This is a genomic window from Variovorax sp. Soil_C_39 (assembly GCF_057656815.1).
Genome location: NZ_JBDGJQ010000008.1, coordinates 1 through 56136, shown reverse-complemented (window position 1 = coordinate 56136; position 56136 = coordinate 1). Strand labels below are relative to the sequence as shown.

At 68.3% G+C, this 56136-nt stretch carries 50 protein-coding genes (1 of these 50 only partly in view); 30 read left to right on the top strand and 20 right to left on the bottom strand.

Features of this window, described 5'->3' with window-relative positions; all coding sequences use genetic code 11:
- The 14 genes from AC3A6J_RS19900 to AC3A6J_RS19835 form a co-directional block, all read left to right on the top strand.
- Positions 1–1061, top strand: partial view of a peptidoglycan D,D-transpeptidase FtsI family protein gene (locus AC3A6J_RS19900; RefSeq protein WP_487861710.1) — the 3' portion only. 688 nt of this gene lie to the left of the window's left edge; the window shows 1061 of its 1749 coding nt (coding positions 689–1749); the start codon falls outside the window, past its left edge; its stop codon occupies positions 1059–1061.
- A gap of 2 nt (positions 1062–1063) precedes the next feature.
- Positions 1064–2632 carry a UDP-N-acetylmuramoyl-L-alanyl-D-glutamate--2,6-diaminopimelate ligase gene (locus AC3A6J_RS19895; protein ID WP_487861709.1) on the top strand — a complete coding sequence of 523 codons (1569 nt, stop codon included), beginning with the start codon at positions 1064–1066 and terminating at the stop codon, positions 2630–2632.
- Entirely contained in the window at positions 2629–4098 is a 1470-nt protein-coding gene (locus tag AC3A6J_RS19890) for a UDP-N-acetylmuramoyl-tripeptide--D-alanyl-D-alanine ligase (RefSeq protein ID WP_487861708.1), read from the top strand. The genes AC3A6J_RS19895 and AC3A6J_RS19890 overlap by 4 nt, the downstream gene beginning before the upstream one ends.
- Positions 4099–4120: 22 nt before the next feature.
- Positions 4121–5299 (top strand): phospho-N-acetylmuramoyl-pentapeptide-transferase, encoded by a 1179-nt coding sequence (gene mraY, locus AC3A6J_RS19885; RefSeq protein ID WP_487861707.1) that lies wholly within the window; start codon positions 4121–4123, stop codon positions 5297–5299.
- Between the two features lie 16 nt (positions 5300–5315).
- On the top strand, positions 5316–7337 hold the full coding sequence (murD, locus tag AC3A6J_RS19880) for a UDP-N-acetylmuramoyl-L-alanine--D-glutamate ligase (protein WP_487861706.1): 2022 nt from the start codon (positions 5316–5318) through the stop codon (positions 7335–7337).
- Complete coding sequence (ftsW, locus tag AC3A6J_RS19875; protein ID WP_487861705.1) at positions 7334–8632, top strand: putative lipid II flippase FtsW; 1299 nt, start codon at positions 7334–7336, stop codon at positions 8630–8632. Before murD ends, ftsW begins: the two co-directional genes overlap by 4 nt.
- Before the next feature lie 76 nt (positions 8633–8708).
- Positions 8709–9770 (top strand): undecaprenyldiphospho-muramoylpentapeptide beta-N-acetylglucosaminyltransferase, encoded by a 1062-nt coding sequence (gene murG, locus AC3A6J_RS19870; RefSeq protein WP_487861704.1) that lies wholly within the window; start codon positions 8709–8711, stop codon positions 9768–9770.
- Complete coding sequence (murC, locus tag AC3A6J_RS19865; RefSeq protein WP_487861703.1) at positions 9767–11221, top strand: UDP-N-acetylmuramate--L-alanine ligase; 1455 nt, start codon at positions 9767–9769, stop codon at positions 11219–11221. Before murG ends, murC begins: the two co-directional genes overlap by 4 nt.
- Positions 11218–12189, top strand: coding sequence for a D-alanine--D-alanine ligase (locus tag AC3A6J_RS19860; RefSeq protein ID WP_487861702.1), 972 nt, complete (start codon positions 11218–11220; stop codon positions 12187–12189). Before murC ends, AC3A6J_RS19860 begins: the two co-directional genes overlap by 4 nt.
- A 2-nt stretch (positions 12190–12191) precedes the next feature.
- The gene (locus AC3A6J_RS19855; protein WP_487861701.1) at positions 12192–12980 is read left to right on the top strand and encodes a cell division protein FtsQ/DivIB; all 789 of its coding nucleotides are present in this window, start codon (positions 12192–12194) and stop codon (positions 12978–12980) included.
- Positions 12981–13008: 28 nt separating this feature from the next.
- The gene (gene ftsA / locus AC3A6J_RS19850) at positions 13009–14238 is read left to right on the top strand and encodes a cell division protein FtsA (RefSeq protein ID WP_487861700.1); all 1230 of its coding nucleotides are present in this window, start codon (positions 13009–13011) and stop codon (positions 14236–14238) included.
- 170 nt (positions 14239–14408) lie between these two features.
- A complete protein-coding gene (gene ftsZ / locus AC3A6J_RS19845; RefSeq protein WP_487861699.1) occupies positions 14409–15614 on the top strand; it encodes a cell division protein FtsZ in 1206 nt (401 codons plus the stop codon).
- Between the two features lie 104 nt (positions 15615–15718).
- A complete protein-coding gene (gene lpxC / locus AC3A6J_RS19840) occupies positions 15719–16642 on the top strand; it encodes a UDP-3-O-acyl-N-acetylglucosamine deacetylase (RefSeq protein WP_487861698.1) in 924 nt (307 codons plus the stop codon).
- A gap of 18 nt (positions 16643–16660) precedes the next feature.
- Positions 16661–16837: a hypothetical protein gene (locus AC3A6J_RS19835; protein ID WP_487861697.1), complete on the top strand. Its 177-nt coding sequence runs from the start codon at positions 16661–16663 to the stop codon at positions 16835–16837.
- Between the two features lie 4 nt (positions 16838–16841).
- On the opposite strand, the gene ruvC is transcribed toward AC3A6J_RS19835, so the two are convergent.
- From ruvC to AC3A6J_RS19820, 3 genes are read right to left on the bottom strand one after another with little or no spacing between them, the layout of a single operon-like run.
- On the bottom strand, positions 16842–17390 hold the full coding sequence (ruvC, locus tag AC3A6J_RS19830) for a crossover junction endodeoxyribonuclease RuvC (protein WP_487861696.1): 549 nt from the start codon (positions 17388–17390) through the stop codon (positions 16842–16844).
- A gap of 15 nt (positions 17391–17405) precedes the next feature.
- The gene (locus AC3A6J_RS19825; protein WP_487861695.1) at positions 17406–18395 is read right to left on the bottom strand and encodes a phosphatidate cytidylyltransferase; all 990 of its coding nucleotides are present in this window, start codon (positions 18393–18395) and stop codon (positions 17406–17408) included.
- A 16-nt stretch (positions 18396–18411) separates the two neighbouring features.
- Entirely contained in the window at positions 18412–19089 is a 678-nt protein-coding gene (locus AC3A6J_RS19820; protein WP_487861694.1) for a lysophospholipid acyltransferase family protein, read from the bottom strand.
- Positions 19090–19095: 6 nt separating this feature from the next.
- On the opposite strand from AC3A6J_RS19820, the gene AC3A6J_RS19815 reads away from it, so the two are divergent.
- The gene (locus AC3A6J_RS19815) at positions 19096–19512 is read left to right on the top strand and encodes a ribosomal maturation YjgA family protein (protein WP_487861693.1); all 417 of its coding nucleotides are present in this window, start codon (positions 19096–19098) and stop codon (positions 19510–19512) included.
- Here AC3A6J_RS19815 and mtgA read toward each other — a convergent pair.
- The 5 genes from mtgA to AC3A6J_RS19790 all read right to left on the bottom strand — a co-directional run bounded on the left by mtgA (position 19478) and on the right by AC3A6J_RS19790 (position 24789).
- A complete protein-coding gene (mtgA, locus tag AC3A6J_RS19810; RefSeq protein ID WP_487861692.1) occupies positions 19478–20221 on the bottom strand; it encodes a monofunctional biosynthetic peptidoglycan transglycosylase in 744 nt (247 codons plus the stop codon). The genes AC3A6J_RS19815 and mtgA overlap by 35 nt on opposite strands.
- Positions 20218–21066 carry a shikimate dehydrogenase gene (gene aroE / locus AC3A6J_RS19805; protein ID WP_487861691.1) on the bottom strand — a complete coding sequence of 283 codons (849 nt, stop codon included), beginning with the start codon at positions 21064–21066 and terminating at the stop codon, positions 20218–20220. The genes mtgA and aroE overlap by 4 nt, the downstream gene beginning before the upstream one ends.
- A gap of 35 nt (positions 21067–21101) precedes the next feature.
- Entirely contained in the window at positions 21102–21953 is an 852-nt protein-coding gene (locus AC3A6J_RS19800) for an energy transducer TonB (RefSeq protein ID WP_487861690.1), read from the bottom strand.
- 93 nt (positions 21954–22046) lie between these two features.
- Complete coding sequence (locus AC3A6J_RS19795) at positions 22047–24119, bottom strand: ribonuclease catalytic domain-containing protein (RefSeq protein WP_487861689.1); 2073 nt, start codon at positions 24117–24119, stop codon at positions 22047–22049.
- A gap of 76 nt (positions 24120–24195) precedes the next feature.
- A complete protein-coding gene (locus tag AC3A6J_RS19790) occupies positions 24196–24789 on the bottom strand; it encodes a YqiA/YcfP family alpha/beta fold hydrolase (protein WP_487861688.1) in 594 nt (197 codons plus the stop codon).
- A gap of 339 nt (positions 24790–25128) precedes the next feature.
- Between AC3A6J_RS19790 and AC3A6J_RS19785 the strand changes: the two genes are divergently transcribed.
- The 3 genes from AC3A6J_RS19785 to rodA are packed head-to-tail and all read left to right on the top strand — an operon-like array spanning position 25129 to position 28930.
- Positions 25129–25866, top strand: a complete 738-nt coding sequence (locus tag AC3A6J_RS19785; RefSeq protein WP_487861889.1) for a response regulator — start codon at positions 25129–25131, stop codon at positions 25864–25866.
- Between the two features lie 17 nt (positions 25867–25883).
- Complete coding sequence (locus AC3A6J_RS19780; protein WP_487861687.1) at positions 25884–27743, top strand: sensor histidine kinase; 1860 nt, start codon at positions 25884–25886, stop codon at positions 27741–27743.
- A gap of 32 nt (positions 27744–27775) precedes the next feature.
- Positions 27776–28930, top strand: a complete 1155-nt coding sequence (gene rodA / locus AC3A6J_RS19775) for a rod shape-determining protein RodA (RefSeq protein WP_487861686.1) — start codon at positions 27776–27778, stop codon at positions 28928–28930.
- Between the two features lie 13 nt (positions 28931–28943).
- On the opposite strand, the gene AC3A6J_RS19770 is transcribed toward rodA, so the two are convergent.
- Positions 28944–30122 carry a M20 aminoacylase family protein gene (locus AC3A6J_RS19770; RefSeq protein ID WP_487861685.1) on the bottom strand — a complete coding sequence of 393 codons (1179 nt, stop codon included), beginning with the start codon at positions 30120–30122 and terminating at the stop codon, positions 28944–28946.
- 23 nt (positions 30123–30145) lie between these two features.
- Positions 30146–31141: a tripartite tricarboxylate transporter substrate binding protein gene (locus AC3A6J_RS19765; RefSeq protein WP_487861684.1), complete on the bottom strand. Its 996-nt coding sequence runs from the start codon at positions 31139–31141 to the stop codon at positions 30146–30148.
- Between the two features lie 138 nt (positions 31142–31279).
- On the opposite strand from AC3A6J_RS19765, the gene AC3A6J_RS19760 reads away from it, so the two are divergent.
- The 4 genes from AC3A6J_RS19760 to AC3A6J_RS19745 all read left to right on the top strand — a co-directional run bounded on the left by AC3A6J_RS19760 (position 31280) and on the right by AC3A6J_RS19745 (position 35635).
- Positions 31280–32164, top strand: a complete 885-nt coding sequence (locus AC3A6J_RS19760) for a LysR family transcriptional regulator (protein WP_487861683.1) — start codon at positions 31280–31282, stop codon at positions 32162–32164.
- A gap of 63 nt (positions 32165–32227) precedes the next feature.
- On the top strand, positions 32228–33688 hold the full coding sequence (gene tldD / locus AC3A6J_RS19755; protein WP_487861682.1) for a metalloprotease TldD: 1461 nt from the start codon (positions 32228–32230) through the stop codon (positions 33686–33688).
- Positions 33689–33762: 74 nt separating this feature from the next.
- Positions 33763–34290 carry a PH domain-containing protein gene (locus tag AC3A6J_RS19750; RefSeq protein ID WP_487861681.1) on the top strand — a complete coding sequence of 176 codons (528 nt, stop codon included), beginning with the start codon at positions 33763–33765 and terminating at the stop codon, positions 34288–34290.
- Between the two features lie 226 nt (positions 34291–34516).
- Positions 34517–35635: a 3-deoxy-7-phosphoheptulonate synthase gene (locus AC3A6J_RS19745; RefSeq protein ID WP_487861680.1), complete on the top strand. Its 1119-nt coding sequence runs from the start codon at positions 34517–34519 to the stop codon at positions 35633–35635.
- A 56-nt stretch (positions 35636–35691) separates the two neighbouring features.
- On the opposite strand, the gene AC3A6J_RS19740 is transcribed toward AC3A6J_RS19745, so the two are convergent.
- Together AC3A6J_RS19740 and mpl are read right to left on the bottom strand one after the other, a co-directional pair.
- Positions 35692–36198 carry a cupin domain-containing protein gene (locus AC3A6J_RS19740; protein ID WP_487861679.1) on the bottom strand — a complete coding sequence of 169 codons (507 nt, stop codon included), beginning with the start codon at positions 36196–36198 and terminating at the stop codon, positions 35692–35694.
- Positions 36199–36207: 9 nt separating this feature from the next.
- Positions 36208–37617, bottom strand: a complete 1410-nt coding sequence (mpl, locus tag AC3A6J_RS19735) for a UDP-N-acetylmuramate:L-alanyl-gamma-D-glutamyl-meso-diaminopimelate ligase (protein ID WP_487861678.1) — start codon at positions 37615–37617, stop codon at positions 36208–36210.
- Positions 37618–37670: 53 nt separating this feature from the next.
- Here mpl and AC3A6J_RS19730 point away from each other — a divergent pair, with 53 nt between their 5' ends.
- From AC3A6J_RS19730 to AC3A6J_RS19700, 7 genes are all read left to right on the top strand, one after another.
- On the top strand, positions 37671–38267 hold the full coding sequence (locus AC3A6J_RS19730; RefSeq protein WP_487861677.1) for a hypothetical protein: 597 nt from the start codon (positions 37671–37673) through the stop codon (positions 38265–38267).
- A complete protein-coding gene (locus tag AC3A6J_RS19725; RefSeq protein WP_487861676.1) occupies positions 38268–38813 on the top strand; it encodes a TlpA family protein disulfide reductase in 546 nt (181 codons plus the stop codon).
- A gap of 100 nt (positions 38814–38913) precedes the next feature.
- The gene (accB, locus tag AC3A6J_RS19720) at positions 38914–39375 is read left to right on the top strand and encodes an acetyl-CoA carboxylase biotin carboxyl carrier protein (protein ID WP_487861675.1); all 462 of its coding nucleotides are present in this window, start codon (positions 38914–38916) and stop codon (positions 39373–39375) included.
- A gap of 2 nt (positions 39376–39377) precedes the next feature.
- The gene (gene accC / locus AC3A6J_RS19715) at positions 39378–40727 is read left to right on the top strand and encodes an acetyl-CoA carboxylase biotin carboxylase subunit (protein ID WP_487861674.1); all 1350 of its coding nucleotides are present in this window, start codon (positions 39378–39380) and stop codon (positions 40725–40727) included.
- A gap of 19 nt (positions 40728–40746) precedes the next feature.
- Positions 40747–41631, top strand: coding sequence for a 50S ribosomal protein L11 methyltransferase (gene prmA / locus AC3A6J_RS19710; RefSeq protein WP_487861673.1), 885 nt, complete (start codon positions 40747–40749; stop codon positions 41629–41631).
- A 43-nt stretch (positions 41632–41674) separates the two neighbouring features.
- Entirely contained in the window at positions 41675–43069 is a 1395-nt protein-coding gene (locus tag AC3A6J_RS19705; RefSeq protein ID WP_487861672.1) for a zinc-ribbon and DUF3426 domain-containing protein, read from the top strand.
- Between the two features lie 75 nt (positions 43070–43144).
- Positions 43145–44047 (top strand): carbohydrate kinase family protein, encoded by a 903-nt coding sequence (locus AC3A6J_RS19700; RefSeq protein ID WP_487861671.1) that lies wholly within the window; start codon positions 43145–43147, stop codon positions 44045–44047.
- 82 nt (positions 44048–44129) lie between these two features.
- Here AC3A6J_RS19700 and AC3A6J_RS19695 read toward each other — a convergent pair whose 3' ends face one another.
- The 8 genes from AC3A6J_RS19695 to AC3A6J_RS19660 form a co-directional block, all read right to left on the bottom strand.
- A complete protein-coding gene (locus AC3A6J_RS19695) occupies positions 44130–44672 on the bottom strand; it encodes a histone H1-like DNA-binding protein (protein ID WP_487861670.1) in 543 nt (180 codons plus the stop codon).
- 200 nt (positions 44673–44872) lie between these two features.
- Positions 44873–46048 carry a ribonucleotide-diphosphate reductase subunit beta gene (locus tag AC3A6J_RS19690; protein ID WP_487861669.1) on the bottom strand — a complete coding sequence of 392 codons (1176 nt, stop codon included), beginning with the start codon at positions 46046–46048 and terminating at the stop codon, positions 44873–44875.
- A 179-nt stretch (positions 46049–46227) separates the two neighbouring features.
- Positions 46228–49146 carry a ribonucleoside-diphosphate reductase subunit alpha gene (locus AC3A6J_RS19685; RefSeq protein ID WP_487861668.1) on the bottom strand — a complete coding sequence of 973 codons (2919 nt, stop codon included), beginning with the start codon at positions 49144–49146 and terminating at the stop codon, positions 46228–46230.
- A gap of 349 nt (positions 49147–49495) precedes the next feature.
- A complete protein-coding gene (ampD, locus tag AC3A6J_RS19680; protein ID WP_487861667.1) occupies positions 49496–50110 on the bottom strand; it encodes a 1,6-anhydro-N-acetylmuramyl-L-alanine amidase AmpD in 615 nt (204 codons plus the stop codon).
- The gene (locus AC3A6J_RS19675; RefSeq protein WP_487861666.1) at positions 50097–51650 is read right to left on the bottom strand and encodes a sigma-54-dependent transcriptional regulator; all 1554 of its coding nucleotides are present in this window, start codon (positions 51648–51650) and stop codon (positions 50097–50099) included. Before AC3A6J_RS19675 ends, ampD begins: the two co-directional genes overlap by 14 nt.
- Positions 51651–51654: 4 nt before the next feature.
- A complete protein-coding gene (locus tag AC3A6J_RS19670; protein WP_487861665.1) occupies positions 51655–53352 on the bottom strand; it encodes a two-component system sensor histidine kinase NtrB in 1698 nt (565 codons plus the stop codon).
- A gap of 87 nt (positions 53353–53439) precedes the next feature.
- A complete protein-coding gene (locus AC3A6J_RS19665; protein ID WP_487861664.1) occupies positions 53440–53697 on the bottom strand; it encodes a PP0621 family protein in 258 nt (85 codons plus the stop codon).
- Positions 53694–54503, bottom strand: coding sequence for a cytochrome C assembly family protein (locus AC3A6J_RS19660; protein WP_487861663.1), 810 nt, complete (start codon positions 54501–54503; stop codon positions 53694–53696). The genes AC3A6J_RS19665 and AC3A6J_RS19660 overlap by 4 nt, the downstream gene beginning before the upstream one ends.
- A gap of 113 nt (positions 54504–54616) precedes the next feature.
- Between AC3A6J_RS19660 and ffh the strand changes: the two genes are divergently transcribed.
- Positions 54617–56011: a signal recognition particle protein gene (gene ffh / locus AC3A6J_RS19655; protein ID WP_487861662.1), complete on the top strand. Its 1395-nt coding sequence runs from the start codon at positions 54617–54619 to the stop codon at positions 56009–56011.
- Positions 56012–56136 lie beyond the last annotated feature (125 nt).

Genomic DNA, 56136 nt, shown 5'->3' with positions numbered 1-56136 from the left:
TCCAGCTCAGCGTGGACAGCAAGGTCCAGTTCTTCGCCTACCAGAAGCTGCGCGACGCGGTGACCGCGCGCAAGGCCAAGGCCGGCAGCGTGGTGGTGCTGGACGCCGTCACGGGCGAAGTGCTGGCCCTGGCCAATTATCCGAGCTACGTGCCCGACAAGCGCCAGAACCTCACGGGCGAGCAGCTGCGCAACCGCGCGCTCACCGACACCTTCGAGCCGGGCTCGACGATGAAGCCGATCACGGTCGCCATGGCGCTGGAGGCGGGTCGCATCAAGCCTTCGACCTTGATCGAGACCGGCCCGGGCCGCTACCAGATCGGTGGCTTCACCATCAGCGACACGCACAACTACGGCACGCTCACCGTCGAGGGCGTGATCCAGAAGTCGAGCAACGTGGGCGCGCTCAAGATCGCGCAGAAGATGACACCCCACGAGATGTGGGACACCTACACCGCACTCGGCTACGGGCAGAAACCGCAGATTCGGTTCCCGGGCGCGGTGAGCGGGCGGCTGCGGCCCTGGAAGACCTGGAAGCCGGTCGAGCAGGCGACCATGGCCTATGGCTACGGCCTGTCGGCGTCGCTGTTTCAAATGACGCATTCGTACACCGCGTTCGCGCACGACGGCGCCATCATCCCGGTCACCATCCTGAAGAATTCCGAGCCGCCCGTCGGCGTGCGGGTGTTCTCGGCGGCGAATGCGCAGGCGGTTCGCAAGATGCTGCAGATGGCCACCGGCCCGGGCGGCACCGGCACGCGCGCGCAGACCGTCGGCTATTCGGTCGGCGGCAAGTCGGGCACCGCGCACAAGCAGGTCGGCAAGGGCTATGCGAGCAACAAGTACCGGGCGTGGTTCACCGGCATGGCGCCGATCGACAAGCCGCGCATCATCGTCGGCGTGATGATCGACGAGCCGAGCGACGGCCAGTACTACGGCGGCCTGGCTGCCGCGCCCGTCTTCAGCGAAGTCGTGCAGCAGACGCTGCGCATGATGAACGTTCCGCCCGACCTCGCGGTCAAACCGCTGGTGGTGACCGAAGGCGTCGCCGAGAGCTTCTGAGCATGCTGACATTCACATCCCCCCTCATCGCCGCGCAATGGCTCAAGCAGCGCGTGCAGGGTGTGCTGCATGCCGACAGCCGACCGGTGGGCGCGGGCGACGGTTTCATCGCCTGGCCCGGCGCGGCCACCGACGGGCGCAGGCACGTGGCGACAGCGCTCGCGCAGGGCGCGGTGGCCTGCCTCGTCGAGCACGAGGGCGTGGAAGCCTTCGGTTTCGACGAAGGCGGGTTCGGCGACCGCGTCGCGAGCTACCCGGGGCTCAAGGCGGCCACCGGCCCGATTGCCGCGGCCTTCCACGACAACCCCTCGGCCGCGCTCGAGGTGCTGGCCGTGACCGGCACCAACGGCAAGACCTCGACCGCGTGGTGGCTGGCCGAAGCGCTGGGCACGCTGGCCGTGCCCGGCGGCGTGCGCGCACCGCGGCTCGACGGCACGCTCGAGCGCGCGGTGCCGTCGCCCTGCGCGGTCATGGGCACGCTCGGCATCGGCGTGCCGCCGGCTGTCGTCTACACCGGGCTCACCACGCCCGATCCGGTGATGCTGCAGCGCGAACTCCGCGCACTGGTCGACCGCGGTTTCGGCGCCTGCGCCATCGAGGCCTCGTCAATCGGCATTGCCGAGCGGCGCCTCGACGGCCTGCGCATTGCGGTGGCGGTGTTCACCAATTTCACCCAGGACCATCTCGACTACCACGGCAGCATGGAAGCCTACTGGGAGGCCAAGGCCGAGTTGTTCCGTTGGCCGGGCCTGCGTGCCGCGGTCGTCAACATCGACGACGTGCACGGCGCGAGCCTGTGCGCGAACCTGATCGACGGCGGCATCGGCGCGCTCGACGTGTGGACCGTCTCGGCCGCGGGCAAGCCGGCACGGCTGATGGCGCGCGACGTCGCGCACGGCGCACAGGGCCTCGAGTTCTCGGTGGTCGAGCAGGGCAGCGACGGCGTCGAACACCTGGCGACCGGCCTGATCGGCCAGTACAACGTAGCCAACCTGCTGGGCGTGCTCGGCACGCTGCGCGCGCTGGGCCTCTCGCTCGCGCAGGCGGTGGCTGCCTGCGCCGGCCTCACGAGCGTGCCGGGCCGCATGGAGCGCGTGCGCTTCGACGGCGGCCATGCACCGCTCGCGGTGGTCGACTACGCCCACACGCCCGACGCCCTCGACAAGGCGCTCGCCGGCCTGCGCCCGCTCGCACAGCAGCGCGGCGGCGCGCTCTGGTGCGTGTTCGGCTGCGGCGGCGACCGCGATGCCGTCAAGCGGCCGATGATGGCGGCCGTGGCCGAGCGCCAGTCCGACCACGTCGTCGTGACCAGCGACAACCCGCGCAGCGAAAGCCCCGACGCGATCATCAGCCAGGTGCTGCTCGGCCTGTCGCGCCCCGAGGCGGCCCGGGTGCAGCCCGACCGCGCGGCCGCGATCGCCGATGCCATCGCCGAGGCCGCGCCGCACGACGTGGTGCTGCTCGCCGGCAAGGGCCACGAGGCCTGGCAGGAGATCGCCGGCCAGCGCATTCCGTTCTCCGACCGCAGCCACGCGCTCGACGCGCTCGCACAGCGAGGAGCCGCACTATGAGCGCCGCACCAGTGAGCGCAACCACGCCCCTGATGCTCACGCTGGCGCAGGCACAGCAATGGATGCCCGGTGCGCGCCTCGTCGGCGACGGCGCCACCACGGTGGCGCGCGTGCACACCGACACCCGCACCCTCGCCGCGGGCGACCTGTTCGTGGCGCTCAAGGGCGAGCGCTTCGACGCCAACGACTTTCTTGTCGACGCCAAGGCCGGCGGCGCCGTGGCCGCCATCGCGCACCACGGCCTCGAAGCCGCGGGCCTCGCCGGCCTCGAAGTGCCCGACACGCTCGCTGCACTGGGCGCCCTGGCGGCGCGCTGGCGGGCGCAGTTCGAACTGCCGCTCATCGCCGTGACCGGCAGCAACGGCAAGACCACGGTCACGCAGATGATCGCCGCGATCCTGGTCGCGTTCCGCGGCGAGCGCGCGCTCGCGACGGCGGGCAACTTCAACAACGAGATCGGGGTTCCCCTGACGTTGCTGCGCCTGCGCGCATCGCACCAGCATGCGGTGGTTGAACTCGGCATGAACCATCCGGGCGAGATCGCGCGCCTCGCGGCCATGGCGCGCCCGACGATCGCGCTGGTCAACAACGCGCAGCGCGAGCACCTCGAATTCATGGCCACGGTCGAGGCCGTGGCGCGCGAGAACGGTGCCGTGTTCGCGGCGCTGCCCGCCGACGGCACCGCGGTGTTCCCGCATGCCGATCCCTTCTCGGGTCTCTGGACCGACATGGCGCACGACGGTGCGGCACGCCGCTGCATGTGTTTCGGCGAAGCGCCGGAGGCCGACGTCTCGCTCGCGGCCGCCGAGTGGCGCCAGGGCGCCTGGCAGGTCCGCGTCCGCACGCCGCTCGGCGAACTTGACGCACGCTTGCGGATCGCCGGCCGGCACAACGTGGTCAATGCGCTCGCGGCCACCGCCTGTGCGCTCGCGGGCGGCGTGCCGCTCGACGCCATCGCCGCGGGCCTGTCGGCCTTCGATCCCGTGAAAGGCCGCTCGCGCGCCTGCGCGGTCGTGCTGGCCGACGGGCATTCGCTCACGCTGGTGGACGACAGCTACAACGCCAACCCCGACTCGGTGCGCGCCGCGATCGACGTGCTCGCGGCGCTGCCCGGCCCGCGCCTGCTGGTGCTCGGCGACATGGGCGAGGTCGGCGACCACGCGGCCGAGTTCCATGCCGAGGTGGGCGACTGGGCGCGCCAGCGCGGCATCGAGGCCGTCTATGCGCTCGGCGCCGACAGCGCGCACAGCATCGCGGCGTTCGGTGGCAACGGCGATGCCGGCCGGCACTTCGCCGACGCCGATGCGCTCGACGCCGCGGTGCGCGCACGCCTGCCACAGGTGGCGAGCGTGCTCGTGAAAGGCTCGCGCTTCATGAAGATGGAGCGCGTGGTCCGCACCATTGAACAAGCGGCTGCGCTGGCGCCCGCAACGACAACAACAACGACACAAGGAGGCCGGTCATGACGCATGCACCTGGCGACACCCCATGCTGATGAGCCTGGCCCAATGGCTGCAGACGATCTCGCCCGAATTCGGGTTCCTGCGCATCTTCCAGTACCTGACGTTCCGCGCGCTCATGGCGGCGCTGACCGCGTTGGTGGTCGGCCTGGTGGCCGGCCCCTTCGTGATCCGGCGCCTCACCGCGCTCAAGATCGGCCAGCCGGTGCGCGGCTACGGCATGGAGACGCACCTCACCAAGAGCGGCACGCCCACCATGGGCGGCGTGCTGGTGCTGTTCGCGATTGCCTTCGCCACGCTGCTGTGGTTCGACCTCTCGAACCGCTTCGTCTGGATCGTGCTGTGGGTCACGATGGGCTTCGGCGCCATTGGCTGGGTCGACGACTGGCGCAAGGTGGTGCGCAAGGACCCCGAGGGCATGCGCTCGCGCGAGAAGTACTTCTGGCAGTCGGTGGTCGGCCTGTTCGCGGGCATCTACCTGCTGTTCAGCATTTCGGAAAGCTCCAACTGGCGCGTGCTGCAGCTGTTCTTCGCCTGGGTGCAGTCGGGCTTCGCGCTCGACTTTCCGCCCAAGATCAACCTGCTCGTGCCCTTCTTCAAGGAAGTGAGCTACCCCCTCGGCGGCATCGGTTTCGTGATCCTCACCTACCTGGTGATCGTGGGCGCGAGCAATGCGGTCAACCTGACCGACGGCCTCGACGGGCTCGCAATCATGCCGGTGGTGATGGTCGGCTCGGCCTTGGGCGTGTTCGCCTATGTCACCGGCAGCGCGGTCTATTCGAAGTACCTGCTGTTTCCGAGCATCCCGGGCTCGGGCGAGCTGCTGGTGTTCTGCTCGGCCATGGCGGGCGCGGGCCTCGCGTTCCTCTGGTTCAACACCCATCCGGCGCAGGTCTTCATGGGCGACGTGGGCGCGCTGGCACTCGGCGGCGCGCTCGGCACCATCGCGGTCATCGTGCGCCAGGAGATCGTGTTCTTCGTGATGGGCGGCATCTTCGTGGTCGAGGCGATCTCGGTGATGGCGCAGGTCGCCTACTTCAAATACACCAAGAAGCGCTTCGGCGAAGGCCGCCGCGTGCTCAAGATGGCGCCGCTGCACCATCACTTCGAGAAGAGCGGATGGCGCGAGACGCAGGTGGTGGTGCGGTTCTGGATCATCACTATGCTGCTGTGCCTCGTGGGCCTTTCCACGCTGAAGCTGCGCTGAGCACAGACATAGACAGATGCGGCACCTGAAAGACCTCCCCGTCCTGATCCTCGGCCTCGGCGCGTCCGGGCTTGCGATGGCGCGCTGGTGCGCGCGCCACGGCGGCGTCGTGACCGTGGCCGATACGCGCGAAGCGCCGCCGGCGCTCGCTGCGCTGAAGGCCGAACTGCCCGATGTGGCTTTCGTCGGTGGGCCGTTCTCGGCTGCACTGATCGACGGCACGCCGATCAGTGCGGTGTACCGCTCGCCGGGCCTGGCGCCCGCAACCATCGCGCCGGTGCTCGATGCGGCAAGGGCCGTGGGCCTCGCCGTCGGCGGCGAGCTCGACCTGTTCGCGCGCGCGCTGCAGGACCTGCGCACGATCGAGCTGGCCGTGCCCGAGGTGGAGCCGCAAGCCGATGGCGCGCCGCCGATCGAGGTGCCGCCCGAAGTGGCCGCGGCGCAGATCGAGATCGCACTCGAGGCCGCAGCGCCGGAAGCCGCGTCCGAGCAGCCCGAGGCTGCCGCGCTGACCGAAGCCGAACCCGACGCCGAACCGCCCGCCGAGGTACAGCCCGAGACGGCGGTTCCCGCGCTCGCCGAGACGATGCCGCGCGATCCCTCGCTGAGCATTCCCGTTGAACCGCCCGAACAACCGGCGGCCGAGATGCCCGAGGCGCCTCCTGCTGCCACTGCGCCGCCGCCGGCCACCGGCAGGGCCTACGTGCCAACAGCCGCCAAGGAAGCCGCCGAATTCGTCGCGAAGCTCGCCGAATTCGCCGCCGCCAACCCGGCATCGGCCGCGGTCGAGGAAGAGCCGACGCCGCAGTTGCCGCTGGTGCCCATCGAGGAGCCGCCTGCGCCCAAGGGCTACACGCCCGCGGTGCTCGCGGTCACCGGCACCAACGGCAAGACCACCGTCACAGCGCTCACTGGGCAACTGGTCGAGCGCGCGGGCCGGACCGTGGCCGTGGCCGGCAACATCGGCCCGACGCTGCTCGACACGCTGAGCGCGCACATCGATGCCGAGACGCTGCCCGACGTGTGGGTGCTCGAGCTCTCGAGCTTCCAGCTCGACGGCGTGCAGGATTTCGAGCCCACGGCGGCGACGGTGCTCAACCTCACGCAGGACCACCTCGACTGGCATGGCGACATGAAGGCCTATGCCGGCGCCAAGGCGCGCATCTTCGGCGCGAAGGGCCTGATGATCCTCAACCGCGACGACGAAGGCGTGATGGCGATGCTGCCCGCGCCCGTGAAGGCGAAGCTGCAGCGCCCGCAGGTGCGCACGCACGTGACCTTCGGCGCGGGAATGCCGCAGCGCCCCGGCGACTACGGCATCGAGCGGCTCAACGGGATGACCTGGTTGGTGCGTGCGCTCGAGGCCGACGAGACGCAGAAGCGCAAGCGCGGCGCGGTGGTCGAGGAAGAAATCTTCGTGCAGCGCCTGATGCCGGCCGACGCGCTGCGCATCCGCGGTCGCCACAACGCACTGAATGCGCTTGCCGCGCTCGCGCTCGCGAGTGCGGCAGGCTGCCCGCTCGGGCCGATGCTCTACGGCCTGCGCGAATACCGTGGTGAGCCGCATCGCGTGGAGCCGATCGCGCTGGTCGAGGACGTCGAGTACTTCGACGACAGCAAGGGCACCAACGTCGGCGCCACCGTGGCCGCGCTGAGCGGCCTCGGCGAAGAGCGGCGCGTGGTGGCCATTCTCGGTGGCGAGGGCAAGGGGCAGGATTTCGAGCCGCTCGCGGCGCCGGTCGCCCAATACGCGCGTGCCGTGGTGCTCATCGGCCGCGACGCGCCGCTGATCGCCGAGGCGCTGGCGTCGACCGGCGTGTCGCTGATGCAGGCCGGCTCGATGCAAGAGGCCGTGAAGCTCGCCGCCGCGCGCGCCAACCCCGGCGATGCCGTGCTGCTGTCGCCGGCCTGTGCCAGCTTCGACATGTTCCGCGACTACGCGCACCGCGCCGAGGTGTTCCGCGAGGCCGTCGAGGCACTCGCCGACGGCATGCCGGCCAACGACGACGCCGGCTTTCCGGCTGGAGACCCCGCATGACCGCCCCCGCCGCCGGCGCCACGCCCAACGCAGGCACCAGCCGTTTCGGTGGCTGGTTCCGGCGCGCGCGCACCGGCATCGATTCGCTGCCGGTGCACCTGCCGGTGCGCCTCGGTGGCGCCGGCATCGCGCAGACCAAGGCGGTGCCGGTGCGCGTGATGGGCTTCGACCAGGCGCTGGTCTGGGTCATCGTGGCGCTGCTCACCTGGGGCCTGGTGATGGTGTATTCGGCCTCCATCGCGCTGCCGGACAACCCGCGCTTCGTGCGCGCGGGCTATGGCCCGGCGTACTTCCTCACGCGCCATGCGGCCTCGGTCACGCTGGCGTGCATCGCGGCGCTGCTGGCCTTCCAGGTGCCGATGAAGACCTGGGAGCGCGCTGCGCCATGGCTCTTCGTGGCCTCGCTGCTGCTGCTGGTGGCGGTGCTCATTCCGCACATCGGCATCAACGTGAACGGCGCGCGGCGCTGGCTGCCGCTGGGCTTCATGCGCTTCCAGCCTTCCGAACTCGCCAAGCTCGCCATGGTGCTCTATGCCGCCAGCTACATGGTGCGCAAGATGGAGATCAAGGAGCGCTTCTTCCGCGCCGTGCTGCCGATGGGCATCGCCGTGGTGGTAGTCGGCATGCTCGTGATGGCCGAGCCGGACATGGGCGCCTTCATGGTGATCGCGGTGATCGCGATGGGCATCCTGTTCCTGGGCGGCGTGAATGCGCGCATGTTCTTCCTGATCGCGGCGCTCGTGGTCGTGGCTTTCGGCACTATCGTCGCGTCGAGCCCGTGGCGCCGCGAACGGATCTTCGCCTACCTCGATCCATGGAGCGAAGAGCACGCGCTGGGCAAGGGCTACCAGCTCTCGCATTCGCTGATCGCCATCGGGCGCGGCGAGATCTTCGGCGTGGGCCTGGGCGGCAGCGTCGAGAAGCTGCACTGGCTGCCCGAGGCGCACACCGACTTCCTGCTCGCCGTGATCGGCGAGGAGTTCGGCCTGGTCGGCGTGCTGCTGATCATCGGCCTGTTCCTCTGGCTCACGCGCCGCATCATGCACATCGGCCGCCAGTCGATCGCGCTCGACCGCGTGTTCTCGGGCCTCGTGGCACAGGGCGTGGGCGTGTGGATCGGCTTCCAGGCGTTCATCAACATGGGCGTGAATTTGGGCGCGCTGCCGACCAAGGGTCTGACCCTGCCGCTGATGAGCTTCGGCGGCTCGGCGATCCTGATGAACATGGCGGCGCTGGCGATCGTCTTGCGGATCGACTATGAAAACCGCGTTCTCATGCGCGGAGGCCGCGTATGAGAACGCGGTTTCGCCAAAACCGAGTCAGCGCGAAGCGCTGCGGCGCGGCAGCGCCGTTGATGCGCGGAGGCCGCGTATGACGCGCACCGCACTCGTCATGGCCGGCGGTACCGGCGGCCACATCTTCCCGGGGCTGGCGGTGGCCGAGGCGCTGCGCGAGCGCGGCTGGCGCGTGCACTGGCTCGGCGCGCCGGGCAGCATGGAAGAACGGCTGGTGCCGCCGCGCGGCTTCGTCTTCGAGCCGGTGCAGTTCGGCGGTGTGCGCGGCAAGGGTCCGCTCACGCTGTTCCTGCTGCCGCTCAAGCTGCTGCGTGCGTTCTGGCAGAGCTTCGGCGTGGTGCGCCGCGTGAAGCCCGACGTGGTGGTGGGCCTGGGCGGCTACATCACCTTTCCGGGCGGCATGATGGGCGTGCTGCTCAACAAGCCGCTGGTGCTGCACGAGCAGAACTCGGTCGCGGGTCTTGCCAACAAGGTGCTGGCGGGCGTGGCCGACCGGGTGTTCACGGCCTTTCCCGACGTGCTCAAGAAGGCGCAGTGGATCGGCAACCCGCTGCGCGGGGCCTTCACCTCGCAGCCCGAGCCGGCCGCGCGCTTCGCAGGCCGCAGCGGCCCGCTGAAGCTGCTGGTGGTCGGCGGCAGCCTCGGCGCCAAGGCGCTGAATGCGGTCGTGCCGAAGGCGCTCGCGCGCATCGAGCCCGGCACGCGACCGCGCGTGCTGCACCAGAGCGGCGCCAAGCAGATCGACGAACTGCGCGCCAACTACGCCGCGGCCGGCGTCGAAGGCGAACTCACGCCGTTCATCGAAGACACCGCACAGGCCTATGCCGACGCCGACATCATCGTCGCGCGCGCCGGGGCCAGCACGGTCACCGAAATCGCGGCCGTCGGCGCAGCAGCGCTGTTCGTGCCTTTCCCCTCGGCGGTCGACGACCACCAGACCACCAACGCGCGTTTCCTCGTCGACGCGGGCGGCGGCTGGCTGGTGCAGCAGACCGACCTCACACCTGAATTGCTGGCTGACTTGCTACAGAAGACACAACGAACCGAACTGATCGATCGCGCCCAGAAAGCCAAGAGCATGCGAAAGACCGAGGCCGTCGAAGCGATGGTCCGCGCCTGCGAGGAGCTCGCGAAATGAAGCACGCCATTCGCCACATCCACTTCGTCGGCATCGGCGGCTCGGGCATGAGCGGCATCGCCGAGGTGCTGCTGAACCTGGGCTACACGATCACGGGTTCCGACCTCGCCGACAGCGCCACGCTGCGCCGGCTCGCGGGGCTGGGCATCGGCACCTTCGTTGGCCACGCGGCCGCGCACATCGACGGCGCTGATGCGGTGGTGACCTCGACCGCGGTGCAGTCCGACAACCCCGAGGTGCTGGCCGCGCGCGAGAAGCGCATTCCGGTGGTGCCGCGCGCGCTCATGCTCGCCGAGCTGATGCGCCTGAAGCAGGGCATCGCGATCGCCGGCACGCACGGCAAGACGACCACGACCAGCCTGGTGGCGAGCGTGCTCGAGGCCGCGGGGCTCGACCCGACTTTCGTGATCGGCGGGCGGCTCAACAGCGCCGGTGCCAACGCACAGCTCGGCAGCGGCGACTACATCGTGGTGGAAGCCGACGAGTCGGACGCCTCGTTCCTGAACCTGCTGCCGGTGATGGCAGTGGTCACGAACATCGACGCCGACCACATGGAGACCTACGGGCACGATTTCGCGAACCTCAAGAAGGCCTTCGTCGACTTCCTGCACCGCATGCCGTTCTACGGCGTGGCGATCCTGTGCACCGACGATCCTGCGGTGCGCGACATCGTGGCCGAAGTGACCTGCCCGGTCACCAGCTACGGCTTCGGCGAGGATGCGCAGGTGCGCGCGGTCGACGTGCGCGCGGTCGGGGGCCAGATGCACTTCACGGCCCAGCGGCGCAACGGCGTCACGCTGCCCGACCTGCCCATCGTGCTGAACCTGCCGGGCGAGCACAACGTGCGCAATGCACTCTCGGTGATCGCAGTGGCGGTCGAGCTCGGCATTCCCGACGAAGCGGTGCAGCGAGGCCTCTCGGGCTTCAAGGGCGTGGGGCGCCGCTTCCAGAGCTATGGCGACCTGGCCGTGCAGGGGCCGTCGGCGGGCAGCTTCACGCTGATCGACGACTACGGTCACCATCCGGTCGAGATGGCCGCCACGCTGGCGGCCGCGCGCGGCGCATTCCCGGGGCGCCGGCTGGTGCTGGCGTTCCAGCCGCACCGCTACACCCGAACGCGCGACTGCTTCGAAGATTTCGTCAAGGTCATCGGCAATGCCGACGCGGTGCTGCTCGGCGAGGTGTACGCCGCGGGCGAGGCGCCGATCGTGGCCGCCGACGGCCGCTCGCTGGCGCGCGCGCTGCGCGTGGCCGGCAAGGTGGAGCCGGTGTTCGTCGACGACATCGCGGCCATGCCCCAGGCCATTCTCGACAACGCCCGTGCCGGCGACGTGGTGCTGTGCATGGGCGCGGGTTCGATCGGCGCCGTGCCGGGCAAGGTGGCCGAGATGGCAACTGCGGCCGGGGCGCCGCCAACAGCGCGCACCGCGCGCGAGGGAGAGGCATCGTGAGCCTTCAGGATCCAGCGCAATTCGGCAAGGTGGCCGTGCTGTTCGGCGGCAGTTCTGCCGAGCGCGAAATCTCGCTGCTGTCGGGCCAGGGCGTGCTCGAGGCGCTGCGCGCACGCGGCGTCGATGCGCAGGCGTTCGACCCCGCCGAGCGCGATCTGGTCGAACTCCGGCGCGAGAACTTCGCGCGCTGCTTCATCGCGCTGCATGGCCGCCACGGCGAGGACGGCACGGTGCAGGGCGCGCTCGAGCTGCTCGGCATTCCCTACACCGGCTCCGGCGTGATGGCCTCGAGCGTGGCGATGGACAAGGTCATGACCAAGCGCATCTGGCAGGCCGACGGACTGCCGACGCCGAAGTACGTGCGCCTCGCATTCGACCAGCAGGGCCGCGAGCAGATTCGCGCGGTGCCCGACGTGCTGGGGTTGCCGCTCATCGTGAAGCCGCCCCGCGAGGGCTCGTCGATCGGCGTGACCAAGGTCGAGGGCTATTCCCAGATGCAGGACGCCGTGGCGCTGTCGGCCCGCTACGACGCCGACGTGCTGTGCGAGGAATTCATCGAGGGCGAGGAAGTGACCTGCGCCGTGCTCGGCAGCGGGCTCGATGCGCATGCACTGCCGGTGGTGCGCATCGCCGCACCCGAAGGCGCCTACGACTACCAGAACAAGTACTTCACCGACGACGTGAAATACCACTGCCCGAGCGGGCTGCCCGAAGCCGAAGAGCGCGAGATCCAGCGCATCACGCTGGCAGCCTACCGCACGCTCGGCTGCCGCGGCTGGGGCCGCGCCGACGTGATGATCCGCGCGAGCGACCGCAAGCCCTTCCTGCTCGAGATGAACACCTCGCCCGGCATGACCAGCCATTCGCTGGTGCCGATGTCGGCGCGTGCGTCGGGCATCGCCTACGAAGACCTGTGCGTGCGCGTGCTGGCTTCGGCCACGCTCGATGCGAGCGGGGGGAACCCGTAGCCATGGCAGACAGCATCCAGGCGCCCTTCGACGTCAAGCTCATGAACATCGTCTCGACCATTGCGTTCGCGGCGGTGGGTCTCATGCTGCTTGCCGCCGGCGCCTGGTGGGTGCTGCGCCAGCCGTTCTTCCCGATCGGCGGCATCAAGGTCGACGGCGACGTGACGCACAACAACGCGGTGACGTTGCGCGCCAACGTCGCGCCGCAGCTCTCGGGCAACTTCTTTACCGTCGACCTGTCGCGCGCGCGCACGGCCTTCGAGACGGTGCCGTGGGTCCGCAAGGCCGTGGTGCGGCGCGAGTTCCCCGATCGCCTGCGCGTGACCCTGACCGAGCAGGTGCCGGTGGGCACCTGGGGCGACGAGGCCGGGTCGAAGCTGATCAATGGCTTTGGCGAGGTGTTCGACGCCAACGTGGCCGAGGTCGACGAACGGCTGCCGCGGCTCGATGGACCGATCGAGCAGGCGGGGCAGGTGCTGGGCATGTACCGCGTGATCGCACCGCTGTTCGCGCCCTATGACGTCGGCGTGGCGGAACTCAGGCTGTCGAGCCGGGGCAGCTGGAAGGCGGTGCTCGACACCGGCGCGCAGATCGAGCTGGGGCGCGGCAATGCCGAGGAGGTCACGACCCGCGCGCAGCGCTTCCTGACGACCGTGACGCAGGTCGCGGCCCAATACCAGCGCACGCCGGCCGACGTCGAGGCGGCCGACCTGCGCCACAACGACGCGTATGCGCTGCGTCTGCGCGGAGTCACCACCGTCGTGGCCGACCCCAAGACGAAGAAGAAATAGACAGAGCGAATACCGAGGACATCATTCAATGCCCAAAGAATACAAAGACCTGGTTGTCGGACTCGACATCGGAACCGCCAAAGTGATGGTGGTCGTGGCCGAGGTGCTGGCCGGCGGCGAGCTCAAGCTCGCGGGGCTGGGCATTGCGCCCAGCAACGGGCTGAAGCGCGGCGTGGTGGTGAACATCGACGCCACGGTGCAGAGCATCCAGCAGGCGCTGAAGGAGGCCGAGTTCATGGCCGACTGCAAGATCAGCCGCGTCTACACCGGCATCACCGGCAGCCACATCCGCGGCATCAATTCGAGCGGCATGGTCGCGGTGAAGGACAAGGAGGTCACGCCGGCCGATGTGGCCCGCGTGGTCGAGACCGCGCGCGCCATCAACATCTCGAGCGACCAGCGCCTCCTGCTCGTGGAGCCGCAGGAGTTCGTGATCGACGGCCAGGACGTGAAGGAGCCGATCGGCATGAGCGGCATGCGGCTCGAGGCCAAGGTCCACATCGTGACCGGCGCGCAGAGCGCGGCCGAGAACATCATCAAGTGCGTGCGCCGCTGCGGCCTCGAGGTCGACCAGCTGATGCTGAACCCGCTGGCCTCGAGCCAGGCGGTGCTGACCGAAGACGAGCGCGAGCTCGGCGTGGTGCTGGTCGACATCGGCGCGGGCACCACCGACGTCGCGATCTTCACCAACGGCGCGATCCGCCACACGGCCGTGATCCCGATCGCGGGCGACCTGATCACGAGCGACATCGCGATGGCCCTGCGCACGCCGACCAAGGACGCGGAAGACATCAAGGTCGAGCACGGCTATGCCAAGCAGCTGCTTGCCGATCCCGACACGCAGGTCGAGGTGCCTGGCCTGGGCGACCGCGGACCGCGCATGCTGAGCAAGCAGGCGCTGGCCGGCGTGATCGAGCCGCGCATCGAGGAGATCTTCTCGCTCGTGCAGCAGGTGGTGCGCGAGTCGGGCTACGAAGAGGTGCTGTCTTCGGGCGTGGTGCTCACGGGCGGCAGCGCGGTGATGCCGGGCATGGTCGAACTCGGCGAGGACATCTTCCTGAAACCCGTGCGACGCGGCATCCCGAAGTACTCGAGCGCGCTGTCGGACATGGTCGCGCAGCCCCGCGCCGCCACCGTGATGGGCCTGCTCGAAGAAGCGCGCTTCGCACGCATGCGCGGCTTCAAGGTCGCGCAGAAGAACGGATCCGTAAAGACTGCGTTCGGACGTTTCAAGGACTTCATCGTGGGGAACTTCTGACCATGAACCACTCCCCACTCTGGCTCGCACGCGGAAGTCCGCCGTTGCATTTCAACGAGCGATGGCGGCGCACCGGTCCACCACCTCGACGACGGTCGCGTTGATCTCGTCAGGACACCAGAAAAAATTCACAGATACACAACGGCAACTGCAAATTCAAGGAGTTAGAAATGGCCATCGAAATGATCGAAGTCGAAGAATTCAACCAAGGCACTCAGATCAAGGTGATCGGTGTGGGCGGCGGCGGCGGCAATGCGGTCGCGCACATGATGGAGCGTGGCGTGCAGGGCGTTCAGTTCGTCTGCGCCAACACCGACGCGCAGGCGCTCCAGCGCAGCAACGCGCACAAGATCATCCAGCTCGGCGTCAGCGGCCTGGGTGCGGGCAGCAAGCCCGAGAAGGGCCGTGATGCGGCCGAGGCTGCGGTGGACGACATCCGCGCAGCCATCGACGGTGCGCACATGCTCTTCATCACGGCCGGCATGGGCGGCGGCACCGGCACCGGCGCAGCTCCCGTGATCGCGCGCGTCGCGAAGGAAATGGGCATCCTGACCGTCGGCGTCGTGACCAAGCCCTTCGACTGGGAGGGCGGGCGCCGCATGACCAACGCCGACACCGGCCTGGCCGAGCTCGAAGCGAACGTCGATTCGCTGATCGTGGTGCTCAACGAGAAGCTGCTCGACGTGCTGGGCGAGGACATCACGCAGGAAGAGGCCTTCGCGCATGCCAACGACGTGCTCAAGAACGCGGTCGGCGGCATCTCGGAAATCATCAACGAGTACGGCGGCGTGAACGTCGACTTCGAAGACGTTCGCACCGTGATGGGCGAACCGGGCAAGGCGATGATGGGCACGGCCGCCGCGGCCGGCCCGGACCGCGCGCGCATCGCTGCCGAGCAGGCCGTGGCCTGCCCGCTGCTCGAAGGCATCGACCTGTCGGGTGCCAAGGGCGTGCTGGTGCTGGTGACCGCATCGAAGGGTTCGCTCAAGCTCAACGAGTCCAAGCTCGCGATGAACACCATCCGCGCCTATGCCTCGCCGGACGCGCACGTCATCTACGGCGCCGCCTACGACGAAAGCCTGGGCGACCAGATGCGCGTGACCGTGGTGGCCACCGGCCTGTCGCGCGCCGACGCACGCCGCCAGGCACCGACGCTCGAAGTCATCCGCACCGGCACCGACAACATCCCGTTCAACGTGCCCACCGTGGGCGGCACGGGCCACGCCGGCATGGGCCAGCCGAACTACGACGGCATGGCCGTGCCGAGCGTCTGGCGCACCAACCGCACCATGGCCGCGGCCAAGGTGGACGCGCTCTCGTCGGGCGGCATGGACGATTTCGAGATCCCGGCCTTCCTGCGTCGCCAGGCCGACTGACAATGCCTCGCCCCTTCGGGGGCGAGCGCATACAACCTATGTCTATCGGTGCCATAGCGAAGGGCATGGCCCGCCCTCGCCGTGGCGCGCCTAAAATCCTGGGCGTGCTGCAACAACGAACCCTCAAGTCGATCAGCCGCGCCGTGGGCGTGGGGCTTCACAGCGGCCAGCGCGTGGAGCTGACGCTGCGGCCGGCGCCGGCCGACACCGGCATCGTCTTCAGGCGCGTCGACCTGCCCGAGCCGGTCGATATCCGCATGACCGCCGAGGCGGTGACCGACACGCGGCTCGCCTCCACCGTGTCGACCGGCGGCGCGAAGGTGCAGACCGTCGAGCACCTGATGTCGGCCTGCGCGGGCCTGGGCATCGACAACCTCTACATCGACATCACGGCCGACGAAGTGCCGATCCTCGACGGGTCGGCCTCGTCGTTCGTGTTCCTGCTGCAGAGCGCGGGCATCGAGTTGCAGAAGGCGCCGCGCCATTTCATCCGCGTGACCCGCAAGGTCGAGGTGCGCGAAGGCGAGGGCGCCAACGAGAAGTGGGCGAGCCTGGAGCCGTACCACGGCTACAAGCTGAGCTTCGAGATCGACTTCGACCACCGCGTGGTCAACTCGACCGGCCAGCGCGTCGAGTTCGATCTCGGCACCGGTTCCTACAGCCGCGACATCGCGCGCGCGCGCACCTTCGGCTTCACCAAGGAAGTCGAGTACATGCGCAGCAAGGGCCTTGCGCTCGGCGGCGGGCTCGACAACGCCATCGTCATGGACGACACCAAGGTGCTCAATGCGGGCGGGCTGCGCTACGACGACGAGTTCGTGAAGCACAAGATCCTCGATGCCATGGGCGACCTGTACATCATCGGCAAGCCGCTGCTCGCGGCCTACAAGGCGTTCCGCTCGGGCCATGCGCTCAACAACAAGCTGCTGCGCGAGCTGCTCGCCAACGAGGACGCCTACGAGGTCGTGACCTTCGAGGACGAGAAGCGCGCACCGCGCGGCTTCGGCGAAGTGGCGCGGGCCTGGTAGGCCGGCCGCGTTCAACCCATGCTTCTGTTTCGCTGGGCCATCCTGTTTCTGCTGCTGGTGGCGGGCGTGAGCTTTGCCTTCTATGCGGGCACCGGGCAGGTCAAGTACCGGCGCTTCGGGTGGATCGTCCTGAAGTGGACGCTGCTTGCCGCGCTGGGCTTCTTCGCGGTGCTGATCGCCGAGCGCGTCGCCTGATCGATTATCTCGAGCGTCCTTGTCGGTAGGCGCTCGCGTGCGTCGTCGACAGCTGCGCGGCCTCGGCCAGCCGTGCCATCGAGCGCCCCACCTGTGCATGCGTGATCGCGATGCCCAGCGCATCGGCGGCATCGGCGCCGGGCAGCCCCGGCAGTTCGAGCAGGCGCTTGACCATTTCCTGCACCTGCGCCTTGGCCGCCTGGCCATGGCCGGCCACGGCCTTCTTCATCTGCAGCGCCGTGTATTCGGCCACCGAGAGGTTGCTGTTCACGAGCGAAGTCACGCAGGCGCCGCGCGCCTGACCGAGCAGCAGCGTCGATTGCGGGTTGACGTTGACGAAGATGATCTCGACCGCCGAGGCGTCGGGCTGGTAGCGCGCCGCGATCTCCGCCACGCCGTCGAACAGCACCTTGAGCCGTGCCGGCAGGTTGCCGCTGCCGAGATGGCGCGTGCTGATGGTGCCGCTCGCCACGTAGCGCAGCGCATGGCCGTCCGCATCGACCACGCCGAAGCCGGTGGTGAGGAGGCCGGGGTCGATGCCGAGGATGCGCATGTCAATGGCGCCCTTTCAGGCGTTGAAGTACCAGCGAATGGAGTGGAAGAAGATCGGCGCGGCGAAGCACAGCGCGTCGACACGGTCCAGCAGGCCGTTCGCGCCCGTCACGCCGACGCCCTTTTTGCCCCAGTTGGGAATGCCGCGGTCGCGCTTGAGCGCCTTCATCACGAGGTGGCCCATCGATCCCGCGATGCAGGCGATGACGGACACCGCGAGCGCCTGTCCGAACTTGAACGGCGTGATGAAGGAGAACAACGCGCCCGCGAGGCTTGCCACCGCGATGCCGATGCCCCAGCTGGTCCAGTTGAAGCTGCGGCTCACGTTGGGCGCGAAGGGCTGGCGCTGCGTGCGGCGCGAGATCACGTGCTGCACCAGCACCGAGGTCTGCACCACGAACACCAGGAAGAACACGAGGAAGGCGCTCTTGCCCTCGTAGCCCGGAAAGCTCAGCAGCAGCAACGCCGGAACATGGCTCATGCCGTAGACGCAGACCATGATGCCCCACTGCAGCTTGGCATTGCGCTCGAGGAAATGGCTCGGGTCGTCGGCCAGCGCGCTCGCGACAGGAATCGCGAAGAAGACGTACACCGGGATGAAGACCGTGAACAGGTCGAAGCGCGCAGTGGCGACGAGCCAGAACTGGATCGGCAGCACCACGAAGAAGGCCAGGATGAGGCTGCGGTGGTCGCCGCGCCGGGTGGGCGAGAGCGTGATGAACTCACGCAGCGCAAAGAAGGCGATGAGCGCGAACAGCACCGTGGCGACCGTCTCGCCGAGCGCCCAGCCGATCCAGAACACCACCGCCATGAACCAGGTGGTGCCGAGCAGCTTGCGGTAGTGCGCAAGCCCGGCCTGCCAGGCGGCGTCATGCACCGGATTGCGGCGCTCTTTGAAGCTCAGAAGGAAGGCCGCGGTGCTCACCACCACGAGCAACCCGAAGACGATGAGGAAGAGAGCGGCGACCTGCTGGGTCGGGTCGAGGCTGCGCAGGAACTGATTCATGGCGGGCTGCTGATGCTCAAACGTCGCGCAGCGCGATCACCGCGGCACGCGCGCGGTCGAGGAAGGGGCGGCGCTCTTCGCCGGGCTCCACGTGCAGCGGCGCGCCGAAGGTGACCGAGCACAGGATCGGTACCGGCACGATCTCGCCCTTGGGCATGACGCGCTGCACGTTGTCGATCCAGGCGGGCACGAGCACCACCTCGGGAAACATCGTCGCGAGGGTGTAGAGGCCCGACTTGAACTTCTGCGGCTCGCCCGTGTGCCCGCGCGTTCCTTCGGGAAAGATGATGATCGAGTCGCCGCTCTTGAGCGCCTCGATGAGTGGCGAGAGCGGGGCGAGCGGATCGGGCGCCGGCACCGCATCGCCCGCCGCGGCGGCCATGGTTTCGACCGGCGGGGCCTCGGCCGGCGCGCTGGCGGCGCGCTCCACGTAGACCGCGTTGAAGACCTCGGTCGTGATCCAGCGCTTGACCGGCGTGTTGGCCCAGTAGTCGCGCGCCGCGATCGGCCGCGTGATGCTGCGCAGCTCTTCGGGCAGCGCAGCCCAGATCATCACGAGGTCGGCGTGGCTCTGGTGGTTGGCGAAATAGATGCGCTGTTCGGCCTTTGGGGGGCAGCCGTACCAGCGCGCCTGGGCCCCGGTGAGCAAGCGCACCACGCCCAACAGCAACCATCCCACGAGCTTCGCCAGCATCACGCGATGATACGGGCCATGCGATGGCGTTTCGATCCTGTTTCACTGGCCGGGGCCGCAGCCCTGCTCGTCGTGCTTTTGTTGCTCGCCACGGTGGGTGCGCGCTGGGGCTGGGTGCGCAGCTTCCTGGGCGACGTGCTCGCGGTGGCCTGGGTGTACCTGCTGCTCAAGGCCTTCGTCGGTGCGCGGGTGCTGCCGCTCGCGTTCGCTGCGTTCGGCGCGGGACTGCTGGTCGAGCTGGGCCAGTATCTGGCTGCGGCATGGCAGCTGCAGATTCCCAACCGCGCGCTGCGCATCGTGCTCGGTGCCACGGCCGACATGTGGGACGTGCTGGCGTATGCGATCGGCTTCGCCGCGGTGCTCGCGGCGGAGCGCCTGGCCGGCGCGTTCAGGGCAGCTCGGCCGCCGGCATCCGCGCCATGATGGTCGAGGCGCGGCTGCTCAGGTAGCCCGATCCGAGCCGGCGCTCGAAGAACTTGGGGCTCGGCAGCATCACGGCGAGGCGGGCCGATTCGGCCGCGCTCAGGCGCGCCGCGGGCTTCTTGAAGTAGTACTGCGCCGCGGCTTCGGCACCGAACAGGCCTTCGCCCCATTCGACGTTGTTGAGATAGATCTCGAGGATGCGCTCCTTGTCGAGCAGCACTTCGAGCGTCATCGCGAGGACCAGTTCCTGGCCCTTGCGCAGCAGCGTGCGCTCGCCCGAAAGCAGCAGGTTCTTGGCCAGCTGCTGCGTGATGGTCGAGCCGCCACGCAGTTGCACCGGCCGCACCGGCTTGCCGCGCGCACGGGCCCGCGCGGCGCGCTTGGCCGCGAGTTCCTCGGCCTTGGCATTGCGCTGTCGCGCGCGTTCGATGGCTTCCCATTCGATGCCGTTGTGGTCGATGAAGTCGGCGTCCTCGCTCGCGATCACCGCGCGCTTGAGGTTGTCGCTGATCTCCGCATAAGGCACCCACTCCTGGCGCCAGGCGCCCTTGCTGCCCTGTGCGAGCGCAAGCTGCCAAGCCTCAGAGCGCTGGAACGTGGTGCTCTGCGGATCGACGACCACCATGGCCGCGATGCGCAGCACGAAGAAAAGCTCGAGCGCCACGCCTGCGACCACGAGGCATGCGAGCAAGCGGAAGAAGGCTTTCATCCGAGCTCTGCGCGCAGCTCGGCGAGAACCTGCGCGGCCGGCGGGCGCACCCCGCGCCACAACGCGAACGCCTCGGCCGCCTGTTCGACCAGCATGCCGAGCCCGTCGCGCGCGACGGCGCCGTGCGCTTCGGCCCAGGCCATGAAGCCCGCGGCCGCCGGCCCGTACATCAGGTCGATGGCCAGCGCCCCCGGGCGCAGCACCTCGGCGCGCACCGGCACCGCATCGCCCGCCAGGCTCGAGGCGGTGGCATTGACCACGACGTCGAAGTCGCCCGGCACCGCGTCGAGCGGCCAGGCTTCGAGCGCCGCGCCGTGGCCGAGCGCGAGCGCCGCGTGGCGCTGCACCAGCGCCATGGCGCGGTCCACGGTGCGGTTGGCGACCACCAGGCGCGACACACCGGCGTCGAGCAGCGGTCCAAGCACGCCCGCGGCCGCGCCGCCCGCACCGATCAGCAGCACCGCGTGGCCCGCGAGCGGCACCGCAGCGTTCTGCACGATGTCGTTGACCAGGCCGATGCCGTCGGTGTTGTCGGCATGGATGCTGCCGTCTTCGTCGAAGCGCAGCGTGTTCACCGCCTGCGCGAGCACCGCACGCTCGCTCGTGTGCTGCGCCAGCGCGGCCGCATCGAACTTGAAGGGCACCGTGACGTTGCAGCCGCGCGCCGCGTCGCCGCGTTCGGTAGCCTCGCGCCGGAAGGCCGTAACGCCCTCGGCGAAGGCGCCGACCGGCACGAGCCGGCGGCCATACTCGAGCTGCTGTCCGCAGAGTTCGGCAAAGCGGGCGTGGATGCGGGGCGAGCGGCTGTGTTCGACGGGATTGCCCATGACGCAGTACAGGTCCATGGCGTGGCGCTTCGTTGTGGCTGTTGTGGTTGCTGCTATTGCGACGAGAGCTCGATGGTCTCGTCGCGCGTGAACTTGAAGCGCGACTGCAGAACGATCTGGTCGGTCTGCCTGCGCATCGCATCGGTGAACTTGCCGAAGTTGCCAATGCTGTGCACGATGGCCTTGGCGCGGCGGTCGAGCGTGGTGTCGCCCGAGCTTTCGTCGACCACGGTGTCGAGCAGCTTGCCGTCGTGGTTGATGGTGATGGTCATCTTGAGCTCGCCGTAGAGCTTCTTGCCGGCGGCCGTGGGAAAGTTCTCGGTGCCCCGCACCTCGATGCGGCGGCGCAGCGTGTCGACATAGGTTGCGTACGCTACCTCGCGGGTCGAGGGGCTCAGGTAGCGCTTCTTGGGCCGCGCGTTCTCTTCGTTCACCCGCCGCTCGATCTCGGCCAGCAGCGCCACGAGCTGGCGGCGCTTTTCTTCTTGCGCGACCGATTCCTTCGGGTTGCCCGAGGCGCGCGGGTCGGGCGCGGGCATGGCGGCCAGGTCGCGCTTGAGCTGGGTGAGCAGCTGCATCTGCTGCGCCTGCATGGCCTCCATCTGGCGGCGCGCCTCTTCCATCGAATCGCCCACGGCGGTGAAGCTCGAGGGCGGCAGCGGGCTGGTGGCGCGCCCGCGTTCGAGGTCGCCACCGCCCGCGAGCGTGGCCTGCGCCATCACACGTGCAGAGGGGTCGGGCTTGTCGTTGGTCTTGCTGTTGACGAGGATCACCTCGAGCGGCGTCTCGCTGAAGGCCCGGTTGAACGCCTCGGGATCGACGAAGCGCACCGCCAACAGCGCTGCATGCGCGATGACCGATACGCCGAGCGCGATCTGCAGCGTACTCAGGTCCTTCAGGTTCATCGACGCTCCTCCACGCTCATTGGCGCACCCTTGGCGCTGCGCGCCTTCCCGCCAAGCGGGAGCGAGCTTGCTTGGGGCGGCCCGGCGCGGCGCTCATGCAGGCGTGTTCTCGGGCGGGGCCTGCTCGCCGTCGGCCAGGTCGACCGCGATGGCGATCGGGCCGGCCACCTCTTGCGCATCGTCGTCGCTGGCTTCTTCTTCCGTTGCCGCGGCATCGCCCTCCGGGGCATCGAGGCGCTCGAGCACCGTGCCGTGCACGTCGAGCGCGATCTCATCGATCTCGCCGAGCTTCACACGCACTCGCGCGCCGCGCTCCTGCTGGCCCGCGACGGGAAACACCAGCGGCAGCGTGTCGGCGCGCACCAGCGCACCGTTCGGAATGTCCTTGATGACGGTCGCCACGACCTCGGTGATGCCCTGCTGCTCGATGTACTTGAGCGTCCAGAAGCGCTCCATGCCGCCCTGGTAGGCGTTGTAGGTCGCATAGGCCGCGTCGAAGCCCGACAGGATCGAGAACAGGTCGGCATCCTTGGGCTTGAACGGCGCCGCGAGCGCGGCTGTGTTGCCGTGGCGCGCGGCCGCGATGATCTGCCACTGGTTCACCAGGTCGGTGTAGCGGCGCAGCGGCGAGGTGCTCCAGGCGTAGCTCTTCACGCCCAGCCCCGCATGCGGGAGGGCCCGCGTACCCATGCGCACCTTGATGCCCGGCGCCAGGCTGGCCTGGCTGCGGTAGAGCCCGGGCACGCCGAGTTCGCCGAGCCAGCCGCCCCATGTGCTGTTGGCCAGGATCATGGCCTCGGACACGATCAGGTCGAGCGGCGCGCCGCGCTGGCGCGTGGTGATCTGCACCTGTTCGCTGCCGTCCGGCTCGCCGTCGTTGCCCACGAGGCGGAAGTTGTAGTCGGGCCGGTTGAAGTTCTCGGGCTTGCCGCGCACCACTTCGCGCTGCGCCTTGAGCTGCTTGGCAAGGCGGAACAGGAACGAGAGCGGTGCGCGCAGCCGGGTCGCGGCCTCGGCCTCGGGCACATCGCCGGGCACGAAGGACGGGTCCTCCAGCCAGGGCTGCGTGACCACGCCGTCGAGCTGGTCGTGCCGCAGGTTGGCCACGATGGCGACGCGCTCGAGCCGGGTCTCGGTCGATTGCAGCGCGAGCGTGGCTTCGTCGAACCTCGCGTAGAGCGACACCGCGGGCCGCTCGCCGCCTTCAAGCAGCGTGTAGGCATTGACCACCTCGTCCGGCAGCATGGTGATCTTGTAGCCCGGCATGTAGACGGTGGACATGCGCGTGCGCGCCACCTGGTCGATGGCGCCGCCCGGCGCGAGCGCGAGCCCGGGCGCAGCGATGTGGATGCCGACCGTGACGGTGCCGCTGCCGAGGCCCTGCACCGAGAGTGCATCGTCGATCTCGGTGGTCTGCGAATCGTCGATCGAGAAGGCCTGCACGCCGTCGGCCAGCGGCAGGTCGTCGGCGATCGCCGGCGCCGCCAGCGGCGGGAAGCCGGTGCCCTTGGGGAAGTTCTCGAACAGGAAGCGGCGCCAGTGGAACTGGTAGGGCGAGTCGATCGCGCCGGCGCTCGCCAGCAGCTCGAGCGGCGGGCGCTGCGTGGCGCGCGCAGCGTCGACGACGGCCTTGTATTCGGGCGCGTTCTTGTCGGGCTTGAAGAGGATCTTGTAGAGCTGCTCGCGGATCGGCGGTGGGCACACGCCCTCGGCCAGCTGGCCGGCCCATTCGACGATCTGCGCCTGCACGACCTTCTTCTTCTCGATGGCGGCGAGCGCCTGCTGCAATATCTCGGCCGGCGCCTTCTTGAAGCGGCCCTTGCCCGCGCGGCGGAAGTAGTGCGGCGCCTCGAACAGCGCGAACAGCGCCGCGGCCTGCTGCGCGAGCGTGGGCTTGTCGCTGAAGTACTCGGACGCGAGCTCCGCGAAAGCGAACTCGCCCTCGGGCGCGAACTCCCAGGCCAGGTCGAGGTCCATCGCGGCGGCCAGCGCGCGGGCTTCGGCGATCAGCTCGGCCGGTGCCGGCTTCTCGAAACGAAGCACGATGTTGGCGCCCTTGACCTTGACGCGCTTGCCGGTGTCGAGCTCGACCTGCGCCGATGCTTCGGCCTCCGCGAGCACGCGGCCGCCGAGGTACTTGCCGGCTTCTTCAAACAATACGAACATCCGGCGATTGTCCCATGCGCAGGGGCGCGATCCTGGCTGCACAGGCCGTGGCGGCGCCCCGCAGGCGCCGGCGCGGCTACACCGGATTGATGAAGGCCATCACCTCGTCGAGGTGGCTCGCCGCGAAATCCGACAACGCATGGTCGCCGCCCTCGATCAGCTTGATGTTGCTGTCGGGATAGCGCGCCGAGCTCTCGTGCCAGTCGAGTGCCTCGTCGCCCTTGGCGATGATCGCGAGCACGCGCTCGGGGCGGGTCAGTGCGCCGACCTCCATGGTGCGCAGTTCCTGGATGTACTCGGGCTTGAAATAGAAGTGCTCCGCCGGATCGTGCCAGTGGGTCTGGTCGCCGATGTAGCGTTCGAGGTCGCGCGCAGGATGCACGGCTGGGTTGAGCAGCACGGCGCGGCAGCGCGTCATGCCCGCGACGTAGGTGGCATAGAAGCCGCCCAGCGACGAGCCCACCACCGCCATCGACTTTCGCGGCCAGTCCGCGATGCCCTTCATCACCAGGTCGATGGCCTCGCGCGGCGACGGCGGCAACTGAGGGCACCACCACTGCAGGTTGGGATGCGCCTGCGCCACGCGCTGCGCCATCAGCCGCGCCTTGGTGGAACGCGGCGAGGAACGGAAGCCGTGCAGGTACAGGAGGTGGGTGGTTTGCGGGTCCATGCGAGGCAGGGCTGAAGTTGGAACGTTCGACGCGGATCGGGTTGAAGGCGCAGATTGATTTTGCATGAGGTGCGTTGTTCCGAAACGGCTGTCTCGCGTGCAAAGTGCACGAAGCTGCGGGTGAATGGCAGTGGTTGTCCGAGCAGCTTGTACGCCCGATCGGCGTGTCCGGATTCGGAATCGGCTACGGTCGAATTCGAAAGTATTCAGTCTTGCGATCCAAGGGCCGTGGATGAGGCGCGGGGGCTGGTCGCGGGGCGAGTGTCGTGGCCTCGAAGTGGCCCCCACATCCCATGAAAACGGGAGGCCGCCGTGACATTCTGCTCAGTTCAGCGGCTTATGCTCGGGGCCATGAACATTGAGGCCATGCATGCCGGAAAGACGCACCGCTGGGGTGTGTTCGTCGTCGAGGACGACAGCCGTGCGCGTGCCTTCTTCGAGGCCAGCGTGCAGCGCAGCGCCAGCCTGTTCTGGCTCGGGAGCGCTGGCACGGTGCGCGAGGCCCTGGCCTGGCTGGCCGACACGGACACCATTCCCGACGTGCTGCTGGTCGACCTGGGCATGCCCGACGGCAGCGGGCTGGATGTGATCCGCCACGCGGTGGCGCGCTTCCCCGGCTGCGAGCCGCTGGTGATTTCGGTCTTCGGCGACGAAGAGAACGTGCTTTCGAGCATCGAGGCCGGCGCCGTCGGCTACATCCACAAGGATGCCGCACCGGAGGACATCGCGCAGACCATCGTCGAGATGAAGGCCGGCGCGTCGCCGATCTCGCCGATGATCGCGCGCCGGGTGCTGGCCAAGTACCGCAGCCTCCAGGCGGCCGGCGCGGCGCCCGTCGTGGTGCCCGAGGCGGCGGCCGAGCAGGGCGCACCCGGCCTTCTCTCCGTCCGCGAGCATGAGGTGCTGACGCTGATCTCCCGCGGTTTCTCCTACGCCGAGATCGCGCGGCTCAAGGGGCTCAGCGTCCACACGGTGCAGACGCACATCAAGAACCTGTACGGCAAGCTGGCGGTGCACTCGAAGAGCGAAGCCGTGTTCGAAGCTACGCGCCTCGGCCTGCTGTCCCACCCGGGGTGACACGCGTGCGTTGGCGCATGTTCGGAAAGCCGGACCGCGCATGGCTGGCGCTGTGGCTCTGGTGCGCGGTCGCGCTGATGATGGCCCCGCACGCCATGTCGTCGACCGCGGCGGCGGAGAGCGCGATCGAACTTCGCCGCGGCAGCGTCGAGACGACCGTCAACGGCCTCACCCGCAGCGCGCCGCTGGAGCTGCCCTACAACTGGGACCGGCAGCATGCCGGGCGTCCGGGCCATGCCACTTTCGACTTGCCGCTCACGCTGGCGGCCGAGCCGCAATCATCCTGGGGCATCTTCATTCCGCGCGTGGGCAACGTCTTCGAGGTCCGGCTCAACGGCCTGCTGTTGCAGGCCCAGGGCGACCTCGCCCGCGGCAATGGGCCCGACCACGGAAGGGCGCCGGTCTACGTGCCCGTGGCCAGGCGCCTGCTGAAGGCCGGCGACAACCACTTGCAGGTGCGCATCCGCGCGGACAGCGCACGCAGCGCGGGGCTTTCGCGCGTGACCATCGGACCTGCGGCGGCGGTTCAGGGCAGCCTCTACGAGCCGGCTTTCGCCTGGCGCTTCACCGGGACCGTGCTCCTCTGTGCGTTTGCCGCGCTGGTCGGCCTCGTCGCACTGGCCCTGTGGCTCACGCAAGCCGAAACGGGCACCGGCGACGGAAGCGGAAAGCGCCGCGACGGTGTCTATTTCTGGGCGGCGGCGGCCGAATTCTGCTGGGCCCTGCAGGTGGCGGGCGGCCTGGTCGCCGAGCCGCCACTTTCCTGGCCGGCCTGGGGTGTGCTGATGGCAACGTGCCGTGCGGTGTGGGTGGCCTGCGCGCTGATGTTCTGCGGGCATTTCGCGGGCTGGTATGGCCGGCCGCGCCTGCGCTGGGTGGCCTGGGGTGCGGCGGGCGTGGTGGCCGGAACGTTCGCGGCGAGCAGCCTCTCGCTCTCCCGGGAGGAGCCATCTTGGCTGACCGGCTGGGTCGGGCTGGTCATTGGATGCGTGGGGCTGTTCGTCTGCGCCTTTGCGGTCTCGCTGGCAAAGCGGCCGAACCTGGAGCGGCTGCTGATGGCAGGCGGCGCCCTGGCCGCCCTGGGCTTCGCCCTGCGCGACTGGCTCGTGCTGCGCCTGGGCGGCGGCTATGGCGAGATCCCCTGGGTGCGCTATTCGACCGTGTTCATCGGCCTGGCGCTGCTGATGATCGTGCTGCGGCGCTTTCACGTGGCCAGCGCCCAGGCCCGGGTTTCGGTCGCCAGGCTGGGCGAGCAGGTGGCGCAGCGCGAGCGCGAGCTCGCCGCCACCTACGCCGCGCTGGAGCAGGTGGCGCGCGCCCAGGCACGCACCCAGGAGCGCGAGCTGATCCTGCGCGACATGCATGACGGCGTCGGCTCGCGCATCAGCCTGGCCATCCGGCAGCTCCAGTCCGGCCAGACGCATTCGGCCGAGCTGCTGCGCACGCTGCGCGATTCGCTCGACCAGCTCAAGCTGTCGATCGACTCCATCCACATGCCGCCGGGCGACATCGGCGCCCTGCTGGCGGCGCTGCGCTACCGGCTGGAACCGCGCCTGGCTTCCGCCGGCCTCGGCTTCGAATGGGCGGTGGACGACCTGCCCGTGCTCGAGCGGCTGGACGTTCACGCGATGCGGCAGCTGCAGTTCCTGCTGTTCGAGGCCATCTCGAACGTGATGCAGCACGCCCAGGCGACGACGCTGCGCCTCGAGGCGGAATCGGCGGCCGGCGCCGTGCGGCTGCGCGTGATCGACGATGGGCAGGGTTTCGATGCTGCCGTGGTGCCGCGAGCACTGGACGAACGCGCCGCCGGCGTTGGCGCCTCCCTGGGGGTCGAAAGCCGACCGGGGCGCACGGTCGTTCAGGTCCAAATCCACTGAGCCGCCGTGTCTGGCGCGGATAATCCGCCCCCATGTCTGCCGTGTTCAACCAGCCCTCCCTGGCGCGCCGCGTCGCGCCCATCTTCCAGGGCTTCGACGGCTTCCTGGCCTTCGCCGTGCTGCTGCTGGCCTTCGCCGGGCTGCTGACCATGTACTCCTCGGGCTTCGACCATGGCTCGCGTTTTGCCGACCACGGCCGCAACATGCTGCTGGCGGGCTTCATCATGTTCGTCGTGGCCCAGGTGCCGCCGCAGCGGCTCATGTGGTTTGCGGTGCCGCTCTATGCCGCCGGCGTGGCGCTGCTGATCGCGGTGGCGCTCTTCGGCATCACCAAGAAAGGGGCCACGCGCTGGATCAACGTCGGGGTGGTGATCCAGCCCAGCGAGATCCTCAAGATCGCGATGCCGCTGATGCTGGCCTGGTGGTTCCAGCGCCGCGAAGGGCAGTTGCGGCCACTCGACTTCGTCGTGGCCACGGTGCTGCTCGCGGTGCCGGTGGGGCTGATCATGAAGCAGCCCGACCTCGGCACCTCGCTGCTGGTGCTCGCGGCCGGGCTCGCAGTGATCTTCTTCGCGGGCCTGCCGTGGAAGCTGATCGTGCCGCCGGTCGCGGTGGGTGTGGTGGCGGTGACCCTGCTCGTGGGCTTCGAGTCGCAGCTGTGCGCCGAGGGGGTGGACTGGCACGTGCTGCACAACTACCAGAAGCAGCGCGTGTGCACGCTGCTCGACCCCACCAAGGATCCGCTCGGCAAGGGCTTCCACATCATCCAGGGCATGATCGCGATCGGCTCGGGCGGGCTCGGCGGCAAGGGTTTCATGCAGGGCACCCAGACGCACCTGGAGTTCATTCCCGAGCGCACCACCGACTTCATCTTCGCGGCCTACTCCGAGGAGTTCGGCCTGTTCGGCAACCTCGCGCTGATAGCGGCGTTCATCCTGCTGATCTTCCGCGGGCTTGCGATCGCGGCCAGTGCCACCACCCTGTTCTCGCGGCTGCTCGCGGGCGCGGTCACGATGATCTTCTTCACCTACGCCTTCGTGAACATGGGCATGGTGAGCGGCATCCTGCCGGTGGTGGGCGTGCCGCTGCCGTTCATCAGCTATGGCGGCACGGCCATGGTCACGCTCGGGCTGGGGCTCGGCATCCTGATGTCGATCGCGCGGGCCAGGAAACCGGCCCAGAGCTAGGCGCCGCCCGGCATCATTCAGCCGCCAGGAAGCGCTCGGCCAGCAGCACCCAGTACGCACCGCCGAGCGCGACGTTGTCGTCGTTGAAGTCGTAGCCCGGGTTGTGGACCATGCAGGCCCCGGCGCTGTCGCCGTCGCCGTTGCCGATCAGCAGGTAGCTGCCCGGCACCTGCTCGAGCATGAACGCGAAGTCCTCGCTGCCGGTGAGCGGCGGGCCCTGCAGCGTCACGCGCTCGGCGCCCACCAGTTCGAGCGCCACCTGGCGCGCAAACTCGGTCTCGGCCGGCGTGTTGACCAGCACCGCGTAGCCCTTGCGCCATTCGATCGCGGCCTTGCAGCCGAAGCTCTCGGCCTGCGCGGCAATGACCGCCTTGACGCGCTTTTCGAGCAGCGCGCGCACCTCGCGGTCGAGCGCACGCACGCTGATCTCGAGCGTCGCACTGGCCGGGATCACGTTGTTGGCCTTGCCGGCGTGGATGGCGCCTACCGTCACCACGCCCATCTCCAGCGGGGCGACGTTGCGCGACACCACGCTCTGCAGCGCCATGACGATGCTGGCGGCCGCCACCACCGGGTCGGCCGTGCGGTGCGGCATGGCGCCGTGTCCGCCCACGCCTTCGATCACCACCGTGGCGTAGTCGGACGACGCCATGGCGGCGCCTTCGCGCAGCGAGAAGCGGCCTTGCGGCAGGCCCGGCATGTTGTGCATGGCGAACACGGCGTCGCACGGGAATTGGTCGAACAGGCCGTCGTCGATCATGCGGACCGCGCCGCCGCCGCCTTCCTCGGCCGGCTGGAAGATCACGTGCAGCGTGCCCGAGAAGCGCCCGCGCGTGGCCAGGTGGTGCGCCGCGGCCAGCAGCATCGCGGTGTGGCCGTCGTGGCCGCAGGCATGCATCACGCCATGGTGGCAACTGGCGTACGGCAGGCCCGTGGCCTCGTCGATCGGCAGCGCGTCCATGTCGGCCCGGATGCCCAGGCGCCGCGTTCCGTTGCCGCGCACCAGGCGCCCCACCAGGCCGGTGCCGCCCAGCCCCTGGGTCACCTCGTAGCCCCAGGCCTGCAGCTTTTCGGCGACCAGCGCGGCCGTGCGGTGTTCGCCGAAGGCCAGTTCGGGGTGGCGGTGGATGTCGCGGCGGATGCCGATGAATTCACCGGCGTGTTGCTGCAGGTCTTCAAGCAGGGTGCTCATGCGTGCTACCTCTTGTGTATCGATCATTGGGGCTGCAGGTTGATCGATTTTGCGATCTCCCTGTAGCGGGCGGTCTCGCTCTCGAAGAACTTCTGCGCTTCGGCCAGCGACATGGGCGCCGAGGCCAGCTGCGTCTGCGCCGCGAGCTGCGAACGTACGCCGGCATTGGCCAGCGTGGCGCCGATGGCCTTGTGCAGGCGCTGCACCACCTCTTCGGGCGTCTTGCGGGGCACCATGAAGCCGCTCCAGGTCTTGTAGTCGAAGTCCTTGAGCTCCTTGCTCTCGCTCGTCGCGGGCACGTTCTTCAGCAGTTCCGAGCGCTGCGCGCCCAGTTGCCCGATCACTTTGAGCCGGCCCTGCTCGGCCAAGGCCCCCATGGCGGCGCTGTAGACCAGCACCGCGAAGTCGACCTGGCCGCCGCCGATGTCCTGCAGCAGCGGCGCGTTGCCCTTGTAGGGCGCGTGGTTGAGCTTGATGCCGGTCTGCAGCTGCGCCTTCTCGAGCAGCAGGTGGTAGAGCGAGCCGATGCCCACGCTGCCGTAGCTCAGCGGCTGCTGCGGCGACTTGCGCGCCAGCGAGATGAGCTCGTCGACGCTGTTGGCCGGCAGGTCCTTGCGTGCCACGAACACCATCACCGCATCGGCCACCGGCGCTACCAGGCGGAAGTCCTCGGCCCGGAGCTTCACGGCCGCGTTGGCAAGCGGCGAGAGGATCACCTCGTTGGGCGAGCCCTGGAAGACGTAGTAGCCGTCCGCCGGCGCGGAAAGCACCTTCTGCGCCGCGATCGCGCCGCTGGCCCCACCGAGGTTCTCGACGATCACCTGCTGCCCGAGCGCCTGGCCGAGTGGCACGGTGAAGATGCGCGCCGTGGCATCGGACGGCCCGCCTGCAGGGTACGGAACCATCAGGCTGACCGGTTTGGCGGGATAGGGCTGCTGCGCGAGCGCCGCAGCGCCCGTGGCCGTCAGCACGCCGCAGGCAAGCAGGTCTCGCCGGCGAAGGAACAAGGACGTCGTCATGTGTCGCTTTCCGTGGGTTGGGATGCGCGCGATGGCGCAGGAGAAGAAGGGCGCCGGCGCATCGTAGGCACGGGAAAGTGCGCAGTCCAATGCATTGTTCTATGTACTAGCATGAGTTGAACTCATTGCTAAACGTCCATGACCCTGGTGCAGCTTCGCCACCTGATCTCGCTGGCCGCCACCGGCTCCTTCAGCGCCTCGGCCGAGGCGCTGCACCTCACGCAGCCCGCGCTCAGCCGCAGCATCCGTGCGCTCGAGGACGAACTGGGCCTGCCGCTGTTCGACCGGCTCGGGCGACGCAACGAGCTCACGCCCTTCGGCAAGCAGGTGCTCGAGCGGGCGCGGCAACTGGTGTTCGATGCCGACGAGCTGCACGGCAGCGGCCGCCTCGTCGGCGGGGCCGAAGGCGGCGAACTGCGCGTGGGCATGGGGTCGGGCCCCGGCGCGATGCTCATGACACCCTTGCTGATGCGCATGGCCGAGCGCCATCCGAAGGTCCGCGTGGTCGTGGCCCGCGGCCACACCGACCTGCTGCTGCAGGCGCTGCGCGCGCGCACGCTCGACGCGCTGGTGGTGGATGCGCTGTCGCTCAGGCCGGCGCCCGACCTGAAGCTCGACACCGTGCGCGAGATGCGCGGCGTGTTCCTCTGTCGGCCCGGCCACCCGCTCGTGCGCAGGCGCCAGGGCGTCCGCTTCGCCGACGTGCAGCGCTATCCCATCGCCTCGACGCCGCTGAGCGACCAGGTAGCGGCGGCCCTGGTCGAGGCCTACGGGCCCGAGGCGCATCCGTCGTCCTGCGTCACCCTGCAGTGCGAGGAACTCCACAGCCTGGTCGAGGTGGCGCGCAACAGCGACGCCGTGCTGCTCGCCATCCGCGCCGCAGCGCCCGAACTGCGCGAGCTCGACATGCGCCCCGCGCTCGCGCGCGTGGCGCGCTTCGCCGTGGTGACGCTCGCGCGGCGCACCGAGGCGCCGGCCCTGCCGATCCTGCGCGCGCTGGCCGACGAGCTGCTGCGCGACTGAGCCGGGACGCACACCCCGGCCCTTGGCCGCGTGCGGACACCGTGTGCGAGCAATAATCAGACAATGATTTCCCGCGAACCCACCATCGAGCGCCTCGCCACGGCGCAGCAGCTCCTCCTCACGCCGTTCGGCCTCGACGAATCGCACCTGGGCAAGGCCCTGGCGGAGATCAAGGCGCACCGCGTGGACGATGCCGACCTGTACTTCCAGTACACGCGCAGTGAGGGCTGGAGCCTCGAGGAGGGCATCGTCAAGACCGGCAGCTTCAGCATCGACCAGGGTGTCGGCGTGCGTGCGGTCAGCGGCGAGAAGACGGCGTTCGCCTATTCGGACGACATCTCGGAGGCGTCGCTGCTCGATGCGGCGCGCACCGTCCGGTCCATTTCGTCGGCGGGCCGCAGCGCCCGCGTGAAGACGGCGGCCCGCAAGATCGCCCCGAGCCGATCGCTCTATGGCGGCATTGATCCCATCGCCACGCTCGACAGCACGGCCAAGGTCCAGTTGCTCGAGAAGGCCGAGAAGCTCGCGCGCTCGCGCGATCCGCGCGTGGCCCAGGTCATGGCCGGCCTCGCGAGCGAATACGACGTGGTGCTCGTGGCGCGCGCCGACGGCACGCTCGCGGCCGATGTGCGGCCCCTGGTGCGCCTGTCGGTCACGGTGATCGCCGAGCAGAACGGCCGCCGCGAAATGGGTTCCGGCGGCGGCGGCGGGCGCTTCGGCCTGGCGTATTTCGACGACGAGAAGATTGCCGAATATGTCGACCAGGCCGTGAAGGCTGCGCTGACCAACCTCGACGCCCGCCCGGCGCCCGCCGGCGAGCTGACCGTGGTGCTCGGCGCGGGCTGGCCCGGCATCCTGCTGCACGAAGCCATCGGCCACGGGCTGGAGGGCGACTTCAATCGCAAGGGCTCGAGCGCGTTCGCGGGCCGCATCGGCCAACGCGTTGCGGCCAAGGGCGTGACGGTGCTCGACGACGGCACCATCGCCGACCGCCGCGGTTCGCTCAACGTCGACGATGAAGGCAATGCCAGCCAGCGCAACGTGCTCATCGAGGACGGCATCCTCAAGGGCTACATCCAGGATTCGCTCAATGCGCGCCTCATGAAGGTCAAGCCCACGGGCAACGGCCGCCGCGAGAGCTACGCGCACGTGCCGATGCCGCGCATGACCAACACCTACATGCTCGGCGGCGACAAGGACCCGAAGGAAATCGTCGCCAGCATCAAGAAGGGCCTGTACGCCACCAACTTCGGCGGCGGCCAGGTCGACATCACCAGCGGCAAGTTCGTCTTCTCGGCCAGCGAGGCCTACTGGGTCGAAAACGGCAAGATCCAGTATCCGGTCAAGGGCGCGACCATCGTGGGCAACGGCCCCGACGCACTCACCCGCGTGACCATGATCGGCAACGACATGGCGCTCGATTCGGGCGTGGGCACCTGCGGCAAGGAAGGCCAGAGCGTGCCCGTCGGCGTCGGCCAGCCGACGCTGCGCATCGATGGCCTGACCGTCGGCGGAACGGCGTAGAACTTTCGACTTCTGATAATTTTTGCTTGCAATTGTTAAGCTCCAGCACTTTTGCTGACTGAAGGAGCTTTTCGATGAGGATCAGGATCAATTCGTCCGCGGCGCTGTGGGCCGCGGCTGCTGCAGTGGTGATGGCGACGGCGGGTTGCGCCTCGCGCGGCGGTTCGGCCGAGAGCCAGGCGGCGGCACCTGCGGCCGCTCCCGCGGCGGCCCGTGGCGGTGCCAAGGCCGGCATGGATGCCCGCGGCAACGTGGTCGACTCTTCGAAGGTCGAGGCCGGCAGTGGACGCACGGTCAAGGGCCTGAACGGCTACGAAGGCGAGATCACCGGCAATCCGGCACGCAACAGCAGGTTTGCGCGCCTGCAGATCGGCATGAGCGCCAAGCAAGTCACCGACATCGCCGGCCAGCCGACTGACCAGGGCGCCTACATGACGGGCAAGGCCTGGATTCCGTTCTATTTCGGCGGCGATCGGCATCGTTTCGAGATGACCTACAAGGGCCAGGGCCGCCTGATCTTCGCGGGCGGCGGCATGGGCGATTTCAGCAGCGGCAACCTGATCTGGATCATCCACAACGCCAACGAATCGGGCTACCGGTAAAACAACACCGACCCGGCCACGCGGCCGGGTGTTTATTTTCCGTGCTACATTCGGCCCACATGTCCGCCCTCCGCGCTTATTTCTTTGCCTACTTTTGGTTCCCGGTTTCCGGCGGACGAGAGGCGAGCGCGTAAAACGCAAACGAACACCCTCCGAAACCGCCGGTGCCTTCCAAGGCCCCGGCGGTTTTTTTATGCCCTGAAGATATTCACAACAAGGAACCAACATGAGCACGAACACTGCCCCGGCCAGCGACAGCTGGTATGCGAACGTCGAAAAGACCAGCAAGACCGACGACGAACGCATCAAGGACATCAACGTGCTGCCCCCTCCCGAACACCTGATCCGCTTCTTCCCGATTCGCGGGACGCCGGTCGAAACGCTGATCGACGGCACGCGCCGCAACATCCACAACATCATGGCGGGCAAGGACGACCGGCTGCTGGTCATCATGGGGCCCTGCTCGATTCACGATCCGGCCGCCGCGCTCGACTACGCGCGCCGCCTCAAGCAGGAGCGCGAGAAGTACGCCGACTCGCTCGAGATCGTGATGCGTGTGTACTTCGAGAAGCCGCGCACCACCGTCGGCTGGAAGGGCCTGATCAACGACCCGTACCTCGACGAAAGCTACCGCATCGACGAGGGCCTGCGCATCGCGCGCCAGCTGCTCATCGACATCAACCGGCTCGGCCTGCCCGCGGGCAGCGAGTTCCTCGACGTGATCTCGCCGCAATACATCGGCGACCTGATCGCCTGGGGCGCCATCGGCGCACGCACCACCGAAAGCCAGGTGCACCGCGAGCTCGCCTCGGGCCTGTCGGCGCCGATCGGCTTCAAGAACGGCACCGACGGCAACATCCGCATCGCCACCGACGCGATCCAGGCGGCCGCCCGCGGCCATCACTTCCTCTCGGTGCACAAGAACGGCCAGGTGGCGATCGTGCAGACCAACGGGAACCGCGACTGCCACGTGATCCTGCGCGGCGGCAAGGCGCCCAACTACGACGCGGCGAGCGTCGCGGCCGCCTGCAAGGACCTCGAGGCCGCCAAGCTGCCGCCGACGCTGATGGTCGACTGCAGCCATGCCAACAGTTCCAAGCAGCACCAGAAGCAGATCGACGTGGCGAAGGACATCGCGGCGCAGATCGCCAGTGGTTCGAAGTGCGTCTTCGGCGTGATGGTCGAGAGCCATCTGCAGCCCGGCGCGCAGAAGTTCACGCCCGGCAAGGACCAGATCGCCGGCCTCGAATACGGTCAGAGCATCACCGATGCCTGCCTCGGCTGGGACGATTCGGTACAGGTGCTCGACACGCTGTCGCGCGCCGTGAAGCAGCGCCGCGGCTAGGGCCTGTTCACCTATTTACGGCGACCCCGTAAATAGGGTGAACAGGCCCTAGTCGCTCAGATCAGCGCCGCGAGCTCGGGCCAGTGATGGCGGATGGCGGCGGCCTCGTCGCCGTCGGGCGCCATCAACGAGAAGTCGGCGAAATCGAAGCCCGGGCCGACCATGCAGGCGACCAGCGCGTAGTCGCCTGACGAATGGCTTTCGATCGGCCGCGCTGCCTGCCATTGGCCCGCGGGCACCACGTGCTGGGGCCGCGTGCCGTGCACGTCGACCGGCCCGAGCCGCACATGGGCCGGCGCGGTGCGCAGTGCGGCGTCGCAGGTCCACAGCGCCAGCGGCACGCCCTCGAGATGCACCCACACTTCGTCGGACAGTACCCGGTGCCAGCGCGAATGCTGGCCGGCCTCGAGCAGGAAATAAATGCTGGTGAGCGCGCCGCGGGCCGCGCGGCCATCGGCGGGGCTCACCTGCGCGGCGGAACGGAACACCTCCCGGTACCAGCCGCCTTCGGGATGGGGCTGCAGGCCCAGCGTGTCGATCAGTTGTTTGGCGCGCGCGGTCATGGTGAATTCTCAGCCGGCGCTGCCGCGCAGGGCCTGCAGCAGCTTGTCGTGCACGCCGCCGAAGCCGCCGTTGCTCATGCAGACGATGTGGTCGCCTGGCCGCGCAGCGGCAACCAGTTGGGCCACCAGCGCGCCGACGTCGCCGGCCACGCGGGCGCTCTCGCCCATGGGGGCCAGCGCGGCGGCCGCGTCCCAGTCGAGCCCGGCGGTGTGGCAGAACGACAGGTCGGCCGACGCGAGGCTCCACGGCAGCTGCGCCGCCATCACACCAAGCTTCATCGTGTTGCTGCGCGGCTCGAAGGCCGCGAGGATGCGCTCGTTGTTCCGGCCGGCGTCGTCGAGCTTCTTGCGCAGCCCGTCGAGCGTGGTGCGGATCGCGGTGGGGTGGTGGGCAAAATCGTCGTAGACCGCGATCGCGCCGCCCGCGCGTTCGACCGTGCCGCGCAGCTCCATGCGCCGGCGCACGTTGCGGAAGCTGCCGAGCGCGCGGGCCGCGTCGGCCGGCGCCACGCCGACGTGCTCGGCGGCCACGATCGCCGCGAGTGCGTTCATCTGGTTGTGCAGGCCCGACAACGCCCATTCGACGCGGCCGACTTTCTCGCCCCGGTGCAGCACGTCGAAGGCGTCGTGCGTGCCGCGCGCCTGCCATTGCGCTTTGGCGCCTTCGCCGCCGAAGCGCGCGAGTTCGCTCCAGCAGCCCTGTGCGAGCACGCGCTCCAGGCTGTCCTCGGTGGCGTTCACCACCAGCCGGCCGGTCGCGGGGACCGTGCGCACCAGGTGATGGAACTGGCGCTCGATGGCCGCGAGGTCGTCGAAGATGTCGGCGTGGTCGAACTCGAGATTGTTGAGGATCGCAGTGCGCGGGCGGTAATGGACGAACTTGCTGCGCTTGTCGAAGAAGGCGGTGTCGTATTCGTCGGCCTCGATCACGAAGGCCGGTCCCTCGCCCAGCCGGGCTGACACGCCGAAGTCGAGCGGAACCCCGCCGACCAGGAAGCCCGGCGCCTTGCCGCCCTGTTCGAGCACCCAGGCCAGCATCGAGGTCGTGGTGGTCTTGCCGTGGGTGCCGGCCACCGCGAGCACATGCCGCCCGAGCAGCACATGCTCCGCCAGCCACTGCGGCCCGCTGGTGTAGGCCTTGCCGGCATCGAGGATGGCTTCCATCAGCGGAAACTTGGGCGAGCCGTCGGCGAGCCGCGCGCGCGACACCACGTTGCCGACCACGAACATGTCGGGTGCCAGCGCCAGCTGGTCGGCACCGAAGCCTTCGATCAGGTCGATGCCCAGCGCGCGAAGCTGGTCGCTCATCGGCGGGTACACGCCGGCATCGCAGCCCGTGACCCGGTGGCCCGCCTCGCGCGCCAACGCGGCCAATCCGCCCATGAACGTGCCGCAAATGCCAAGAATGTGAATGTGCATCGGCCAATTCTAGGAGGCTGCACCCAGCCATCCTTTGCGGGCAAAATGCCCCGATGGACACGTCCAAGCGTGAGATCGCCGCGGCAGCCGCCCGCCTCGTCGTCGAGGAGGGGCTCGAATACGGGCCCGCGAAGCGTCGCGCCGTGCGCGTGCTGGGCCTGCCGTCGCGCACGGCGCTGCCCAACAATGACGAGGTCGAGGCGGAAGTCCGCGACTACATCGCGCTGTACTGCGCCGACACCCAGCCGCAGGAACTGCAGGCGCTGCGCCAGCTCGCGCTCGAATGGATGGAGCGCATGGCCGTATTCCGCCCGCACCTGGGTGGCGCGGTGTGGCACGGCACGGCCACGCGGCTGTCAGACATTTATATTCAGTTGTTCTGCGATGATTCGAAGTCGGCCGAGATCGCGCTGATCGATCACCATGTGGACTACGAACCCCGCATGGTGACCGGCTTCCATGGCGAGCAGGTCGAGGCCTTGAGCGTGCATGCCGCGAGCCGCACGCTCGGCGAGGAGATCGGCGTGCACCTGCTGGTGTACGACCTCGACGACCTGCGCGGCGCGCTGCGGCCCGACGCACAGGGCCGCACGCCGCGCGGCGACCTGGCCGCACTGCGCCGGCTGATTGAAAAAGAAAAGGACACATGAATGACTTCTTCGCCCACACGGCGCGGCCTGCTCTACGGCGGCGTGGCGGTTGCGGCCGCTGCGGCGGGCCTGGGCGGCGCATGGTGGCGCGAGCAGCGCAACGCGCCGCGCGGTGAGACGCTCGCGCCGGACTTCTGGGCCCAGCGCTTCGAGCAACCTGGCGGCGGCGAACTGCAGTTTTCGAGCCTTCGCGGCAAGCCGCTGCTGCTCAATTTTTGGGCCACATGGTGTCCCCCGTGCGTTGAAGAAATGCCGATGATCGACGGCTTTTTTCAAGATCATGCCGCTAATGGATGGCAAGTTGTCGGTTTGGCGATCGATCAGCCGAGTTCCGTACGCAAGTTCCTGCAGAAGACGCCTGTCTCATATCCGATTGGGCTGGCGGGCCTCCAAGGCACCGAACTCGTCAAAAGCTTGGGCAACACGGCGGGCGGACTGCCCTTCACGCTGGTCCTCGGCGGCGACGGCACCGTGGCCGCCCGTAAAATGGGCCAGCTCGAGGCGGCCGACCTGGACGCTTGGCGACGTGAACTCGTTCACGGTTAGAATCAGATACACACTCCCGGCATTCGCCGCTGTTCGCTGAAAATCAACGATTTTTGGCAAAGTTACTTCCGAATCCCGACAAAGTCGGCACTGGAGCCTCATGGATCTGCGCAAACTCAAGACACTGATCGACCTGGTGTCTGAATCCAATATTTCCGAGCTGGAAATCACCGAAACCGAAGGCAAGGTTCGCATCGTCAAGGGCGGCGGCGCCGCGCCGGTGCAGTACGTGCAGACCCTGGCGGCTGCGCCCGCCGCCGCACCGGCGGCCGGTGGCGTTCCCGCCATCACCCCCGCGCCGGCGCCTGCCGTCGAGGCCGCGCCCACCGGGCACGTCGTCAAGTCGCCGATGGTCGGCACCTTCTACCGCGCGTCGAGCCCGGGCGCACCGGCCTTCGTCGAAGTCGGCAGCAAGGTCAACGAGGGTGACACGGTCTGCATCATCGAAGCGATGAAGATCCTCAACGAAATCGAGGCGGACAAGTCCGGCACGATCACCCAGATCCTCGGCGAAAACGGCCAGGCGGTCGAATACGGTCAGCCGCTGTTCATCATCGAGTGACCATGTTCAAGAAGATCCTGGTCGCCAACCGCGGCGAGATCGCGCTGCGCATCCAGCGCGCGTGCAGCGAAATGGGCATCAAGGCCGTGATGGTCTATTCCGAGGCCGACCGCGACGCCAAGTACGTCAAGCTTGCGCAGGAGGCCGTGTGCATCGGCCCGGCGCCCTCGGGACAGAGCTACCTCAACATGCCGGCCATCATCTCGGCCGCCGAGGTGACCGATGCCGAAGCCATCCACCCCGGCTACGGCTTCCTTAGCGAGAACGCCAATTTCGCCGAGCGCGTGGAGCAGAGCGGATTCCAGTTCATCGGCCCGACGCCCGACAACATCCGCACGATGGGCGACAAGGTCTCGGCCAAGCAGACCATGATCAAGGCCGGCGTGCCTTGCGTGCCCGGCTCCGAAGGCGAGCTGTCCGACGACGCGGCCACCAACAAGCGCATCGCGCGGGCCATCGGCTACCCGGTGATCATCAAGGCGGCAGGCGGCGGCGGTGGCCGTGGCATGCGCGTGGTGCACACCGAGGCGGCGCTGGTCAATGCGATCCAGATGACCAAGGCCGAGGCGGGCGCCGCGTTCAGCAATCCGGCCGTCTACATGGAGAAGTTTCTCCAGAACCCGCGCCACATCGAGATCCAGGTGCTGGCCGACAAGCACAAGAACGCGGTCTACCTCGGCGAACGCGACTGCTCCATGCAGCGGCGCCACCAGAAGGTGATCGAGGAGTCGCCCGCGCCGGGCATTCCGCGCAAGCTGATCGAGAAGATCGGCGAGCGTTGCGCGGCAGCCTGCAAGAAGATCGGCTACCGTGGCGCCGGCACCTTCGAGTTCCTCTACGAGAACGGCGAGTTCTACTTCATCGAGATGAACACCCGCGTGCAGGTGGAGCATCCGGTGACCGAGGCCACGACCGGCATCGACATCGTGAAGACGCAGATCATGGTGGCGGCGGGCGAGAAGCTGCCGTTCACGCAGCGCCAGATCGAGATGCGCGGCCATGCCATCGAATGCCGCATCAATGCCGAGGACGCTTGGAAGTTCACGCCCTCGCCGGGTCGCATCACGATGTGGCATCCGCCCGGCGGTCCTGGTGTGCGCGTCGATTCGCATGCGTACACCAACTACTTCGTGCCGCCGAACTACGACTCGATGATCGGCAAGATCATCGTCTATGGCGACACGCGCGAGCAGGCCATGGCGCGCATGCGCACCGCGCTCAATGAAACCGTGATCGAAGGCATCCAGACCAACATCCCGCTGCACCGCGAGCTGATGGTCGATGCCAAGTTCATGAGCGGCGGCACCAACATCCACTACCTCGAAGAGTGGCTCGCAGCGCACAAGCGCTGAGCCACCACTGCCCGACGCCATGTTCGAACTTCGCCTGATGGCGCCGGAAGACAAGGTCGAGTTGCTTGGCGATGCGCTCGAGGCGCTCGATGCGCTGAGCGTCTCGGTCGAAGACGCCGACGCGCAGACCGATGCCGAGCAGGCGCTGTTCGGCGAGCCCGGCATGCCGCCGCCCAAGGAAGGCTGGCTGCGCTCGCGCGTGATTGCGTTATTCCCCGACGAGGTCGCCGCCAAGGAAGCCGCGTCGGTGCTCGCGCTGCAGGACTTCTTCGAAGGCTGCGCCATGCTCGGCGTGGCGCCCGTGCCCGAGCAGGATTGGGTGCGGCTGACGCAGTCGCAGTTCGCGCCGGTCGAGATCACGCCCGATTTCTGGATCGTGCCGACCTGGCACGAGCCGCCCGCGCAGGCGCGGCAGGTGATCCGGCTCGATCCGGGGCTTGCATTCGGCACCGGCACCCATCCCACCACGCGCATGTGCCTGCGCTGGATCGCGGGGCAGGGCGCCTTCGCGGGTCGGCGCGTGCTCGACTACGGCTGCGGTTCGGGCATCCTCGCGATCGGCACTGCGAAGTTCGGCGCGCGCGACATCGTTGCCGTCGACATCGACGAAGCCGCGGTGTCGTCGACGCTGCTCAATGCCGAGGCGAACCGCGTGCAACTCAAGGCCGGCCTGCCCGATGCGGCCAAGGGCCTGTACGACGTGGTGCTCGCGAACATCCTCGCCACGCCGCTCAAGCTGCTCGCGCCGCTGCTGCGCGGCCATGTGGCGGCGGGCGGATCGCTGGTGTTGGCCGGCATCCTCGAGCGCCAGGCCGACGAGCTCAAGGAGGCCTACGCGCCCTACGCCGCGCTCGAGGTCAGCGACAGCGAGGACGGCTGGATCCTCATGACGGCGCGCTGCTGACGGCGCGTCCGCGGCGAAGGGGCAACCCTACAATCGCCCCGTCATGAGCCTTGCCACGCGCTGCCCTTCCTGCACCACCACCTTCAAGGTGGTGCGCGACCAGCTTCGCATCTCCGATGGCTGGGTGCGCTGTGGCCGCTGCAGCCATGTGTTCGACGCCACGCTCGAACTGCACGAGATGGCGGACGGGCCAGCGGCCGTCGCACCGTCGCCCGCGGCGGTAGCGGCCGCACCCATGCCGACAGCGCCTTCGCATGCCGAGCGGGAGGAGCCCGAGTTCGTCGACGACGAAGCGGAGGGCCGCGAGACGCCGCCAGCGGCGACGCCCGAAGCCGATGACGAAGTCGAAACCGATGACGAAGCCGAAACCGATGACGAAGCCGAAACCGATGACGAAGCCGAAACCGATGACGAAGCCGAGGTGACCGCGCCCGCGGTTTCACTTCCAGCGCACGGTATCGCCCCCGACGCGCTGTGGTCGGACTTCGAAGTCAACACACCCGAATCCGAATGGCGGCCGCCGCCGAGTTCGCTACCGCCGTTTCCGAACATCGACCTGGACCTCGCGGCGGCGCCGGCGACATCTCCAGCACCGCCGCCGCCGCTGCCCTTGCCCGCGCTGCGCCTCGAGGCGCGCGAGCTCGCCGAGTCGGCCCGCGGCGACGAGGAAGAAGCGCACGAACCTTCCCCCGACCGCGACCGGGCTCAGCTGGACAAGGTCTTGCGGCGGACGCGCATCAAGTCGGACGGGATCGCGCATGCCCGGGAGCGCGAAGAAGAACGCGCGGCCGACAAACTGGCGACGACTTCGTCGATGGTGCGCCAGGCGAGCGAACCCGAGCTTGATGCATCCGCACCGCGGCCGTTTCGCACCGACGATGCACCCGATTCCGAACCGCTCGCGCTCTTCGAGAACGAGCGCACCAAGCGCCAGCCCTCGCCGATCTGGCAGCGCCCGGCCGTGCGGCGGTCGTTCTGGCTGCTGGTGGTGCTGGCCGTGCTGCTGCTCGCCGCGCAGGTGCTGCGCCACGAGCGCGATGCGATCGTCGCGCGCCAGCCGGGCCTGCGGCCGGCGCTCGCCGCGCTGTGCCGCTGGAGCGGTTGCGAACTCACGGCGCTGCGCCGGATCGGCGACATCGTGATCGAAGGCGCCGCGTTCACGCGCGAGAAGTCCGGCGGCGGCGACTACCGGCTCAGCTTCACCTTGCGCAATGGCGCCGCCGTGCCGCTCGCCATGCCGGCCATCGAACTTTCGCTGCTCGACACGCAGGAGCGCGCCGTGGTGCGCCGCGTGCTCACTGCGGCCGACTACGGCGCGCCCGCGGTGCTTGCGGCGCGCACCGACCATGCGGCATCGCTGCCGCTGAGCCTGTCGGCGCCCGAAGGCACGACGCTGCCGCCGATCGCGGGCTACCGCGTGGAAGCGTTCTACCCTTGAGCAGGTCCGCACGCGCGTTTTATTCTTCTTCTTCGATCCACCTTCCTTCTTCTCTCTCATTCAACGGGCTCACCCATGGCAGCAGTGATTTGCGGTTCCCTCGCGTTCGACACCATCATGACCTTCGAGGGCCGGTTCGCCGACCAGATCCTTCCGGACCAGTTGCACATCCTCAATGTGTCGTTCCTGGTGCCCGGCCTCCGGCGCGACTTCGGCGGCTGCGCCGGCAACATCGCCTACAGCCTCAATGCGCTCGGCGGCACGGCGCTGCCCATGGCCACGCTCGGCAGCGATGGCGCCGACTACCTCGAGCGCATGCGCTCGCTGGGCATCAGCACCGAGTTCGTACGTCAGCTCGACGACACCTTCACCGCGCAGGCGATGATCATGAACGACGTCGACAACAACCAGATCACGGCCTTCCATCCCGGCGCGATGCAGCAGGCGCACCTCACGAAGGTCCGCGCGCGCGAGGACATCCGGGTCGGCATCATCGCGCCCGATGGCCGCGAGGCGATGCTGCAGCATGCGGAGCAGTTTGCTGCGGCCGGCATTCCGTTCGTATTCGATCCGGGCCAGGGCCTGCCCATGTTCGACGGCGAGGCGCTCCGGCGCTTCATTGCGCTGGCGAGCTGGGTCGTGGTCAACGACTACGAAGGCAAGATGCTGTCGCAGCGCACCGGCTGGAGCCTGGCCGATATCTCGAAGCATGTGCGTGGCCTTGTCGTCACGCTGGCCGCCGAAGGCTGCGAGGTCTGGACCGATGGCGAGCGCGAGCATGTGCCGGGCGTGAGGCCGACGGCCGTGGTCGAGCCCACGGGCTGCGGCGATGCATGGCGCGGCGCGCTGCTGTTCGGGCTCGAGAAGGAATGGCCGCTCGCGCAGTGTGCGGCGCTCGGCAACCGCGTCGGCGCGCTCAAGATCGCCCAGCGCGGACCGCAGAACTACCAGGTCGACCGCAAGGCGCTGGGCCTCTGATCCGGTCCTTTCCCGGCGCACCATGAAAAAAGCCCGACACCGTGAGGTGCCGGGCTTTTGCCTTCAAGGCCGCTGAAAGAACTCAGGGCTTGCTGGCCGTCGGAAACGGCCAGGCTGCCTGCGGGTTCAGCGTGGTCTGCGCAGCAGGCGCAGGCGCCGCAGCGGGCGCTGCCTTGGCGGCCTTCTTTGCAGCCGGCTTCTTGGCCGCAGCGGCAGGCTTGGCAGCGGGCTTTTTCGCGGCTTTCTTGGCCGCAGCCTTTTTCGCAGGCGCCTTCTTGGCGGCGGCCTTCTTCGCAGGGGCCTTCTTGGCAGCGGCCTTCTTCGCCGGCGCCTTCTTTGCAGCCGCCTTCTTGGCAGGCGCCTTCTTCGCAGCGGCCTTCTTGGCCGGTGCTGCCTTCTTGGCAGCGGCCTTCTTCGCCGGTGCTGCCTTCTTGGCTGCTACCTTCTTCGCAGGCGCCTTCTTGGCGGCGACCTTCTTGGCAGCGACCTTCTTGGCCGGAGCCTTCTTCGCCGCTACTTTCTTCGCCGCTACCTTCTTGGCCGGAGCCTTCTTCGCTGCGACCTTCTTGGCCGGAGCCTTCTTTGCTGCGGCTTTCTTAGCCGGCGCTTTTTTTGCAGTTGCCATTTCTGTTTTCTCCTTGATCAAGTTGAAAAAATCAACCTATTGAAGCACTCCGCGCACGTTGGTAGCGCAAAGTGATCCATGGGGTTGGAGTCTGAGCTCCAGCACCATGAACACCTGAGCCCTCGTCCATGCCGCGCTCTTTGGCGCGGTCGGTGGCATGGGCAATTCTTGAATTCATCGATTCTTGTTGTCGGAAAGCTTCAATCCCACGAGAGCGCGCCGCCCGACTGGTATTCGATGACGCGGGTCTCGAAGAAATTGCGTTCTTTCTTCAGGTCAATCATTTCGCTCATCCAGGGGAACGGGTTTTCCTCGTTCGGGAAGAGCGTTTCGAGGCCGATCTGCTGTGCACGCCGGTTGGCGATGTACCGCAGGTAGCCCTTGAACATGGAGGCATTCATGCCGAGCACACCGCGCGGCATGGTGTCTTCGGCGTATTTGTATTCGAGCTCGACGGCCTTGAGGAACAGCGCCTTGATCTCGGCCTTGAACTCGGCGGTCCAGAGGCCGGGGTTCTCGAGCTTGAGCTGGTTGATCAGGTCGATGCCGAAATTGCAGTGCATCGATTCGTCGCGCAGGATGTACTGGTACTGCTCGGCGGCGCCGGTCATCTTGTTCTGGCGGCCCAGCGCAAGGATCTGCGTGAAGCCGACGTAGAAGAAGAGGCCTTCCATCAGGCAGGCGAACACGATCAGCGACTTGAGCAGCGTCTGGTCGGTTTCGTGCGTGCCGGTCTTGAAGTGCGGGTCGCTGATGGCTTCGATGAACGGGAGCAGGAACTGGTCCTTCTCGCGGATCGACTGCACTTCGTTGTAGGCGTTGAAGATCTCGCTCTCGTCGAGGCCGAGCGACTCGACGATGTACTGGTACGCGTGCGTGTGAATCGCTTCCTCGAAGGCCTGGCGCAGCAGGAACTGGCGGCATTCGGGGGCCGTGATGTGGCGGTAGGTGCCCAGCACGATGTTGTTCGCGGCCAGCGAGTCGGCGGTCACGAAGAAGCCGAGGTTGCGCTTGACGATGCGACGCTCGTCTTCGGTCAGGCCGTTCGGGTCTTTCCACAACGCGATGTCGCGCGTCATGTTCACTTCCTGCGGCATCCAGTGGTTGGCGCAGGTGGCGAGGTATTTTTCCCAGGCCCACTTGTACTTGAACGGCACCAGCTGGTTGACGTCGGTCTGGCCGTTGATGATGCGCTTGTCGGAAGCCTTGACGCGCTGCGTGGCAACGGGTGCTGCAGGCTGCAGGGCAGAAGACGAAGTCGGAGCATCCACCGCTCGGCCCGCGGACACGCCGCTGGTCGATGGTTGGTACTGCTGCAATCCTTGTTGCATATCCTTTGGCAAGGAGGGCTTGACTTCTTCGTCCCAGGTCAACATAGAAAAATCCAATGCTCAATTATCGGAGCAACGATGTGAGTTGCAAAGTGCTCGCCCACGTCGCGCTCCATTTATGTGGTTGTTATGTTGCTCCCATGCATCGTGCGATGTCAGTCGATGCCGTGATCGACTGAGGGTTCGCAACGCGCTGCATGGGCCTCGCTGATTTCAACGACGCGTCACTGGCACGCTTCGCACGTCGGATCATCGACGCCGCAGAACGCGATGTCGGTGGCCGGCATCGCACTCATCTGCGCCTTCGCTGCAGCGGCCGCGGCTTCGAGTGCGCTCATGCCCGAGCCTGCATCGCTGCTGCCCGACGACACTGCGTTGAGTCGGCCCGATTGCACGGTGGACTTTTCGGCATGCGTCGCGCTCTGCGTGCGCAGGTAGTAGGTGGTCTTGAGGCCGCGCAGCCATGCGAGCTTGTAGGTGTCGTCGAGCTTCTTGCCCGATGCACCGGCCATGTAGATGTTGAGCGACTGCGCCTGGTCGATCCATTTCTGGCGGCGCGCAGCGGCCTCGACGAGCCACGTGGTCTCGACTTCGAACGCGGTGGCGTAGAGCGCCTTCACGTCCTGCGGCACGCGGTCGATCGGACGCAGCGAGCCGTCGAAGTGCTTCAGGTCCATGACCATCACGTCGTCCCACAGGCCCAGGCGCTTGAGGTCGCGCACCAGGTAGTGGTTGATCACGGTGAACTCGCCCGACAGGTTCGACTTGACCGACAGGTTGCCGAAGCAGGGTTCGATCGAGGCGTCGACGCCGATGATGTTCGAGATCGTCGCGGTCGGGGCGATCGCCACGCAGTTGGAGTTGCGCATGCCGTCGGCCTTGATCTTGGCGCGCAGCGCGTCCCAGTCGAGGGTGGACGAGCGGTCGACCTCGACGTAACCGCCACGTGCCTGCTCCAGCAGGTCGAGCGAGTCGATCGGCAGGATGCCCTTGTCCCACAGCGAGCCCTTGTAGCTCGAGTACTTGCCGCGCTCGCGGGCCAGATCGGTCGAGGCCCAGTAGGCGTGGTAGCAGATCGCCTCCATCGATTCGTCGGCGAACTGCACGGCTTCCTGCGAGGCGTAGGGAATGCGCAGTTCGTACAGCGCGTCCTGGAAGCCCATCAGGCCGAGGCCGACCGGACGGTGGCGCAGGTTCGAGTCGCGCGCCTTCTTCACGGCGTAGTAGTTGATGTCGATCACGTTGTCGAGCATGCGCATCGCGGTCGAGATCGTCTTCTTGAGCTTTTCCTGGTCGACCTTGCCGTCCTTCAGGTGCTGCAGCAGGTTCACCGAACCCAGGTTGCAGACCGCGGTTTCGGTGTCGCTGGTGTTCAGCGTGATCTCGGTGCACAGATTCGACGAGTGCACCACGCCGGCGTGCTGCTGCGGCGAGCGCACGTTGCAGGCGTCCTTGAACGTGATCCAGGGATGGCCGGTCTCGAACAGCATCGTGAGCATCTTGCGCCACAGGTCCGAGGCCTGGATGGTGCGCGAGGGCTTGATCTCGCCGCGGGCGGCCTTTTCTTCGTAGGCGACATATGCCTTCTCGAAAGCGGCACCGAACAGGTCGTGCAGGTCGGGCACGTTGGAAGGCGAGAACAGCGTCCAGGAGCCCTTTTCCATCACGCGGCGCATGAACAGGTCGGGAATCCAGTTGGCGGTGTTCATGTCGTGCGTGCGGCGGCGGTCGTCGCCGGTGTTCTTGCGCAGCTCCAGGAACTCCTCGATGTCGAGGTGCCAGGTTTCGAGGTACGTGCAGACCGCGCCCTTGCGCTTGCCGCCCTGGTTCACGGCCACGGCCGTGTCGTTCACCACCTTGAGGAACGGAACCACGCCCTGCGATTCGCCGTTGGTGCCCTTGATGTGGCTGCCGAGCGCGCGCACGCGGGTCCAGTCGTTGCCGAGGCCGCCCGCGAACTTCGAGAGCAGGGCGTTTTCCTTGATCGACTCGTAGATGCCGTCGAGGTCGTCGGGCACGGTCGTCAGGTAGCAGCTCGACAGCTGCGAGCGCAGCGTGCCGGCATTGAAGAGGGTGGGCGTGCTCGACATGAAGTCGAACGACGACAGCACTTCGTAGAACTCGATGGCGCGCGCTTCGCGGTCGATTTCGCCGAGCGAGAGGCCCATGGCCACGCGCATGAAGAAGGCCTGCGGCAGCTCGATGCGCGACTTGCGCACGTGCAGGAAGTAGCGGTCGTACAGGGTCTGCAGGCCGAGGTAGTCGAACTGGTTGTCGCGCTCGGCCTTGAGCGCCGCGCCCAGGCGGGGCAGGTCGTACTGGAGCAGCTTCTCGTCGAGCAGTTCGTTCTCGACGCCCTTCTTGATGAACTGCGGGAAGTAGTCGGCGTAGGTCTGCGCGCGCTCGGCGGGCATGACTTCGCGGCCGATGATTTCCTTGAAGATCGTGTGCAGCAGCAGGCGGGCGGTCGCGAAGGTGTAGTCGGGGTCCTTCTCGATCAGCGTGCGGGCGGCCAGGATCGAGGCCTTGTAGACCTCGTCGAGCGGCACGCCGTCGTACAGGTTGCGCATCGTCTCGGCGACGATCGGCTGGGCGGTGATGCTGTCGCCCAGGTTTTCGCAGGCCGATTCGATCAGGCCCTTGAGCTCGTTCAGGTCGAGCGCGACGCGCTCGCCGTTGTCCAGCACATGCAGCGTCGGTGCGGCGGGGGCTTCCTGTTCGCCTTGCTTGGAGCGCTCTTGCGTGCGGCGCTCGCGGTAGAGCACGTAGGCCCGCGCGATCTCATGGTGGCCGCCGCGCATCAGGCCGAGCTCGACCTGGTCCTGCACGTCCTCGATGTGGAAGGTGCCGCCGCCCGGGCGCGAGCGCACCATGGCGCGGATCACGCCCTGCGTGAGCGTGTCCACCGTTTCGCGCACGCTGGCCGAGGCCGCGCCCTGGGTGCCGTGCACCGCCAGGAAGGCCTTCATCATCGCGATCGCGATCTTGTTCGGCTCGAACGGCACCACGGCGCCATTGCGGCGGATGATCTGGTAGTGCGCGAGGCTCTGGCTCGTCGGCGAGCCGGCCGTGTCTTGCGGCTGCTGCGACGGCGTGGAAGGAACGGCGCGCGGAGTCGATGGGGTGTTCAGGGATGTTTGCATTCGCTTCCTCTCGGTTGGCAATTCTTGTGGGGTGGCAGCGCCTGGGCCGGGCATTGCGCCGGGGCAGGTGGCTGGACGGAACACACTATATCTGGGGTGTGAGGGGGCTACAACCCACTAGATGTAGCGTTTTCCATCGGATACATGCGGGTCGTTTTTTGGCTCGCACGGTGACACGGCCATTTGTGCCCCATGAACATTGGTTCATGGTGTCGCAACCCGCGTGGAACGGGGCCTGCAGGCCGATTTGGGCTTGCAGGGCGCATGGTTGCTGCATGCGGCGTTTGCAATGTTGTCCCAATCCGGCGGCGCGCGGGGCGCATCGCGTTGCGCGACGTGATTGAAAAAATTAGCGGCCCATCACCTGCGCGGGGAACATTTTTGCAGGCCAGCCGAGCCGACCGCGCAACAACGGCCAGTCGAAGCCCGCGCCCGGGTCGTGTTTGCGGCCAGGCGCGATGTGCTCGTGGCCGGCGATGTGCGCGATCGGAAACTGCTGTGCGATCGCGGCGCAGAGGCCGGCCAGCGTTTCGTACTGGGCTTCTTCGAACGCTTGGCCCTCGAGGCCTTCGAGCTCGATGCCGATCGAGTCGTCGTTGCAGTTGGCCCGCCCGCGCCAGGCCGAGACGCCGGCGTGCCAGGCGCGGTCGTCGCAGCTCACGAACTGCCAGAGCTCGCCGTTGCGCCGCACATAGAAATGCGACGACACCTCGAGCCCGCGGATCGACTGGAAATACGGGTGCGCGTCCCAGTCGAGCTGGTTCGCAAAGAGCTGCTGCACGGCCTCGCCGCCGTACTCGCCCGGCGGTAGGCTGATCGAATGCAGCACGACGAGGTCGGTCTGCGCGCCCGCGGGCCGCGGCCCGAAGTTCGGCGAGCGCAGCATCCGCGCGAAGCGGTACCAGCCGGCCTGCCAGAGCCGCTCCTGCGCGGCGGCGCCGTCCTGCGTTTCAGTCGTCGACATGGTTCGCGGCGCTTTCGTCGCCGCTCGGCGTGGTGATGCCGAGCCGCGCGATGCGGTAGCGGATCTGGCGCAGGCTCATGCCGAGCCGTGCGGCCGCCGCGGTGCGGTTGAAGCCGCTCTCGTGCAGCGCACGCACGAGGATTTCGCGCTCCTGCTGGTCGAGGTAGGCCTGCAGGTCGGAGGGCAGGGGCGGCGGCGCCGGCCGGGGCTGGGCGATTGGCGCCGGCGCAGGGCGCGTCTGCTCGTCGGGTTGTTCGGGCGCCGCCACGGAAGGCGTGGCAGGTGTGGCCGCGACTGCCTCCGCCGGCGCATGGCCCGGCCCCATCAGGTCGAGATGCAGCTCGTCGCCGTCGTTGAGCGCCACCGCCCGGTGCAGCAGGTTCTCGAGTTCGCGCACGTTGCCCGCAAGCGGATGCTGCGCGAGCCGGCGCAGCAGTTCGTCCGAGAGGTGCGGCACCGGCAGCCCGCCGTCGTGCGCGATGCGCGCGAGCAGCGCCTTGCACAGCGCCGGCAGGTCTTCGCGCCGTTCGCGCAGCGCGGGCACGGCGATCTCGATGACATTGAGCCGGTAGAACAGGTCCTGGCGGAAGCGCCCGGCCTGCACCTCGGCATGCAGATCCTTGTGCGTGGCGCTGACGATGCGGACGTCGACCGCATCTTCCTGCGTGGAACCGATCGAGCGCACGCTGCGCTCCTGGATCGCGCGCAGCAGCTTGGACTGCATTGCGAGCGGCAGGTCGCCGATCTCGTCGAGGAACAGCGTGCCGCCGCGGGCGGCCTGGAAGTAGCCGTCGCGGTCCTGCGACGAGCCGGTGTACGAGCCCTTGCGGGCGCCGAAGAATTCGGCCTCGAGCAGGTTCTCGGGAATCGCGCCGCAATTGACCGCGACGAAGGGTCCGTCGCTGCGCTGGCTGCAGGCGTGCACCGCGCGCGCCACGAGCTCCTTGCCGGTGCCCGATTCGCCGCGCACCAGCACCGGCGCCATGCCGCGCGCGACCTTGGCGATGCGAGACTTCACGCGCCGCATCGGCTCGGAGTCGCCGACCAGCCGATCGAGCGCCGCGGCGCCGTTCACCGGAATGGCTGGCACGTCGGCCCGCTCGCCGAAGCCTGCGGGCGCAATCGGCGCCGCCCTGGCCGGCGTGGCCTGCTGCGCCTGCACGGCGGAGGCGACCACCGCTCGGAACTGCTTGAGGTCGACCGGCTTGGTCAGGTAGTCGAAGGCGCCGGCCTTGAGCGCCTCGACAGCGTTCTCTGCCGAGCCATAGGCCGTCATCACCACGCAGCGCTCGCTGCGGTGGTTCTTCTGGATGCGCTGGATGATCTCCATGCCCTGCCCGTCGGGCAGCCGCATGTCGGTGATCACCGCGTCGAACTGCGCGGCCTCGAGGTGCTGCCAGGCTTCGGAGACGCTGCCGGCCGCCTCGACGCGGTAGCCCTCGCGCAGCAAGGTCAGTTCATAGAGCGTGCGCAGGTCGGGCTCGTCGTCGATGACCAGGATGTTGCCCGGACGCTGCGCGGAAGAAGGGGTCGTGCTCACGGCGCTATTGTGTCAGCCGGTTTTCGCTCGGCGCGAAACGCACGAAGAATTCGTTGCCCTCGGGGCCGCCCGCGACGAGCGAGCGGCGCTCGTAGCCGATGGTCGCGCCGTGGCGCCGGCACAGCTCGCGGCACAGAAAGAGGCCAAGCCCGCTCGAGCGGCTCTCGGAAGAAAAGAAGGGCTCGAACAGGTGGCGCTGCACCGCGGGCTCGAGCGGCGCGCCGTCGCTCCACACCAGCAGGGTCGGCAGCCCGGCGCCGCCGCGCTGAAGGGTGGTGACCACCTGGATCGAGCCGTCGCTGCTGCCGGCGTAGCGCGCGGCGTTGTCGAGCAGGTTCACGAGCAGGCGGCGCAGGTGCTCGACGTCGAAGCGCACTTCGCTCTCGCCGGCGTCGAGCGCCACCAGCACCCCCTGGCGCTGCGTCTGGCGCACCCATTCCTCGGCCAGCGCGCGCACCGCGGGATCGAGCACCACCTGCTCGCCGAGCGAGAGCACGCGCTGCTGGCGCGCCCGAGACACGTCGAGCACGTCGTCCACGATGCGCGCGAGCCGCTGCGCGTTGTGCTGCACCATGCTCGTCAGCTTGCGGTGGGCGGGATCGGTCAGGTCTTCGTTGAGCAGCGCGCTGGCCTGGGTGATCGCGGCCAGCGGATTGCGGATCTCGTGGGCCACGGCCGCCGACATGCGGCCCATCGCAGCCAGCTTCTCGGTGCGGATGCGTGCCTCGAGTTCGCGCAGGTCCTGCAGGAACATCACGCAGAGGCTTTCGACGCGCCGGTCGCTCGTCGGCGTGAGCCGCGTGCGCACGCGCACCTCGCGCGCGGCGCCGCGCGCCTGCGCCACCGGGATCTCTTCGCTCTGCGGTGCGCGCCGCGCGAAGGTCTGGCGTGCGAGCGCCGCGAGCGCATGCCAGGCGGGCTGGGCGTGCAGCGCGAACGGCAGCCCGAGCTTGGCCAGGCCCTGGCCGAGGATCGCGTCGGCCGCCGGGTTGGCCGCATGCACCAGGCCTTCGGCGTCGATCACCAGCACGCCCTCGCTGAGCGTCTCGATCACGAGGTCGTTGACCTGCGCCTGCATCTGCGCACTGCTGCGGTTGCGCTGGGCCGTCGCTTCTTCGCGCGCCAGGCGGCGCGCCAGCTCGTGGGCGAGCAGCGCCACCACGAACAGGCCGGTGCCGGTGAGCGCCGCCTGCACGAAGCGGTTCGATGGGTCGCCGGGCTGCTGCAGCCAGTGCCAGCCCGCGTCGGCCAGCAGCAGCAGCGTGACGGCGGATGTGGTGCCCAGGCCCACGGTGACGGTTCCGAGCACGGCGCTCATGAGCACCGGCAGCGCGAACAGCGGCGTGTAGTTGATGTTGCCGCCCTGCAGAACCTGGAGCGCGGTGAAGGTGCCGAGGTCGATGCCGATCGTGAGGAACCACACCGCCGCGAAGGCGCGGATCGGCGGGGTGAAGCGGACGTAGCGTGCGCTGACCCAGGTGACGACGAGGTAGCCCGCCGACAGGGCCACGGCCAGCGGTTGCATCGCCTGGCCGAGCGCGAGAGCCACCCCCTGCAGCAGCACCAGCACCACCGCCACGAAGCAGCGCGCCGCCATGAAGCCGCGCCAGAGCCGCAGCAGCGCGGCGCTCTGGCTATGCTGTATTTCGAGCCCGCCCCAATCGGTGACGGGCTCGCCTCGCGGCCTCGGCGCTGCGGTCACTGGTGCACCCTTCGCGCTGCGCGCTTTCCCGCCAGGCGGGAGCGAGCTTGCTTGGGGCGGCCCGGCGCTGCGCTCATGGGCGCACCTTCAGCCGCGCTCGGCGGCCTGGCGGTGCGCGGCGCTGCAGTAGGCCGCCTCGCCCGTGCCGCCGATGGCGTCCGCTGCCGGCAGGTGCAGGCCGCAGTGGGCGCAGCGCAGCATGGCTTTCGGGGTGGCCGGGGCGGCGCCGGGCCGTTTGGCGCGCGCCGCCTGCTCGCGCCGGGTGTCGCGCATTTCCTCGCGGCGGTTCTTGCGCCAGAGCCAGATCGCCACCGCGATCACCGCGAAAACGAGCAGGTACTTCATGCCGTGCCGCGCGCCAGAACCACTTCGAGCACGAAGCGCGAACCCACGTAGGCCAGCAGCAGCAGCGCCGTGCCCGCATACAGCACGCGCCGCGCGGTTCGCCCGCGCCAGCCGAAGCGTGCGCGCCCGCCGAGCAGCACCGCGAAGCTGAGCCAGGCGAGCACCGAGAACACGGTCTTGTGGTCCCATTTCCAGCCGCGCACGGCGGCGCCGTAGAGCGTTTCGCTGAACAGCAGGCCCGCGAGCAGCGTCGCCGACAGCAGCACGAAGCCGGCCGCGACGAAGCGGAAGGTCAGCCGTTCGAGCGTGAGCAGCGGCACCCCGCCCTGTGGCTCGGCGGCCAGCCGAATCTGCTTTTCGGCGCGCGTGATCAGCCACGCATGGACCACGGCGGCGCCGAACAGGCCGTACGAGGCGATGCCGAGCGCGAGGTGCAGCGGCAGCCACGGCGAAGCGGCGACATGCAGCGGCGTGCCCGGGAACAGCACCGCCAGGAGCACGGCGGCCGCGCCCAGCCAGGCCAGCGCGCGCCGCACCTTGAGCTGCGGGTACATGCTGCTTTCGACCGCATAGACGGTGAGCACCAGCCAGGCGGTGACGGAGAGCGCCGGCGCGAAGCCGAAGCGCGGCTCGCTGCCGACCAGTCCGTAGCCCAGCACGGCGGCGTGCAGCAGCCAGGCGAGGCCGAGCGCCCATTGCGTGCCGCGGCGGCTCAGCCGGGCACCCGCGGCGGCGGCAGAACCATAGGCCGCCGCAGTGGCGATGCCCAGCGCCACGGCGAGTGGGGAGGGGATCGCTAAAATCATGGCTGGAGTTTATCTCCCCCCGGCTTGCACGCTGCGTACCGCAGCGCCAACGCGGCCGATCCAGTTCACGACTTCCCAATGCCCGCCGCAGCGGGCAACAAGGCATCCCGCTCATGGCCACCGCCCTCACCGAAAAATTCTCCCGCCTCGTCAAGACGATGAGCGGCCAGGCGCGCATCACCGAAAGCAACGTGCAGGACATGCTGCGCGAGGTGCGCATGGCGCTGCTCGAAGCCGACGTGGCGCTGCCGGTGGTGCGGGATTTCGTCGCCCGCGTGAAGGACAAGGCGCTCGGCCAGGAGGTGCTGGGCTCGCTCAAGCCCGGCCAGGCCCTGGTCGGCATCGTCAACCGCGAACTCGCCGCCACCATGGGCGAGGGCATCTCCGACATCAACCTCGTGGCCCAGCCGCCCGCGGTGATCCTCATGGCGGGCCTGCAGGGCGCCGGCAAGACCACCACCACCGCCAAGCTCGCGAAGCACCTGATCGAGAAGCGCAAGAAGAAGGTGCTCACCGTGTCGGGCGACGTCTACCGGCCGGCCGCCATCGAGCAGCTCAAGATGGTGACGAAGCAGGCGGGCGCGGAATGGTTCCCAAGCACGCCCGAGCAGAAGCCGCTCGACATCGCCCGCGCGGCGCTCGACCATGCCAAGCGGCATTTCTTCGACGTGCTGCTGGTCGACACGGCCGGCCGCCTTGCGATCGACGAAGTGCTGATGAACGAGATCCAGCAGCTGCACGGCGCGCTCGACCCGGTCGAGACGCTCTTCGTGGTCGACGCCATGCAGGGCCAGGACGCGATCAACACCGCCAAGGCCTTCAAGGAGGCGCTGCCGCTCACCGGCATCATCCTGACCAAGACCGACGGTGACTCCCGCGGTGGCGCGGCGCTGTCGGTGCGCCAGGTCACGGGCGTGCCGATCAAGTTTGCCGGCACCAGCGAGAAGATCGACGGCCTCGAGGTGTTCGACGCCGAGCGCCATGCGGGGCGCATCCTCGGCATGGGCGACATCGTGGCGCTGGTCGAGCAGGTCACGGCCGGCGTCGACGTGGCGGCGGCGCAGAAGCTCGCGGCCAAGGTCAAGAGCGGCGCGGGCTTCGACCTGAACGACTTTCTGGGCCAGCTCCAGCAGATGAAGCAGATGGGCGGCCTCTCCAGCCTGATGGACAAGCTGCCGCAGCAGATGGCCGCCAAGGCCAGCGAGGCCGACATGACCCGCGCCGAGCGCGACATCCGCCGCAAGGAAGGCATCATCCAGAGCATGACGCCGCTGGAGCGCCGCAAGCCCGAACTGCTCAAGGCCACGCGCAAGCGCCGCATCGCGGCCGGCGCGGGCGTGCAGGTTCAGGAAGTGAACCGCCTGCTCAACGAGTTCGAGCAGATGCAGGGCATGATGAAGAAAATGAAGGGCGGCGGCCTCATGAAGATGATGAAGAAGATGGGCGGCATGAAGGGCATGGGCGGGATGCCCGGCATGGGCGGAGGTGGCGGCAAGCTGCCGTTCTGATTCCGCGCCGGTTCGTTCGCTGCGCCCATGAAAAAAGCCGGCCACAGGCAGTCTGTGTAAATAGTCGGCGTTGAGTCCGCGAGAAGTGCCCTCCAGGCGTTGTCTGGAGGGCATTTTTCATTGGA

What these genes read in the sequence shown, in the direction of transcription:
- AC3A6J_RS19765 (WP_487861684.1), bottom strand. Translation starts at nt 31,141, where the DNA reads ATGACGACGTCCTTGTTCCTTCGCCGGCGAGACCTGCTTGCCTGCGGC.
- murD (WP_487861706.1), top strand. Translation starts at nt 5,316, where the DNA reads ATGCGGCACCTGAAAGACCTCCCCGTCCTGATCCTCGGCCTCGGCGCG.
- AC3A6J_RS19760 (WP_487861683.1), top strand. Translation starts at nt 31,280, where the DNA reads ATGACCCTGGTGCAGCTTCGCCACCTGATCTCGCTGGCCGCCACCGGC.
- ftsZ (WP_487861699.1), top strand. Translation starts at nt 14,409, where the DNA reads ATGGCCATCGAAATGATCGAAGTCGAAGAATTCAACCAAGGCACTCAG.
- AC3A6J_RS19750 (WP_487861681.1), top strand. Translation starts at nt 33,763, where the DNA reads ATGAGGATCAGGATCAATTCGTCCGCGGCGCTGTGGGCCGCGGCTGCT.
- AC3A6J_RS19770 (WP_487861685.1), bottom strand. Translation starts at nt 30,122, where the DNA reads ATGAGCACCCTGCTTGAAGACCTGCAGCAACACGCCGGTGAATTCATC.
- AC3A6J_RS19705 (WP_487861672.1), top strand. Translation starts at nt 41,675, where the DNA reads ATGAGCCTTGCCACGCGCTGCCCTTCCTGCACCACCACCTTCAAGGTG.
- AC3A6J_RS19785 (WP_487861889.1), top strand. Translation starts at nt 25,129, where the DNA reads ATGCTCGGGGCCATGAACATTGAGGCCATGCATGCCGGAAAGACGCAC.
- murG (WP_487861704.1), top strand. Translation starts at nt 8,709, where the DNA reads ATGACGCGCACCGCACTCGTCATGGCCGGCGGTACCGGCGGCCACATC.
- AC3A6J_RS19890 (WP_487861708.1), top strand. Translation starts at nt 2,629, where the DNA reads ATGAGCGCCGCACCAGTGAGCGCAACCACGCCCCTGATGCTCACGCTG.
- AC3A6J_RS19665 (WP_487861664.1), bottom strand. Translation starts at nt 53,697, where the DNA reads ATGAAGTACCTGCTCGTTTTCGCGGTGATCGCGGTGGCGATCTGGCTC.
- AC3A6J_RS19660 (WP_487861663.1), bottom strand. Translation starts at nt 54,503, where the DNA reads ATGATTTTAGCGATCCCCTCCCCACTCGCCGTGGCGCTGGGCATCGCC.
- prmA (WP_487861673.1), top strand. Translation starts at nt 40,747, where the DNA reads ATGTTCGAACTTCGCCTGATGGCGCCGGAAGACAAGGTCGAGTTGCTT.
- AC3A6J_RS19740 (WP_487861679.1), bottom strand. Translation starts at nt 36,198, where the DNA reads ATGACCGCGCGCGCCAAACAACTGATCGACACGCTGGGCCTGCAGCCC.
- AC3A6J_RS19895 (WP_487861709.1), top strand. Translation starts at nt 1,064, where the DNA reads ATGCTGACATTCACATCCCCCCTCATCGCCGCGCAATGGCTCAAGCAG.
- AC3A6J_RS19795 (WP_487861689.1), bottom strand. Translation starts at nt 24,119, where the DNA reads ATGTTCGTATTGTTTGAAGAAGCCGGCAAGTACCTCGGCGGCCGCGTG.
- accC (WP_487861674.1), top strand. Translation starts at nt 39,378, where the DNA reads ATGTTCAAGAAGATCCTGGTCGCCAACCGCGGCGAGATCGCGCTGCGC.
- AC3A6J_RS19695 (WP_487861670.1), bottom strand. Translation starts at nt 44,672, where the DNA reads ATGGCAACTGCAAAAAAAGCGCCGGCTAAGAAAGCCGCAGCAAAGAAG.
- AC3A6J_RS19825 (WP_487861695.1), bottom strand. Translation starts at nt 18,395, where the DNA reads ATGAATCAGTTCCTGCGCAGCCTCGACCCGACCCAGCAGGTCGCCGCT.
- ftsW (WP_487861705.1), top strand. Translation starts at nt 7,334, where the DNA reads ATGACCGCCCCCGCCGCCGGCGCCACGCCCAACGCAGGCACCAGCCGT.
- rodA (WP_487861686.1), top strand. Translation starts at nt 27,776, where the DNA reads ATGTCTGCCGTGTTCAACCAGCCCTCCCTGGCGCGCCGCGTCGCGCCC.
- AC3A6J_RS19725 (WP_487861676.1), top strand. Translation starts at nt 38,268, where the DNA reads ATGACTTCTTCGCCCACACGGCGCGGCCTGCTCTACGGCGGCGTGGCG.
- AC3A6J_RS19800 (WP_487861690.1), bottom strand. Translation starts at nt 21,953, where the DNA reads ATGAACCTGAAGGACCTGAGTACGCTGCAGATCGCGCTCGGCGTATCG.
- mpl (WP_487861678.1), bottom strand. Translation starts at nt 37,617, where the DNA reads ATGCACATTCACATTCTTGGCATTTGCGGCACGTTCATGGGCGGATTG.
- AC3A6J_RS19780 (WP_487861687.1), top strand. Translation starts at nt 25,884, where the DNA reads ATGTTCGGAAAGCCGGACCGCGCATGGCTGGCGCTGTGGCTCTGGTGC.
- mraY (WP_487861707.1), top strand. Translation starts at nt 4,121, where the DNA reads ATGCTGATGAGCCTGGCCCAATGGCTGCAGACGATCTCGCCCGAATTC.
- AC3A6J_RS19690 (WP_487861669.1), bottom strand. Translation starts at nt 46,048, where the DNA reads ATGTTGACCTGGGACGAAGAAGTCAAGCCCTCCTTGCCAAAGGATATG.
- AC3A6J_RS19745 (WP_487861680.1), top strand. Translation starts at nt 34,517, where the DNA reads ATGAGCACGAACACTGCCCCGGCCAGCGACAGCTGGTATGCGAACGTC.
- AC3A6J_RS19855 (WP_487861701.1), top strand. Translation starts at nt 12,192, where the DNA reads ATGGCAGACAGCATCCAGGCGCCCTTCGACGTCAAGCTCATGAACATC.
- murC (WP_487861703.1), top strand. Translation starts at nt 9,767, where the DNA reads ATGAAGCACGCCATTCGCCACATCCACTTCGTCGGCATCGGCGGCTCG.
- ftsA (WP_487861700.1), top strand. Translation starts at nt 13,009, where the DNA reads ATGCCCAAAGAATACAAAGACCTGGTTGTCGGACTCGACATCGGAACC.
- ffh (WP_487861662.1), top strand. Translation starts at nt 54,617, where the DNA reads ATGGCCACCGCCCTCACCGAAAAATTCTCCCGCCTCGTCAAGACGATG.
- AC3A6J_RS19700 (WP_487861671.1), top strand. Translation starts at nt 43,145, where the DNA reads ATGGCAGCAGTGATTTGCGGTTCCCTCGCGTTCGACACCATCATGACC.
- AC3A6J_RS19820 (WP_487861694.1), bottom strand. Translation starts at nt 19,089, where the DNA reads ATGCTGGCGAAGCTCGTGGGATGGTTGCTGTTGGGCGTGGTGCGCTTG.
- ampD (WP_487861667.1), bottom strand. Translation starts at nt 50,110, where the DNA reads ATGTCGACGACTGAAACGCAGGACGGCGCCGCCGCGCAGGAGCGGCTC.
- AC3A6J_RS19730 (WP_487861677.1), top strand. Translation starts at nt 37,671, where the DNA reads ATGGACACGTCCAAGCGTGAGATCGCCGCGGCAGCCGCCCGCCTCGTC.
- accB (WP_487861675.1), top strand. Translation starts at nt 38,914, where the DNA reads ATGGATCTGCGCAAACTCAAGACACTGATCGACCTGGTGTCTGAATCC.
- tldD (WP_487861682.1), top strand. Translation starts at nt 32,228, where the DNA reads ATGATTTCCCGCGAACCCACCATCGAGCGCCTCGCCACGGCGCAGCAG.
- mtgA (WP_487861692.1), bottom strand. Translation starts at nt 20,221, where the DNA reads ATGAAAGCCTTCTTCCGCTTGCTCGCATGCCTCGTGGTCGCAGGCGTG.
- AC3A6J_RS19685 (WP_487861668.1), bottom strand. Translation starts at nt 49,146, where the DNA reads ATGCAAACATCCCTGAACACCCCATCGACTCCGCGCGCCGTTCCTTCC.
- AC3A6J_RS19790 (WP_487861688.1), bottom strand. Translation starts at nt 24,789, where the DNA reads ATGGACCCGCAAACCACCCACCTCCTGTACCTGCACGGCTTCCGTTCC.
- ruvC (WP_487861696.1), bottom strand. Translation starts at nt 17,390, where the DNA reads ATGCGCATCCTCGGCATCGACCCCGGCCTCCTCACCACCGGCTTCGGC.
- AC3A6J_RS19835 (WP_487861697.1), top strand. Translation starts at nt 16,661, where the DNA reads ATGCTTCTGTTTCGCTGGGCCATCCTGTTTCTGCTGCTGGTGGCGGGC.
- AC3A6J_RS19815 (WP_487861693.1), top strand. Translation starts at nt 19,096, where the DNA reads ATGATACGGGCCATGCGATGGCGTTTCGATCCTGTTTCACTGGCCGGG.
- aroE (WP_487861691.1), bottom strand. Translation starts at nt 21,066, where the DNA reads ATGGACCTGTACTGCGTCATGGGCAATCCCGTCGAACACAGCCGCTCG.